The sequence below is a fragment of the Flavobacterium panacis genome, assembly GCF_024649945.1.
Taxonomy (GTDB): domain Bacteria; phylum Bacteroidota; class Bacteroidia; order Flavobacteriales; family Flavobacteriaceae; genus Flavobacterium; species Flavobacterium panacis.
The window spans coordinates 1-57,671 of sequence record NZ_JANKMS010000008.1; the positions used below are offsets into that span (position 1 = coordinate 1).

Below are 57,671 nucleotides of genomic sequence, written 5' to 3' on the forward strand. Positions count from 1 at the left end.
ACAATCTCTAGAAAAGAGCAAAAAACAATTATGGGTGGTGGCGACGACATAGATCCGAATGATCCAAGAAAAAACAATGGCGGAAACGGAAACAATTAATTTACAATTGAAAGAAACTTACAGAAAAGCTAATCCAAAAAATTTAAAATCATGAAAACTAAAATATTCACATTCAAAGATTTCCAAGCAGAAACAATCTCTAGAAAAGAGCAAAAAACAATTATAGGTGGTGGTGACGACATAGATCCGAATGATCCAAGAAAAAACAATGGTGGAAACGGAAATCCTTGATTTTCTTATACCTATATATTACTCGCAAATTGAGCTGGAGATACTCCAGTTCTTTTGCGAAATGATTTTGCAAAAGAAACCGCATTTTTAAATCCTACGCTTTCAGCAATGGCCTGGGTTGAATATTTTCTATACAAATGATTCGTAATCATCTGATTGATTACATAGTTTATTTTTAATTCATTAGAATATTCTCCAAAAGATTTTCCGAATCTTTTATTTACTACATAAGACAAATAAGTTGTATTGGTTTTTATTTTTTTGGCAGCATACGAAAGCGTAAAATCTGCATTGAGGTATTCTAATTTTTCTTCAAGTGCTAATAATTTCTCTACGATTTTATTTTCTTTAGCCTCATCAATACTCAAATTAGCATTTTCTTTCTTGAGCTGAACATCTTCAAGTTCAGCAATTTCAACTACAGGTTTTTCCAGTTCTGTTTTCTCAATTTCAGCTTTTTCAAGTTCTTTCTTTTCTAGATTTGCTTTAAACTCTTCTATCAAAGCATTCATTTTCTTCTGAGCTTTATTTTTGTCTCTTATATTTTTAATTAGAAAGAAAATAATTCCTATCACAAGAATTACATAAAATATTTTTAAAGCCTTATTCCAAAATACTTCATATTTATACTTTTCCTGTACACTTAACATTTCCTCACTTAAGTCAGCAGTACCCAGTTTATAATTAACATCCAGCGCTTCTTCTCTCATGTTACCTTCATATTTTTCATATGAATCTAAATATAATTTAGAGTGTTTGTACGCAAGTTCAGGTTCATTCTTAATGCTATAAATTTTTGCCTGAATATAATTTGACTTAAAATAGCTGTTATCAATCGTTTTATTTTTTACACTAATAGAATCTACCTTCTTTAAGAAAATAAGCGCTCTGTCATATTTTTTAAGAGAATAATACAGATCTCCTAAATTGTAACTTGCTATCTGGAACAGCGATTCATTATTGGTTTGTTTAGAATAAAATGCGATATCGTAATATATCTTTTCGGCACTATCAAAATCTTTTTTAAAAAGATAGATGTTTCCTAAGCTTAATTTAGAAGTAATTTTATTATCAATAAATTTATCAGAATAAGAGATTGCTTTTTTGTAAAAATATTCGGCGGAGTCTAAAAGTTCGGCTTTATCTCTGTTTTTGGAATAATAGCCTTCATAACAGTTTCCTAAATTGGTATAGGTATTACTTTTTGAATTCTGAAACTGCTCTTTTTCATACAGATTTTCATTTTTATCTAAGAAGGCATCATTCTGTCTTAAAATTTTAATAGATAATTGATAATTTCCAACACCTTCATTTAATAAGGCAATATTGGCTTTAAATTTTACAATCTGAATTACATCATTAATTTTAGTCGACAGTTTAATTCCTTCCTGATAGTTACTAAGAGCTTTTCCGTAATTGGCCCGTTTCCAATAAGTAAGACCTCTATAATTACATATATAAGAATGAAGTTTTGTTTTCCTATCCGATTCCGGAATTTTCTGTAAATGCTTTAGGCCTTCTTCATATTTTTGATCAGACTTAACTGCGTCACCTTTCAATTGATATAAATAGGATCCGACAGAATAAGCAAAGGCCAGTCGCTCCTCATTTTTTGATTTATACAATTGTTCAAGATAGGATAATCCTTCATCGAAATCTCCATTTATCGTGAAGCGAATTTTATCCTGCAAATCTAAATACTCCTGTTCAGTAAGCTCCTTGGTAGGTTGAGCCATACTAGTATTAAGTACGAATAAAAATAAAAAAGAGATGATTAGCCTCATTTAATTTAGTTTTGGTATTCAAAAATAGTCTATAAATTATCAATAAACTACAATTTATTTGCCAAATTCCTATTAATTTTATTTTTGATGTAAAAAAATATAACAAAAATCAATGTATTTGTTATATTTTTATTGCGTAAATTTGTTTTGTTAAAAAATAAAAACATGAAACCAGACCTATTTCAATCTCCAGATTACTATAACTTAGACGATTTACTATCCGACGAACACAAATTAGTTCGTGAATCTGCTCGTGCGTGGGTAAAAAAAGAAGTTTCTCCTATAATAGAAGAATATGCCCAAAAAGCAGAATTTCCTAAACAAATCATAAAAGGATTAGGAGAAATTGGCGGTTTTGGACCTTATATTCCAGTTGAATATGGCGGTGCAGGATTAGATCAGATTTCTTATGGCTTAATTATGCAGGAAATCGAAAGAGGTGATTCTGGCGTTCGATCTACCTCATCTGTTCAGTCTTCCTTAGTAATGTATCCGATTTGGAAATATGGAAATGAAGAACAAAGAATGAAATACTTGCCAAAACTGGCTACAGGAGAATTTATTGGTTGTTTTGGATTAACAGAACCAGATCACGGTTCTGATCCTGGAAGCATGATTACCAATTTTAAAGACATGGGCGATCATTATCTTTTAAATGGCGCCAAAATGTGGATTTCAAATGCTCCTTTTGCTGACATTGCTATTGTTTGGGCTAAAAACGAGGAAGGTCGAATTCATGGTTTAATTGTAGAACGTGGTATGGAAGGTTTTACAACTCCAGAAACGCACAATAAATGGTCACTTCGTGCCTCTGCAACTGGCGAATTAATTTTTGACAATGTAAAAGTACCAAAAGAAAACCTTTTGCCTAACAAATCTGGTCTTGGAGCTCCACTTGGCTGTTTAGATTCAGCGCGTTACGGAATTGCTTGGGGAGCAATTGGTGCAGCAATGGATTGTTATGATACTGCTTTAAGATATTCTAAAGAAAGAATTCAGTTTGGAAAACCAATTGGAGGAACACAGTTACAACAAAAAAAATTGGCCGAAATGATTACCGAAATCACAAAAGCGCAATTACTAACTTGGCGTTTAGGTGTTTTAAGAAATGAAGGCAAAGCTACAACTGCACAAATTTCGATGGCAAAACGCAATAATGTAAACATGGCAATTAACATCGCTCGTGAAGCCAGACAAATGCTCGGAGGTATGGGAATTACTGGCGAATACTCTATTATGCGCCACATGATGAACCTCGAAAGTGTTATTACTTATGAAGGAACTCACGACATACACTTATTGATTACCGGAATGGACGTAACCGGAATTCCAGCATTTAAATAATTGATAATTATTAAAATATATACAAAATCAATCTAAAAAGCTTCTTCTAACAAAAGAAGCTTTTTATCTTTGCATCAAAATTTTTTCAAAAATGAATATCGAAACGATAAACAAAAGCATCCAACCACAAAAAGACCAACTATTAAACCACTCTTTATACAATAAGATTCAAAACATAGACGACCTTCATAGCTTTCTGGAAACTCACGTTTTTGCTGTTTGGGATTTTATGTCTTTATTAAAAGCGTTACAAGCCAAACTTACTTGTACCACAACACCTTGGTTTGCTACTAAAAATCCGGACACTCGATATTTAATCAACGAAATTGTTCTTGCAGAAGAAACCGATTTGACATTGGACGGAAGAAGACAAAGCCATTACGAAATGTACTTGGAAGCAATGGAAGCTTGTGGTGCGAATACAACTGGAATTTTAAGTTTCTTATCAGAAGTACATTCTCTTCATAATATATTTGTTGCCATTAAGCAGAGTCCAATGCAGCCAAATGTAAAAGCTTTCCTTGATTTTACTTTTAGAGTAATCGAAGAAGGAAAACCGCACGAAATTGCAGCCGCATTTACTTTTGGTAGAGAAGATTTGATTCCGAGCATGTTTACTCAAATTCTGAAAAATTTCCAGAAAAACCTTCCAGAAACCGATTTGACAAAATTATTATACTATTTTGAAAGACATATCGAACTAGATGCCGATGAACACGGACCGATGGCTATGCAAATGATCACAGAATTATGCGGAGATGACGCGCAAAAATGGAAAGAAGTTGAAGAAGTTTCTATTCTTGCCCTAGAAAAACGTATCGGACTTTGGAATGCCATCGAAGAAGATATCTTGATGAAAACCGAAATGGTTTAAAATCCAAAACAACATATTTCACGTAACTATTTGTTTAAAGCGACCTCAATTAATTTAAACAAATTATGAAATCAGAGTTTAAACAAATAGTTACTATTATCCTTTCTGTGTTTCTTCTGAGCTGTAATTCAGACGAAAATGCACCTGCCCCAGTTACAATTACTCCGCCTGTTGTAGACCCGCCTGTAACACCAAAACCACCCATTGCTACTTCTATAAATTATTTAGCCTTAGGCGACAGTTATACCATTGGTCAAAGCGTTTGTACTACTTGTCGTTTTCCGGAACAACTAAAAGCAGGTTTAACCGCAATGTATTCTAGTACTATTTCGCTCAAAATAATTGCTACAACTGGCTGGACAACATCTGATTTACTTTCGGCAATCGAATCTCAAAAACCAGAATCCAATTACGATTTGGTAACGCTTTTAATTGGCGTAAACAATCAATATCAGCACAAAAACTTTTCTCTTTACGAGAAACAATTTCCCGAATTGGTCAACAAAGCTATTATGCTTGCAAAAGGTGACAAAAAAAATGTTGTAGTAATTTCTATTCCCGATTACGCTTACACGCCTTACGGAAAAAGTCTTGCTGGAGATCAAAGCAACAAAATTTCAGCAGAAATTACCCAATACAATAATTTTGCAGAAAACTACTGCAACAACAATCAAGTTGCTTTTGTATCGATTACAGAAATAACCCGAGAGGGACTTAACAATCCGAGTTTGGTGGCATCAGACGGTTTACATCCTTCTGAAAACGCATACAAAATGTTTGTGGATAAAATGATGCCGAAAATTAAAACAGTTTTACAAAATTAATTTTTAGCAGCAGAAGATTCATTTTCAAAACAACGTTTACTCCCGCTATTCGCTATATCTTTTGTGTTGAACCCCAACACAAAAGGATATCGCTCCTATCGGGGCTAGATTAGAAGTTTTGATTTTTATTAGAAGTAAAAACATCACTTTTTAGATTTCCAGATAAAACCATCCAATAAATAATGCGTAAACTGAGGAACCGTCAGCAAAGGAACCAATAAAATCTGCCAGCTCGAAAAATCAAAATTCGTAACGCTGATGTTTTCATTCCAAACAAAAAGTTCCCAAAGAAATTCTTCCAAAAAGGCAATTATTAAAAGGATTCCAACATAAATCAAAAGCCCTTTGTATTGTTTTAAAAAAGACAAACGTCCCAATTCTACTTCCGATTTTCCATCGATTTCTCTAAAATAAACCAAAGCCATATACGGAATTCCGTGCGAAACGACATTCAATAAAGTAAAAATCAAATCGTCATTAAAATAAACGATTCCGAAATACCAAGACAGCGCCGTTCCTAAAACAATGCTGTTCTTTGGAATATTAAAAAACTGATTTTGAATGGATTTCACAGCAGTATAAATAACATACAAAATCAAAATTCCAATATAAATCCAAAACAAAATTTCTAAAATCAATTGATTTTCAAACCTAAAAAACTCATTTTCTACAAACCAGTTGAACTTTCGCTTAGACGAAAAAAACCAATACAACATCGGATATCCTGTTGAAGCATAAATTGCGAGATTATCAATCCAAACCGAGATTTTGGTTTTAATCTCTTTTCTCGCATACAATCTCATGAATCCGTATTGCTGTCTGATGAAATGAAAAACAGCTACATAAGCCAAAAACGACCAAAAGACTAAACTTCCAAAAGAGAAAAGCACAATTCCAACAACGAAACAAAATAAAGGTAAAAGAATCAATCTTCGTTTCTGCTTCTTAAATTCATCAGCAACAAAATACGTTTTGAATAAGGTCGCATAAACGTGCGCTACATCTATAAAAACAATCAGAAAAAGCCAAGTGTAAAAAGAATAATGCTCTTCTATTTCAGTGATATGATCCTGAAAAATAAAGATGATCGCCAACACAAAAAAAGAGGGTCCGATAATAAACGTTAAATCGGTTTTGGCTTTATGAATCCACGGTTGTTCCATCTAAAATCTCATTTACAATATTAATTCCTTGATGAAAAGCTTCTTCAAAAATAGAAATACCAGATAAATCTGTATGCGCGAAATAAATCTTCTTTTCAATATTTTGTTTGGCTTGTTTCTTTGCTTCACCAAAAATAAATCCTGGCGCAGGCGAAATCATTCCGTGACCTAAAAGAAAAACCTCAATATCTTCTGTATATTCTTCAATATCGGGATGCGCGATTTTTAAATCATTTAGAACAAATTGTTTCCAATATTCTTTGTCTTTTTTATAAAGTTCTTTTCTCGTTTTCTTCAAATCTCTAGACGAAAAACTATAGTAATACGTAATCACTTTTTTATCCTGAACCTGATTCACTGTCTGATGCTGATCGTAAACATAACCCAAACCTTTTGCATCGTAAATTACATTATCCCACGAAAGTGAAAAACTAAAATTATCCGACAAATCATTTACAATCAAAGTTGCCAAAAGCCAAGGCGTGTAATGAAAATCTTTTGTAAACGTTTTTCGATCTGGAATCAAATATTGATTTACAAATTGTGGTGAAGCCATAATTACTTTATCAGCAAGAATTTCAACAGACGTTTTTGTTGCATCATCAAAAGCTTTTGCCACAACTTTTTGATTTTCAATTTTCACTTCATAAACCAAATGATTTTTCAAAGATTTATCAGTAGTATATTTTTTCAAATGATTCGCAAGTCTGGAATTTCCTTCTGCCCAAGTTAAAACGCTATCATGTTTTTCGGGTGTACTATCTTGCTTTCTTCCTGCAAAATAATGAATTCCTGCCCAAGCCGAAACGTATTCTATTCCTAAACCAAAATCGTCTTTACAGCAATAATCAATATAATTAAACAAAGGTTCAGACGTAAAATGATTATCTAGAAACCATTGTTTCATCGTGATTTTATCTAAAGATCTAGTCTTTTCATCTTTTGAAGAAAGGTACATCGGAATATCAAATAAATACCTTTGATCTTCGCCTCTAGAAATTCTAAAAACATCCATTTGTTTGAAGAATTTATTAAACTCCAAATCATCCGAAATTAAATTTCCTTCTTTTGGCACTACGCCTTCCTGCCAATTGTTTTTATAAAATAAACGTTCGTCTGGTGCAAAAGTCAATTGCAGTTCATCAAAAATGGGAAATCCTTTTTCATTGTAACCCAGAATTATTTTTTCTTCTTCTAAAAATTGAAGCAGTTCTTTATCCTGAAAATTCGGCAAAGGCAAATAATGCGCGCCCAAAGGATATTTAGAATATTTGTTTTCTCCATTTGAAGAATTTCCTCCCAAATGGTTTTCCAATTCCAATATTAAAAAATCTGAAATTCCTCTTTTCTGAAATTGTCGTGCAGCACTTAAACCTGAAATTCCACCGCCAACAATTAAATACGGAATCTCGATTTGTTTTGTAGGTTTTGGAAAATCTTTAATCCATAAACGATGTCCGAGCAAATGTTTTGTTCCTGATAAACGAATCATCAGCACCGCAATTTTATCAGAACAAAACTGCAGGAACGGAACCGTAAGCAAAGCTGCGCCAACGCCTTTTATAAAATTCCTTCTGGATTTATTGCAGTTTTCCCCACTCTTCATCAAAATAGCGTACTAAAATCTGGTTGTCTAAACGATTAATTTCAACTTGATTCGAAACCATATCGTTGGTAAAATAATTGAAACGGTCAAATTGATAATTATAGAATTTCAATTTGTCTGCTTTTCGGTTTACGGAATTAAAAGTGGTTCCAAAACCGTTTATTGCAATCGTATAACCCCATTCTCCAAAAGATGGAACGTAAGCATGATACGCATCGACCTGCGAAAAAACCTGCATCACGGTTTTATTGATACACCAAAAAGATTTCGGCGCAAAATAAGGCGAAGTAGTTTGAATAACAACCGCTGCATCTGGTTTTAAAATGGTTTTTATAGTCTGATAAAAATTCAGCGAATACAATTTTCCCAAACTGTAATTGGATGGATCTGGAAAGTCGATTATCGCAACATCAAATTGCTCTTTACAACTTTTTGCCCAAATATAAGCATCTGTATTGATTACGGTTACTTTTGGATTGTTCAGCGAATTCTGATTGAAATTGGTCAGTACCGTATTTGTTTTAAACAATTTGGTCATTCCTTCGTCCAAATCGACTAAAGTTACTTTTTCAACGTCTTTGTATTTCAATATTTCACGAACTGCCAGACCATCACCTCCGCCCAAAACCAAAACATGTTTAACGTTTTTTGCCATTGACATTGCGGGATGCACTAATGCCTCGTGATAACGATATTCATCAGCTGAACTAAATTGTAAGTTGTTATTCAAATAAAGCCTATAATCGCTCTTATTGTGCGTTAAAACGATACGTTGATAAGGTGTTGAATTGGTATAAATGATATTTTCTCCGTATAATTTTCCTTCTGAATACGCTAGAATGTCATTCGAAAAAACAAAAACGCCAAGCAATAATACAAAGGAAAAAACGGCTTTTGCTTTCAAAAAATAAACGTTTTTTAATTCTTTTTTCAGCAAAAAACACAAAACAATCGCAATACTTACATTGATCATTCCGAAGAAAAGAGAAGTTCCCATGATTCCTAATTTCGGAACTAAAACCAACGGAAACAAGATCGAAGCCAATAATGCTCCGATGTAATCAAAAGTAAAAACATTCGAAACCAGATCTTTGAATTCGACTCTATCTTTTAAAATATTCATTAAAAGCGGAATCTCTAAACCAACTAAAAATCCGGTTACGAAAACAAATAAATATAAAATGAACTGAAACGACCCAACATTTTCGAACAACAGAAATAAAACTACCGAACTCAATCCTCCGATAAGTCCGACCAGAATTTCGATTTCTACAAATGTGTTGAGTAGATTTTTATGAAAAAACTTTGAAAAAAAAGAGCCAATACCCATCGAAAATAGGTACACGCCAATAATAAATGAAAATTGTTTTACCGAATCGCCTAATAAATAACTCGCCAGCGTTCCTGCAACCAATTCGTAAATTAGTCCGCAGGTGGCAATTATAAATACGGCAAAGAGTAAAAGAAATTCAAACCTAAGAAACTTTTTACCCATGAATTGCGGCACTAATAATCATGGAAATTCCAATGATAAACGCTGCCAAAACAATGGCAACAGCAATATTATTTTTTTCTACGACTTCTTTCCAGGTATTTTCTGGAGTCAGTTTTTCGATAATAAAATAACCAATTAATAAGATCACAATTCCTAAAAGAGAATAAATAATTGAATTTACTATTGGCTGAGCGTGAATTAATTCCATATTGTTAAAGTTTTTATTTGTGGTAAAAATGATTATAAGATGCACGACTTCCTGAGCTGGTTGGTCTGTATTTTTCTGTTGTTTCGCAATCGCAAATTCTATTTCCTGCAAGAGCAAAATAGATGTAAACGCCAAAGCAAAAGAATCCGATTGCTAGCGGAGCCCAATTATTGGCAAAGAAATTAGAAATTCTATTCATAATTAATTATTCGTAAGTCGAGTAAGAACTATCTGCCCATCTCTTTTTTTCAAATTCGTTCCTAGCATATCGTATTATAAAATAAAGTACAACCATACTAATAATAACCAGCCAAACATTTCGGCTTGAAGGCTGATTCCATACTACACTTACATTCATTGTACTATTTGAAAGATCTTCGGGAGCTTTCATCGGGGTAATCGAAAGATGATATTTCCCTGCTTTTACGCCACAGATATTAAATTGCTCAGACTGGCTACCTTCTGTCCAAGATTCTCCATCAGAACTACCGTAATAGTATTCTATATCTTTATTAGCATAAATTTCATTACCGTTGTCTTCGTTAATTAAAGCGATATTTAAGTTGGCCCATGAATTATTGACACCCGTCGAAACCTTAATCGTCATAGGAGCCGAAGCGCCATTGAGAACAAAAGACGGACTGGTCATTTCTTTTTGATCAAATTCGCTGAATTTAATCGTGCTGTCAAAGACCTTTTGCTCCACCTGATCTCTATAAATATACCAGTTTGCGGTTAAAATCAGCAAGGCAAAGAAACAGAAAATAACAGCAGTATTGGTAAGATCAAATCTAGAAGGCTCAATCATACCGGCTCCAGACTGATAGGGCATTGTTCTTTTAGGAAAAGCTTTTTGGATAACACTTTTTCTCACATACTCGCCATGAAAAGCGGTCTCTACACTATTCATTTTTTCAATAGAAATAATATAGGGTGGGTTTATAAATTCGGCCAAATGAATTAATCTCGGGCGAAGTTCAAAATCAAAAAAACCTTGTGCATCTATAATTTGAGCATCTGAATGTTCGTATAAATCATATCTTTCATTATTATGATTTAGAACTTTAATGCCTTTTTTTAGTGTATCCATTTTTTCCATTTCAGTAAGCATCATCCAATGCCCATTCGAAACCGATAAATAGAGAAACTCTTTGGCTTCATTCTGTAGAATAAACTCATTCCAGGTAAAATCTGGATTCACTTTTTTCTTCAAAATACCTGTAACCTTATATTCGCTTCCTTTCAAATACCCAATATCACCAAGTTCCAGCGGATAATCTTTAAGTATATTAGTATACTTATTTCTTCTTCGAAATTGTCCCTCATCATCACGTACATATACGCTGTGACATTTTGGACAAACAAAATTTACTACTTCAAAACCAACCTCTAATTCGGTTTCTGTATTACAATCGTAACAAGGAATCTTCATATCTTATCGGTTAATTTCAAAATCTTTAATAATTTCTGCTTCAAAATACGCCACATAATCAGCCATTACAGCACGCACTTTTGCCGAATTATCCTGAAGATAATTACACAAATAAACGTCTAAAGTAAGCTGATTGTATTCTGGCCAAGTGTGTATGCAAATATGAGATTCTTTTAGGCAGTACGAGATGGTAAAACTATCATTATCAAAGTCGTGAACCACTGCCCCAACCTTCTCAAGTTCGTATTTTTCTAAAATAGAGTTCGTAACTACAACAAAACCATTACTATCAGTAAGTTTCGAAGTTTTGTCGACCTGTAAAGTAACCAGTTTATGCAATCCTGGCGAATAAGGAGGTAAATCCATCAAGTTATTTGTATTACACAGGAGCCAAATATATAATATTTCTAGAATAAAATAATGTGGGAAACCGTATTTAAGTATAACTTTTCAGAACTATCTTTTTTTTGTTTTCAATGTTTTTAGGGCAAAATATATTCTGGTTTCACTTTGATAAAAAAAACATAAATTAAATATTTCAACCGCTTAAAGCTTTCGAAAGATTTATCTTTGAAGCTTCATTAATTTACAGAATACAACTCAAAATGGAATTTCTTTTAACTACACCAAAAGATATCGATGCTGTTTTCGATATTTATAACGAAGCTACTTCTTATCAAAAAACAGTTAATAATAAAAGCTGGAGAGGTTTTGAAAGAGCATTGATCGAAAAAGAAATTGCAGAAAATCGCCATTTTATCATCAAAGAAGGAAACGAAATCGCTTGTACTTTTGTGCTTACTTTCGACGATTTAATTATCTGGAAAGAAGCGAGTAACGATCCTGCGGTTTATTTGCATCGTATTGCTACAAATCCAAAATTTCGTGGACAGTCGTATGTAAAAAAAATCGTTGAATGGGCTAAGCGTTACGCCAAAGAAAACGGAAAAGAATATATTCGTCTTGATACACACAGTGGCAACGAAAGAATAAATAAATATTACACTAGTTGCGGTTTCGAATACAAAGGAATAAGCACTATTGAATGGACAAACGAATTACCTGAACATTATAAAGAAGGTTCTTTTAGTTTATTTGAGATCAGATTGTAGAAAATGCTATCGGTACTTTTCGAAATCAACCTCAACTTTTTTAAACCATTCTGAGTTTTCCAGTATCGAATTCATACGGATTAAACCATCCTGATTATTTTCGGCCATTATAAAAGCAAAACCCCAAATGTCTTTTGAAAGTGTAAATTGTCCAATCTCCGAATCATAAGAGAGTAGAATTTCATCATTCATCCATAAATCTGAAACTTCTATCATTTTAGGCTGTATTTCGCTTAAGGCAAAGACAAAATCTGAAACAAAAGATTCATTTTCTGCGCCATCAAAAACTTCAATCAAAAGATTTTCTGATTTATAACCGGGACGAAAATAGTATTGATACATTATTCTATTTTTTTATAATGAAATCCCAGATTGTAAGCAGATCCAGCCCAAAACATAAACAATAAAGCGCCAGAATTATCATAAGCATAATTCACCAAAAGTCCGTTATCTTTAGAAAGTCCGATTCTTGTTTTATGGTTGTTATAACCGCCAGCAAGATATGGAACTCCATTCCGTTTTAGGTATTTATTATCCAAGTAGAAAAATCCGTTTTTTAGTTCGCCACCTACTTCGGCATTCTCCATTATTTCATTGTCTTTTTTAGTAATAAACTGTAGTCGGTTTTTATTCAAAAGTTTTACCTCAACACTATAAGAATCTGAATAATCGACTTTTGATTTTTCAGACTTTACGAAATAATTCAAGTTGTATCTAGCCTGAGATTCCTGAGAATCTATGGTTTGAACATTCCCTTTTTCATCGTATTTCAAGTCTGGAAATAGTTCGTATTTACCTTCCAATTTTGATAAATCATTTTCTAACAATGGAGATTTGTTATCCCTAACCATTTTATCTGAAAATGAAGCGCAGGAACAAGAAAGCAAAATCATTACAAAACCAATTATTATTCTCATCAATTACTAGTTTATTATTTTAAAGATAATCTTTATTTCGATAAAAACTCATTCGAAAAGCGTTACTTTTGTTTAGAAAATGAAAACCGTATCTTACAAAAAAGAGCCTGTTTTTTACTGAAATCTATTTTCTTTAAGAATTTTAAAATACCTTTGATTGATGAGCACAGCAACAAAACCATATCACATAGGACGCAAAATTAGCCGAATTCGTGAATTGAAAGACATGAAACAAGAGGCATTGGCGCAAGCTTTAGGAACAAATCAGCAAGCAATTTCTGCTATGGAAAACAGCGAAACCATAGACGACGAAAAACTGAAAGAAGTGGCAAAAGCACTTGGTGTTACTGTTGAAGCTATTCAAAATTTTACGGAAGAAAATATGATTAATTATTTTGCGAATTTTTATGACAATAGCTCTAACTCTGGAAATATCCAACCAAATCATTGTACATTCAATCCATTAGATAAATTGGTTGAAGTTTATGAGGAAAATAAAAAACTTTACGAACGTTTATTACAATCTGAAAAAGATAAAAATGAGTATTTGAAGAAGTTGATGAAAGGAAAATAAAAATGCATTATAAAAGAGACTTTGTAACTTTAAGGTCTCTTTTATAATGCATTTTTAAAAGTTTAGATAAATTTACTTTCCATATTATTGTTTAATATTATCTCGTTTCATTTTCAAATCTACTTTCAACTTTTAAATCGAGATTATTTTTCAATAATAATTGCTTCTTATATAAGTATGGTTTTGAGAAAAAAACCGATGAAAAAATCCAAAAAACAATATTAACTACTAATCCAATTACATAATCTATCGCTCTAGATTCTCTTTCTAATCTCAAATAATAAATTCCACAAGCAGTTAAAATAACAGCACAAATGGGAAGGTACAAAAACCACGTCATTTTACTTTTAAAAACAACAGCCTCATAATTAGCAATCTCTTCAGTGCGTATTCTATTTTTTAAAGCTTCTTCGGCTTTACTTAATCTCTTAGTTTTAATTTCATTTTCGCGTTTTTCAAGAGATAAATTTTCGTAAACAACATCATACTCTTTAATAAATTTTAATTTTACTTCTTGAAACTCTCTATTCAAAGAAAGACTTATTTCTTCTTCGGGTAATCCCTTAAGTCTATTATTATGCAAATTTTTTGCTATCTTAAGTACCTCTTCATCTGGTAATTGCTCAATTTGTAATTCAGTATCTAATAATTTGGATAAATCGGCAATTTGAAAAGTATGATTATCCGGATGCAAATCAAACCTAATCATATTCGCAAATAAAGTTGAAAAATCTAATGGATTCACATCTGTCCCTCCATTATCTATAGCTAGCATATTAATTAGAGTTTCAAGTTTTATTGCTATGGGCAAATCATCTTTAATTGGCTTAGTGTGAGAATATCTATTCACTGATATTTCTTGAGAAAGAATAAATGCTTTTTCATTCTTACGCAAGTACTCAACACCCGCAACTATACCGACATCGTGAAGTAAAGGAGATTCTCTCTTAAAGTTACCTGTTGCCTTTTTATAAATAGAATTAATTAATGCTTTTTTTTCTTCATCATTCTGAGCGGTTTCAATTTCTCTATCTAAAATTTCATCATTATTAAATAATCTAATTTCTTTTGAAGAATCTAATCTTTTTGGAGGTAACGCTATTTGAGAACAAAAAGTTTCATAATCTTCCAATACATAGCATTTCCTTTTAATTGCTGATTGCAAAAAATGATCATCAGTAGCCTTTAGTACATCATAAGAAAACTTTCCTACAGCACGTAGAATTTCTTTCTTTTTATTTGAAATTGTCTTAGTATATTCTACTTCAGTTATATGAAAATATCCTGTGTCAATATTTAACTTCTCAAAAACGTTTTCAAGTTTTTTTATCGCTTCATGATATTCACTTGCTTCAAGTCCAATATTCATTAGTACATTTGTATCTAAAACACATTTTGAATCTCTAAAAGCATTTATTGACATTGGATCAGCTCCAACAGATGATTGTAAAAGATTAGCAGCAAAAGCAGAAGTTCCATACTGCCAAAGATGTGCATCTAAATCAGGGTCTTTTTTATAAATAATACATTCAATGAATTTTTCAATTAACATATTAAAATCATCTGGATGTAATTCTTTATTATGTTTTGTTCTTCTCTTAATATGATCTAATATATCTTCTTTTTTTGTTTTAAGTCTTTCAGTTTTCGTGTAGCACAAATCTGAAATCCATTCTATCGAATATGATTTAAAAAATTCTACTGTTGCATCAGAAAACCACTCTAAAACTGCAGTTCTATCAGAGTTAAAAGGCACAAAGTAATTGTCAATTATTCTTTCTAATCTTTCTTTTGATTCGTTGTATCTTTTTTCTAAGATTTTTACATTTGATTTTGTAAGGCTATATTTCTTATCGTTAATTTTAATTTCATTTTTCTCGAGAAGTTTCTCAATTCCATCAATGATCCTATCTTCTGAAATCGATGTTTGCAACAAGCGATTAACCTCGGTTGAGATTTGATTAATAGATAGTGGTTTTTCAGATTGAAATAATATTCTTATTATTAACTGCGATACAGCATTTTTTGTTAATGATTTCGAAGTACTATCTAATCTTAAATGAAGTGTTTTAATTATTTTATCCAAAGTATCTAATTATTTTACAGTTATTAAAAAATCACAAAATAATGAGTTTAAAATCAAACAAATGTTAAATATAAAAATAATTAAAAATTAAAATCACAATAAACAACATTATTTATAATTTCCGTGATTCGAAAAAAAATATTCAATAACAGGCTAATATATAAACCAGAACACATATATGAAACAAGTATAAATACCTGTTTTTAACAAATATCAAAACAAAAGCCAGTAATTCCATAAAATGAAATTACTGGCTTTTTCTCGCAGAAAGGAAGGGATTCGAACCCTCGATACAGTTACCCATATACTAGCTTTCCAGGCTAGCTCCTTCAACCACTCGGACACCTTTCTAATTTGGTCTGCAAATAACAAAAAAAAAAATGAGTTTAACAAAGTAAATTTAAGATTCGTTTATGCTTTTTCTGAATTCTTCCATAAATAGTTTGACCGCTTTCTTTTGATAACCTCCAATCGTTAACATATACGAATCTCGTTTGGTCACAACTCCTGTAATCTGAATGGCTTTAAGACTATGTTCCCAACCTTTCAATGCCTTTTCGGCTACAATTGTCGCCCAGTCGCTATTTTCTACCATTTGCAGCAAGGCATTAATCGAATTTAACTCTATAGAAATCTTCGGTTTCATATGATGTTTTGCAAACAATATTTCAACATATTCCCTTGAATTCGATCCTTTTCCCGGAAGAATCAATGGCACTTCTTCTATTTTTTTAAATGGTATTTTTTCTAAAACCGCTAAAGAATTTGTTTTAGCAACTGCCATTACCATATTGGATGTAAACAAAAACACTTTTTGAATTGGAGGCCCAATTTCATGCGAAGAAATCACCAAAACCAAATCTAATTCGTTTGCCAGTAATTTCTGTTCCAAAACTTCGGTTGTACCATGTTCTACTATAATTCTTAGATTTTGGTAGGTTTTGGCGAACGTATTTACAACGGGTAAAATTAAAAGGCCAAAAATATACGTCACCCCAATTCTAAGTTCTCCGCCAATCATTTCGTTTAAATCTTCAATAGCTTGTTTTCCATTTTCAACATTTTCAACTACTTTTTTGGCATGAATTAAAAAAACAGAACCTGCTTCTGTCAATTGAACTTTTTTACCAATTCGCTTAAACAAAGGCATTCCGAGTTCTTCTTCCAGTTTTTTAATTTGCTGCGAAAGTCCCGATTGTGTTACAAAACACAATTCTGCTGCTTTGGTAAAGTGCAAAACTTCAGCTGTTTTAATAAAATATTCGAGTTGATAGATTTCCATATTGATAAGTTTTAATACTTATTATCAGTAAAATTATTAATTTTTCTAATGAAATCATAATCCCGACCTTTGTATCAAATAATTACAAGTCATGTTTAAAGCGTTAAAATCAAAAAATTTCAAGTTATTTTTCTACGGTCAATCTGTTTCTGTCATTGGAACCTGGATGCAAAAAACGGCCGTAAGCTGGATGGTTTACAGTATCACAGGATCTGTTTTTTTGCTTGGATTAGCGACTTTTTTAAGTATGATTCCTTCTTTATTTCTGGCTCCGTTAGCCGGAAGTATTATTGGTCGTTATGACAGACACAAAACCATGTTGTTTTTACAATCTCTTGCCATGCTTCAGGCAGGAACTTTGGCTTTGCTTATTTATCTTAAAATCTACAATATCAATTTTATTTTGGCTTTGAGTCTTATTCAGGGAATTATCAATGCTTTTGATATGACCTGTCGTCAGACCATGATGATTGATATTGTCGACAATAAAAAAGATCTTCCTAATGCAGTTGCACTTAACTCCACTTTGAACAATTTTGCACGTATCGCGGGTCCTGCGCTTGCCGGAATCATTCTGCACGAATATGGTGAAGATATTTGTTTTATTGGGAATTTCATTAGCTATGTTCCGGTTTTGATTTCATTAATGATGATGAAAATTACACCTCACATTAAAGCTGAAAACAAATTAAATATGCTGGACGATTTAGTTGAAGGTCTGGATTATGTAAAAAAAGAAACCGAAATGGCGAGAATGCTTTTAATGTTAACTTGCAGCAGTTTGTTTGTAATTTCATTCAACACTTTGATGCCCGTTTTCGCGAAAGATATTTTTAGAGGAAATGCCGAAACTTTTAGCTGGTTTGAAAGCGCTGCCGGAATTGGTTCTGTTTTATCTGCCATTTATTTAGCCAATCTAAAATCTGCAGAAAACATGAGCAAACTGATGATTGCCGCAAGTTTACTTTTGGGTTTCAGTGTCATTATTCTAGCCGTTTCAAGCAGCATAACAATTGCTCTTATCTGTATGACATTAAGCGGAATCGGAATGATGGGACAAACCTCATCTATCAATATCTACATTCAGACGCACAGTTCTGTTAATATGCGTTCCAGAAGTATTAGTTATTATATGATGGCATATCAGGGAATGATTCCTGTTGGAAGTTTAATTATTGGGTATGTTTCTCACTCTCTTGGTGTAAGAGCTACCGTTGCCATTCAGGGAATTATTTGTATTATTTCTGTTATTGTTTATGTGTATTATAAAAAACATAAAGCTTCAGATGAGTTGGAGACTTGTCCTGTAACTTACGGAAATTCCAAAAAATAAATTCCAAATTCCAAATTTTACTTTTTGAACCATATAAGGGATATAAGTTCATTTAATTAAGCTGGTTATTTGCAAATGCGTTCTTGGTAATACAAAGGGAGTCGTTTAACTTTGTCAAGGTTCATTGCCATTTTTATTTCAACTCAATCTTGTCATTTCGAGGAACGAGAAATCTCCGCAAGAAACTCGACAAAGATTGGGTTTTCATTGCGGAGCCACTTGCGGAGATTTCTCGTTCCTCGAAATGACAAACTGTACCGTTCAACTTTGTCAAAGTTTTAAACGCAAAGTATTTGGAATTTGGAATTTAAAATATTGGAATTTAACTTTAAGAAATCTCTCCACGCAAAGCCGTTTCAAAAATCTCTTTAAAACCTTTTTGAGGAATATTATGACCAAGCAAATACATCAATTTTGTAATTGCTGCTTCTGTAGTAATATCTTTTCCAGAAATAACTCCAAGGGATTTTAAGGCTGTACTGGTTTCATATTGTCCCATGTTTACGCTTCCGCCTGAACATTGTGTTACGTTTACAATGTGCATTCCTGATTTTATGGCTTTTTCTATCAAATTTAAAAACCATTCTTCGGTTGGCGCATTTCCAGAACCGTAAGTTTCCAGAACAATTCCGCGTAAACCAGATGTTGCAAGGATTGAAGCCAAAACAATTTCGCTCATTCCTGGGAACATTTTAATAATCGCTACGTGATTATCCATTCTTTTGTGAACAATCAGTTTTGCATCTTTATTTACAGGCAGAAACAAATGTTTGTTCAATTTTAAATGAACACCAGATTCTACCAATTCAGGATAATTGGGTGCTGTAAAAGCTCTAAAATGCTCTGCATTTACTTTAGAAGTTCGGTTTCCGCGGTATAATTTGTATTCAAAATACAAACATACTTCGTTAATAACTGGTTTTCCATTTTCTAAAAGTGAAGCAATCTGAATCGCCGTAATCAGGTTTTCTTTTGCATCGGTACGCAAATCTCCAATTGGCAATTGCGAACCTGTAAATACTACAGGTTTTGATAAATTTTCTAGCATAAAACTCAATGCCGAAGCCGAATAGGACATAGTATCCGATCCGTGAAGCACTACAAATCCGTCGAAAGAAGCATAACTTTCTTCAATAATAGTGGCTATTTTAGTCCACATTTCAGGATTCATATTCGAAGAATCTATTGGATGTTCAAATGAAATCGATTCGATCTCACAATCCAATTGTTTGATTTCTGGAATCTTCTGTATTAATTTACCGAAATTGAAAGCTTTAAGTGCGCCAGTCTCAAAGTCTTTACTCATACCGATAGTTCCTCCGGTATAAATCAGTAATATTTTAGCTTTAGATGACATCTTGGTATTTTAATTTATTGACAACAGGATTGGCATACATGGCCAAAAACCCTTGTCTTGTAATAGGGTTATCGCTTCCGATACGCATTTCTAAACGACGCTCAAAAAGTTGTTTTTCGCTCTCTTTGTATTTGTCAGCAAACTTATTTGTTTCGTTTAAAATATCGTATGCGATAAAGTTAGTCGGCCATAATTGATAGTTTTTCAAAATAACATCATCAATAGTCTGTGCCAAAGCCTGAACTTGTTTGTTTGCATTATCATTTTCAGCAACAATCTGATCGATTTCTGTATCTAAAACATCGCCTACTGAAATGTGTATTCTTTTTTTAGTTCCCATGATACCACTTATAATGGTCATGAAATCCTCGTTTTTATCTTTAACGTAAACTTCGTTATTGGCTTCTGCCATTAATTGTGGCATTTTCAACACGTCTGTTGGATCATATTCATAAGAAATAGAAACTGGAACAATTTTTAATTTCTTAAAATAAGTCATTAAATCTTCTTCATCAGAACCCATTCCGATCATTTTTAAAACTCCTGGATTGGTTTCGTCATTTCCGTCTTTCGTTCTTCCTTCTCTTTGCGCAATCCAAACCGAACGATTTTCGCGAAGCAATAACTGTCCCATATATTCTGCCAAAAGTTTAGAACTTTGAAGCATTTCTCTAGGTGTTAATCCTCGTAAAACCAAGAAGTTTCGGTTTAATTTGGCTAAAGTTGCTAAAAAGGCCTTTTGTACTAAATTATCTCCAATCGCAGAAGCTGTCATTACCAAACCATGTTCGAACAAACAAACATTTAATAATGTAGTATCTAAAAGAATATCTCTATGATTTGAGATAAATAAATAAGAAGTATTGGGTTCCAATTTTTCAAAACCTGAAGTCGTTAATCCTTCAGAGCTTTTTTCAAGCACTTTTTGAATGGTGTTATAAATAAAATTGCATTGGAAATCACGAATAGAGTGTGTTTTCTTTAATTGTTCCTTCCAAACCTCATCTTCCACATCCGGAAAAGTAAAGTTCATCATGGTTTTCATCATCGGATGATTGACAACACCATGAAGTGCTTCATTTATTTCGGAATCATAAAAAGGTCGAATGGCATCAAATCTCTGCATTATTTATATTGGTTTTAAGTGGGCAAAAGAACAAAAAAAAAATTAAAGTTTTGTAAGGCACAGGTTAAATCCCAAAAACGTCTTTGGAATTTTGAGTTGTAATTGTAGCGATTTCTTCTTCAGAAACACCATAAATACTGCTTAACTTGGCTATAACATTGACCAAATAACTGCTTTCGTTTCTTTTTCCTCTATATGGAATTGGGGCTAAATAAGGTGAATCTGTCTCCAGAACGATGTGTTTTAAATCAATTTCATTTAAAAACTGATCAATTTTTCCGTTCTTAAAAGTCACAACACCGCCGATTCCTAATTTCATATTATAAGAAATTGCCTGCAATGCTTGTTCTAAAGTTCCGGAAAAACAATGAAAAATCCCAAATAAATCTTCAGATTTTTCCTCTTCTAAGACTTCAAAGATTTCATCAAAAGCTTCACGGCAATGAATTACAATGGGCAATTTGTATTGTTTTGCCAGCTGAATTTGTCTTTTAAATGCAATTTGCTGCTCTTTTAAATGCGTTTTATCCCAATATAAATCGATCCCGATTTCGCCAACTGCGTAGAATTTTCGTTTTGATAATTCGGTTTCTACATGTTGTAATTCTTCCAGATAATTATCTTTCACGTAAGTAGGATGCAATCCCATCATTAAGAATACATTATCAGGATAATTTTTCTCTAAATCGTACATAGATGGAGTTGCCGCAGCATCTATTGCAGGAATAAAAAAACGGGTTACTCCAGCAGCAATGGCACGTTGCATCATTTCGTCACGATCCTGATCAAATTCTTCAGAATATAAATGCGTGTGGGTATCGGTAATTATGGGTGTTGAATTCAAGGCTTGTAATTTTAAAGTGGTCAAAATTACGACAATATTAAAAGAATACCAATTCCGGATGAAATGGAACGCTGATAATACCAATTCACTTTCGTGAAAACGCTGATGAAAACGGATTTTTACTTTTTGAGATGACTTAAAAACAAAAACCTTTGCCAAAGCTTAAAAACTTTGACAAAGGTTTACAAATTAAAAACTAAATTTTTGTCTTCTTGAAGAACGAAGAACCTCACAAGTAGCTTCGCAAAGAAAACCCCCATTTTTTCCGCAAATTAACTAGTGTGGTCCTTCGTTCTTCAGGATTACAAATTGTGCTTTACTTTCCTGTTTCTATATATAGCAAAGCCCGTTCCAAAACCTCATCTTTTCCTGCTTGAATTCCTTTTATTGTTGGTTTTACTTCAATATCGGGTACAATTCCTACACGTTGGGTTTGTCTACGATCCGGATAATAAACTCCAAGTCCCGTATATCTGGTATGAAATCCTTTGAAATCAATATCAATTGCATTTCCGTCTGTACCTGCGGTTTGACTTCCAATAATTGTAGTATTATCAGCAGTTTGAAAACACATCGCTGTCCATTCTGACTGACTAAAAGCGTCTTCATTAAGCAAAACAATTACTTTTCCTTTATAATTGTCTTTGTTTGCAAAACCCGCTTTTCGTCCTTCTATCCATTGATATTTCCCTGGATATTTTAAATATGGTTCGGTATAATCACAAAATTTCTTTTCCTCAGCGTTTAAAAAATCTGAAATCTCTTTCCAAGTATCATTTGGATAATTTCTCATATCAAAAACAATTGCTTTTGTCGATTTAAGCGCATCAATCATGTCTGGAATGTTTTTTGATTTTATTACACCCATATCAACATAACCAATATTATTATCGAGAAGTTTAAATTTATCTTTCTTTTTTAGCGCTCCTTTTTTAAATTCATTTCTGTGAGAATCATGATAATCAGACCATATCATTGCTCTTGTTTCGTACTTACCATCAGATAAAAATTCAACTTTAACATTCTCAGATTCGCTAGTCAAAATTCTCTTTACGGCTTTATCCAAATAAGACGACTCGTTTGATGCGCAAATTAAATTTCTCTTTTCTTCCGCAAGTTCTTTGATGGTTTTATCGTTGATTTTAGTAATTACAGTTCCTATTTTAATGTTATTTGCTTCAGCCAAACTATCTGCTAAAATCTCCGTAATAACCAATTTATCATCAATTATTTTACCTGTTGCTGGTAAATAACGTCCTGTAGTAATTCCGGTTTTAGGAAAATCTCCATAAAGCACAAATTCAACATGCGTGTCGTTAAGTTTAGTCGACAATTTTTTTAATACAATATAGAAATCATATTCAGTTGTAGCATTTCTGACTTCTGGCAATGCTTGTTCTAAACTCAAGTCCCATTTTTGATCCATTATATATTTATAAGGAAAATAATATTCAATTAAATTCCAGTACGCAAAAAGCATTAACAGTCTAGAATTCTTATTATTATAGTCCAAATCAAAATAGTTTTTTAGTTTTTTAAAACCGTCAAAACCATAACCAAATTCTTCTTCATTTTGAAATCTATTGTCTTCAATAAATTTCAATTTTTTAGAAAGTTTTTTAGAAAAAAGTTTATTATTAAACCAGCTTAAATCGAAGTTTTTGTCGAAAAGTTCAACCTCTTTTGGAATAATAATTGGCGCAATTTCTTGTACTGGACCAAGTTCATCGATCCAATTTTCTAGAATTAATGAAAACTCTTCTTTGGTTTGCGCTTTTTCAATTTTAGGTAATTTCTCCAAAAGCTGATTGTCCCAATTGAATTCTCCGTTGGCTACTTTCGGATGGTAATATTTTAAGAAACCCCATACTTTACAGGTTGCAGTCAATTTTTCTACTTCAGTAATTTTTGAAGCACTAAAAATAGTTTGCGACAACATAACAAGAAAAACTACAACAGTTTTTTTCATTTAGATTTCTGGGTTAAGTTAATTTGCGTTTGGGGCAATTCTTTTAAAAAGAAAATCGAATTTAGAACTAAAATTCCAAATTCGATTGAGGTTTCCCGTATTAGGGCTATTTTTTTTAAAAAAAGTTGAAATTTATTCCAATTCTTCTAATAAATGTTCTACTTCATCGTAATCTTCATAATCCTGAGAAATGGTCTGTAAAACCTCTTTACATTCTTTATATTTTCCTTGTTTCAACTTAGATAAAGCCATATTCCACTTTGCTTTTTCTTTATAGACTGAATTTCCAGATTCTAACTCTTTAAAGATAGTTTCAGCTTTTACGTATTTGCTTACCTGCAGTAATGAAACACCATAGAAATATTTAATTTCTGGTGAATTATCTTCTTTCAAAATACTTTCAAAAAGCGGAATTGCTTTCTCATATCGTTTGCCATTGAAATCATTTTCAGCTTTCTTTAATGTCTCCTCAGAAACACCTCTTTCTGTAAAATAAGCACTTTCGGGATGATTGTAATCTTCAAAATTCGGATAATGATTATAATCAAAATAAAACAGTGCAAACATAATAGCCACTGAAGCCGCAACCGCCAGATACCAAGGCTTAAGCGAAACAACTTTTGTTTTCTTTTTGTTGAAATATTTATCGGAAATTCGAGTCAGATTTTCTTTAAAAACTTCGCGTTCCTGTTCGTGACTGAATTTATTTTCTAATTGAAAATGCATTTCTTTGAAACTTTCCAATGCCGATGCCAATTCTGGATCTTCGGCTAATTGTTTCTCTAAATTGCTTTTTTCATCAACGGATAGTTCGCCCTGAAGATATTGATCAAATAAGATATAGCGTTCTTCGTTCATGATTAATTATTTTTTAAAGAGTTAAAATTTTTCGCTTCCTGAATCCACTGCGTTAATTGGCCCACACATAACGACTTCTTTTTTCGAACATAACCGTAAGTCACATTGAGTTTTTCGGCCACTTCTTCCATCGATTTTAAACTGAAACTAAGTTTTAAAACTTCTTGACATTTCTCTCCCAGTTTCTGAAACATGGTATCAAAAAGCTTTTGTTTTTCGTCAAATTCTTCTGTTTGAGCAATTAGTTCGTGTGCAGATTCATTGATAGATACTACATTCTCGTAAATTGTTACCCCTTTGTTAGATGATTTTTTCAATTCGTTTAGCCATCGTCTTTTGCACAATAAGAAAAAATAGGCATCAAATGGACAAGTCAAATGAAGTGTATTGGCTTTCGCCTGATTAAAAAGCAAAATCATAATTTCCTGAATCACATCCTGCGCCTGATCTTTATCTCCCGAATTGTTGGTGATAAACATTACCACTTTTGGAGCATACTTCTTATATATCATTTCGATCACTACCGAATCATTTGCGGCTAGTCCATCGATATATTTTTGGTCAGGATGAATTTTGTTTTGATCCATAGAAAGAAATTTTAATAGCTAATTTAAAAAAAGAATCTCAAAAAATTTTAAAACAATGGGTAACAATAATTCAGCCAATTGTATCTATCGAAACAAAAGTCTTTTAAAAACCTTTAAAAAATTAAAAGAAATGGAAAGTTACCAATTTGTAAATGAGAAAAATTTGGATCGATTCTACGAAATAATTGCAGCCAAAACACGCAGCGGTTTTGTAATTACAGAACATAGTGAGAAACTGCCTTATGTGGTTTTATCCAAAGAAAAAAAAGCAATCAATCACGCACTGCATTTATTTATCAGCTGTATGACTTTAGGTTTTTGGCTCATTGTATGGATTTACCTTATTCTAAACTTTTCCCGCAAAAAAGACATTCTCGTTGCTGTTGATGAAGACGGAAATCTTTTTGAAGACAAATGTCTTTCGGCTTAAATAAAAAAAATCAAAAACAGGGGTAACAATTTTTAAAGCCATTTGATTTAACAATATAAAAGCCTTTAAAATTATTTTTTGAAAACAGGGGTAACAAAATAAAACCCAAATTGATTTAATTCTATAATTAACAACCAAATCTGAAAACCACTTGAAACGATCAAGCCAGATTTATAAAAACTAGAAATTATGAAAACAAATTTTAGAAAAATCGGACTTTTAATAATAGCTATGACAACTTTCGCAAGCTGCGATAACAGCGACGGAGAAGATATCAAACTTTCACCTCCAACTGCAGCCGCTTTTAAAAGCATCAGTGAAAAAGGCTTAAAAAGAAACACTCAAAATTTTACCATGACGGCGGGCAACGGAGTAGTAACTCTCACTTCCGCAAAGGGTGTCAAGCTTTACATTAACGGAGACTGTTTAACTAAAAATGGAAATCCAGTAACAGGACAAGTTGATATCGAGTTTGTCGAACTTTTTGATAAAGGAAATATGCTTGTAACCAATAAACCAACAATGGGAATTACAGCAGACGGAAAGAAAAACTTGTTAATCTCAGGTGGTGAATTCTTCATCAAAGCAACTCAGGGGGGAGTCGAATTACAAACTTCATGCTACATGAACATGATTGTTCCAACAGCACTAACAAATGGGTTTGATAACTTAATGACTTTATGGACTGGAGTTATTGATGAAGATGGTGAACTAGCCTGGAAAGACGGCAGAGGTGCTGACGGAAAAGGCGGCGTACAAGGCGAAGGAAACAATTATTATGTAACTTTTGGCAACTTTGGATGGACAAACGTGGACCGTTTTTATAGTGATCCAAGACCAAAAACAACTATTCTAGTAGATGTTCCAGAAGGTTATGATAATAAAAACAGTGCCGTTTATCTTTCTTATGATGGTGAAGGAACAAATGCTCTAGCTAAATTAGACACGTACACTGCCGAAGGATTGTTTAGCGAACATTATGGACAAATTCCGATTGGATTAGCTTGTCACATCATTTTTGCAACCGAAGATAATGGAAACTGGCGCTATGCAATCAAAGGAGTGACCACAACTGCAAATGCTGTATATACCTTTAATCTTGCCGAAACAACAGTCGGTACCGAAGCTCAACTTGTTGCTGCAATTAATGCCATTCAGTAACTTACAAATGCTTTTTTTAAGAAAAAGTGGTGATTTGCTCATCACTTTTTTTTACATTTAATCCTGTTTGAAAGTTTGTCCAAGAAATTTTTGAACCCAAAAACTGTCTAGTTATGAAACCACAACTGTCTATTTTCTTTATTCTATTTTCTATTTTTTCAATAGGACAAACCAAAGTCAAAGACACTATAACCCGAAGAGCCAATATTGGTTTTACCCAAAACGGAAATCGGGTGAGTTTTAAACCAGAAACACCGCCTTTGATTCCGATTGCGGGTGCACCAAAACCAAGTTATTCCTATTTATGGGAATTGGGTGATGGGCATTACAGCAAAGAAGCTGAACCTAAACACGTCTATAAAAAGAAAGGAAATTATACCACAAGACTGGCTGTAACCAATAACTACGACAATGGGAAACCGCCAGCGACACGTCCGAAAAAAGTAGCAATAAACGATATTACAGATCCTAATTTTAACGACATTGCTTCTATTGCCGATCAGAATGGTTTTGCGATTATTAAAAACTGTGATCCTATTCCGGACCAGGAAATGGTAGTCGTAGTAAGTTATCAAAATCTGGAGAATTATGTTTCTAACGGAAAGCTGTATTTGTTTTATAATGAAAAGCAATTCAAACACAACAATTTTGAATTGAGTGATTTTAGAACGTACGCTGGTGAACGTGAAGTAAAAGAAAACCTTGTTGTGGCAGTTAATGATTTAAACGATTCGAATCATTTTCTGGCTTCCGCCGAAGGGAATTTCAAAACCAAAAAATACAGAAATACAACTACAGAAGAAGATTTAGATGCTTCGCTTTTAGATGCCAACAAAACCTATCACAACGTTTCTGTTTTAGAATTTGATGATGCTAATCCGGGAGAAACACGTAATGTTTTTTATACTTTCAAAACCACTCCCGAAATGATAAAAGATACGAGTGCCACAGTCACTATGCGTGGTATTTTTGTACCAAACCGAAGCTATAAAAATCATAAAGTTAAAAAGCTTGAAATGGAAATTGTAACTTCTCACGATCCGAACAAAATGGGATCGAATGGAAGTTTTATGAATTATAGATTAGTTCGTTTTAAAAGGGTCAATTTCAAAACCCGTTTTCAAAACAACGGAGAAGGTCCAGCAAGAAAAATTCGTTTAGAAACAGATATTCCGGATATGTTTGATAAAAAGACTTTTCAGATTGAAAGTATGTATCCAGAATGTCCGATTTGCCCAAAAGGCGAAGAACCAACGGTAAGTTGTCTTGATACGATTATCAAGCAAAAGCAAATCATTTTTACTTTTAAGAACATTTATCTTCCTGGAAGCGAACAGAAAAATGTTCAAGAAAAAGATTCTACAAAAGGTTTTGTCAAATATTCGATGAAGTTTGGAGAGGATTTTCATAAAGTAAAAACCAAAAGCCGAACTGCCATTATTTTTGATAAAAATGAACCAATAATTACGAATTATGCCACTACCCGATTCCTACCCGGAATTTCGATTGGTGCAAAAGCAGGTTACAACTTTTATTCGGATTTGGATAAATCGACCAGCTATTTTGTTGGCGCAACACTTTCGCCTTTTAAATCATATCGTTTTTATTGGCAAGTCGAATGGGTAAATGCTTTAAATCAGTACAACAGTGCAACCAATGTCGTGGATGCCTTTAATACTAATGCAAACGGAACGAGGCAATTAGTTCGAACCACAACGACTACAGAAAATAAAAACATCAATTGGGAAGTTCCTGTTTTAATTCGTTACAACATCAATAATTATATCGGAGTTGGAGCTGGAATTCAAGCCAATATAAATGTCTCTGCCGAACAAAATCAAAACATAACGGTTGATACTTATGAAGGCGACAAAGAGAATTTTTTAATCAGTTCGACTACGAGTTCTAACAAAATCAAAAACTCTTTTACAGATGTAAAAACAGGCGTATTATTTGATTTAACGGCTGGATTTGCAAGAATTGGACCAAGCTTGGGTGCACGCTATGTGATTAATTTTGAACAGAATTTTAATTACTTTCAGGTTTATGGAATATGGAAATTTTAAGCGCTGTACCACAGAGATACACAAAGATTGCACAGAGATACACAAAGTTACTTTAATTCTTTGTGTGTCTTTGCGAAAAACTTTGCGAATCTCTGTGGAATTTTAAAAAATCTTAATATGAACTTACATCACTTATATGGTTTCATCTTTCTTTTCCTGAGTCTAAATGTTTTTGGACAAAATCGGGAAGATCAAATCTATAATGTCGTGGATAGTTTTACCGCTAATCCTTCTTCGGAAGCGTTACAAAATTTAAGAAATACAGAAAATGATTTTTGGAAAAGTACTAAACCAAAAAACAAAGACGAACTGCTGGCAATTGTAATTTTAAACTGCAATAAAGCCTATTATGAAAATCAGTTTGGGCAGACTCAAAATGCGATTTCGAGTTATGAAAAAGCTTGGATGGTTTACCAAAACAACAAACTACAAAATTATGATATTGTCGAATTCTGCCTGAAACCTTTAGGAAATTTGTACACGGTTTTGGGCGATTATAAAAATGCCGAAAACACTATCAAGCAATACTATTTTATTTCTAGTGAAGAAAAGAATGAGAAACAAAAAACTGCTGCAATTTTAAACTTATCAAACGTTTATCAAAACTCGGGAAGAGTTACTGAAGCAATTAAAATGCTTGAAAAAACGATTCGTTCAGAAAAATTGGCGCCCACTCAAAAAGGACTTTTATTAAACAATTTAGGTACAAATTATCTTTTAAGGAATATTAACGAAGATAATTATGAAGCAGAAAATGCTTTTTTGAAAGCCATTCCGTTATTAAAAAATGATAAAACCGCCTTAGAAAATTTATACAATACTTACATCAATCTTTATAGAATAAAAGTAGCTTTTCATGCAAAAGAAGCAGCACAATATTTTTCAAAAGCAGAAGCGATTTTTGAAAAACTACCGCAACAGGAACCTAGAAAAAAAGCAAAGTTTTATCTGGAAAAAGCATATCTCTTACTGAAAAGAAACAATTTAGACGAAGCACAATCTGAACTAAAAACAGTTTATAAAATTTTAGTTCCTAATTATCAAAATCAGAAAAATGTGCTTCCAGACAAAAATACACTCTTTGCTGAAACTGTTTTGCTGGATGCTTTAGATTTACAAGCTGAACTTTATCTCGCTCTTAAAGAACCCAAAAATGCATTAAAAAGTTATTCGCTTTCTTTTCATATTGAAGAATTATTTCGATCACTTTTGGTTTACGAAGATTCTAAAATTGTAACTCAAATTAGAAATCGAAATCGCACAGAAAAATGCCTCGATATTTATCAATCTCTTTTTGAAACCGAAAAGAAAGCAAGTTATATCGAAGCTGCTTTTAAACTTGCTGAACACACTAAATCTGTCGTTCTAAAAGATCATCTTCGTAATTTGGAATCGCTTCCGAGGGAACAAAAAATAATTTTGCAACAGATGCAGAATTGGAATACCATTATTCTAAAAGAACAACAGAAACAAGAACTGGCAGATATTTCAAAAATAAATGAAGCCATTCAAAAGCAAAATAAATTAATGCTTCTGTTGAAATCAAACGAAGAAAAAAACAACAAAAAAAGTCAGGCTTCATTTGATTTACAAAATTTATATACCAAACTCAAGAAAGATGATGCTGTAATGTACGAGTATTTTTGGGGCTCTAAAACCGTTTATTTATTTATAATTCAAAACAATCATATCGAATTAAGATTTATTTGTATTGGTCACATATGTGGTGAATCTATACTATCTTACATTGATCTTTTTTATAAACCCGAGTCTATTTTAAGCGATATTGGGTATTTTCAAAAAACGGCGTTTTATGCTTATAAAAATCTTCTGTTACCTGCAAAATCTGACTACAAAAATCTTATTATTATTCCAGACGGACTTTTGAGTTTATTGCCTTTTGAAGCCTTAATTACAAAACAATCCAAAACGACAAATTTTGCCAAAATGAATTATTTGGTAAATGATTTTGACATTTCGTATAATAATTCGGCTGAATTGTATTTGAATTCAAGCGCTATTTCAAACGACAAAAGAAATATTTTGGGTGTTTTTCCAATTTTTGAAAAGACCAGTTATGCGCTTCGATTTTCTAAGAATGAATTACAATCTATCAAACAAAATTTTGACGGTCAGTTTTTTGAAAATGAAAATGCTACCTTTTCTAACTTTAAAAACAATATCACAGGAAAATCTATTATACATCTTAGTACTCATGCTTCTTCTGGTGATTTTGAAGCTCCCGCAAGTATTAGATTTTACGATCAGGAAATCTTATTTTCCGAATTGTATAATTTACAACTCAATCCTGATTTGGTGGTGTTAAGTGCGTGCGAAACCGGAATTGGTAAATTGTATAAAGCAGAAGGCCCAATGAGTGTAGCACGAGGTTTTCAGTTTGCAGGAGCACAAAACTTGTTGTTTTCTCTATGGAATGTAAACGACTATACAACTTCTGTTTTCATGGATAATTTTTATAAAGATCTGAAAAATAATGCTTCTTTTGTGCATGCCGTTTCAGATGCAAAAAGAGCATTCCTGAAAGATAAAAACATTCCGAATGCAAAAAAATCTCCTTATTACTGGAGTGCTTTTGTGTATTATGGAACGATTGAAAAGGAAGCCAAACCAACAAATTATATCTTCTATATCATTAGTTTTTTGGCTGTATTTGGCTTATTTTTGGTTTTCAATCATTACAGAAAATGGAAGATCTTCACAAAATTCTCAAAATCGGGAATTACAAAAAAATAAAATTCAAGATTACTAAAACGCAGCATTTGCAGATAAAAGCCAAAATTAATGGTATCAAGGGAACTTTTATTTTAGATACGGGCGCATCCAATACCTGCGTTGGTTTTGAATGTATTGAACATTTTGAACTTGCTGCTAAAAATTCTAAGACCAAAGCTTCTGGAGCTGGCGGAACAGGAATGGATACACAAATTTCTTCTCAAAACAAATTACAATTAGGAAGCTGGAAAAATAAGGATTTTAGCATTGTTATTTTTGATCTTTCGCATGTCAATGAAGCGTTAGAATCTTTTAAGGCAAAACCTGTTCATGGTATTATTGGAGCTGATGTTTTATTGGAAGGAAAAGCAATTATTGATTATTTTAACCATTATTTGTATTTAAAATAAGACAATTTAGTTTTTTTGATATATTTGTTAAGCCATTTTAACAAATCTATCCCTATGAAAAAAACTCTACTTTGTTTTCTTTTTTTAGTATTTACAAATTTATTTTATGCCCAAGTCAACTCAATAGAACATTGTTTTGGGGATAATTATTTTGATTTAACTGCTAACAATTCTCTTTTACTTGGCAATTTAAATCCGGCAGAAACTACTATCAGTTTTCATTTGAGTCAGGATGATGCTAATACCAATACAAATGCAATAACACAGCCATCGCTTTATAACAGTTCGGCACCAACTAAAACAATTTATGCCAGAATTGATAATAAAGGAACAATTACAACTAATTTTTTCGATTTAAAAATATATAATGTAGCCAATTTTACAACTACAAAAATTGATGTCAGTTGTTATGGCATGAACAATGGTTTTCTAATGGTTAATTCATTTGGTGGCAAAGCTCCTTATGCCTTCAAATTAGATGATGGCCCTTTTGTATATTATAGTTCCAATCCAATTGTGACTTTTACTAATTTATCGGCAGGAACACACACAATACAAATGAAAGATGCCTTAGGTTGCATTTCACCTCCTACAGCAATAGAAATTCTCCAACCTGTTGTTTTAAATGTATATGCTACCGTTTCTTCAAACAAACATATAATTGTTACTGCTACAGGAGGATCTGCAGATTATAAATTTTCTTTGGATGGATATAATTTTCAAACTGAATCTTTTTTTGCTAATCTGCAACCTGGCGATTATACTGTCTATGTAAAAGACTCTAATGGTTGTACAGCCGAAACTCCTATCGTAATTTACCCTCCTCTAACCATAGCTGCCGATGCTACCATGATTAATTGTAATAATTCAACTGGTACAATTACAGTAACGGCAACTGGTGGTAAACCTTATTATACTTATTCTATCGATGGAACTAATTTTAAAAATTCAAATGTTTTTACTGATTTAGCTGCAGGAAATTATACTATAAAAGTTCGTGATGAACTAAATCAACTAGCTTCTTCTACAATTACGGTTAATGTTACACCTCCACTTAAAATCGTTCCTGGACTTCAAAATGTAAATTGTTTCGGTGCGCAAGATGGCATGATAACCCTTAATGTAACTGGAGGAAAAGCACCTTTTACTTATAAACTAAAAAATAGTTCGGGCACCACTTTAGCCACAGAACAGCTACAAAGTTCTACTATATTTTTTACAAGTTTACGTAGCGGCTCTTATCTCACTGAAGTTACTGATTCCGAAGGATGTGTCGCTCTAATGAGTTTTGATATTACGCAACCTACTCCTCTAAATGTAGAACTATCTATTTCCAAACCTGTCGATTGTTCAAGTAATGCTACTATCACAACATCGGTAACTGGAGGTATGCAGCCTTATAAATATTCCATTGATGGTATTTCTTATGTTGACAACAAAACTTTGACTGATATAGCACCTGGTACACATTCTATTTTTGTAAAAGACCAAAATGGCTGCGTTGTAACTAAATCAATAACTGTTGATGCATATAATTTCAGCCTACCTATTATTACTGTAACTCCAATTTCTTGTCTGACTGAAAAAGGATCAATTACTGTTCAGGGAACAAGTGGAAAGATTCCGTATGAATACTCCTTAAACGGAATGCCATTTGGATCGAATAACATCTTTAATAATTTAGCTGCAGGAAACTACTCCATTACTGTTAAAGATTCTCAAGGCTGCACAACCAGCATAACTGCAGTTATCCAATCTTATAGCTACTTAATTGTGGATGTCATCAGAAAAAACGTAAACTGTTATGGAGAAAATAGCGGTACTATTACAGTAAATGCAGTAGGAGGAAGCTTTCCTTATAGTTATTCTCTTCAAGACTTAAATGGTCTGACAATACGCAAAGCCCAGCAAAATAATACATTTTTTAATTTAGCCGCAGGATCTTATGTAACAACTGTAACAGACAGCAGTGGATGTTTTCTACAAACAGCTCCTGTTTATATTACACAGCCAGCTACGCCTTTTATAGCAAGTGTTACTATCGAAAATCAAACTCTGACTTTTGATGCAACTGGCGGAAGCGATGAATATCAATACGCTATTTCACCCAATCTAGATCAATTTTCGCCAAACAACGTTTTCACAGACTTAACTCCGGGTTTCTATAGCGCACTTGTTACGGATAAAAATGGTTGCTTTAGTCTATTTAATATTATTATCGACCCTCCTGCACCTTCAATTAATGGAAAAACTACTTTAAACGTAGAATTCAAACAAGGCCAAACTTTAGGCGACCTTGTTATCGAAGGTCAAAATATTAAATGGTACAGTACACCTGGAACTTCATCAACTGGAAAAACAAACAAAACTGCTGCCGAAACTCCTCTGCCATTATCTACTGTTTTGGCTGATGGTGTAACTTATTATGCTTCACAAACTATAAACGGAATCGAAAGTAAAGAGCGTCTTGCGGTAACTGCAAAAGTAAACGGCTCACTTTCTACACCAGATTTTGAATTGACTGATTTCAAGTTTTATCCTAATCCTGTGAAACATCTTTTAACCATTAAACACAAATCGGTTATTGAAGACATTCAAATTTTTGCTGTTTCGGGACAATCTGTTTTATTTAAGAAAATAAATAGCACCAATACTGAAATAGATTTATCAAATCTTTCTAAAGGAATGTACATTTTAAATGTGAAAACTGACGGAAAGGAAAAAGCAGTTAAATTTATAAAAGAATAAACTTCTTAAAATCCATAAAAAAAGGCTTCATATTCTAGATTATGAAGCCTTTTTATTTTTATAAGATCTCTTTATTGCTCTATTTCTATTTTTGAAACGGAATGTTTTTTCAAAGAAAAATAAGCGACAATTGTACTCAATAGCATTAAAACTCCACCCAAAATAAATGGTGCTCCTGCAAATTTAAAAGGTGCATCATCGTGAGTAAAAAAGTAAAATGTATTGGCCATCATTGGCGGGCCAATAATAGAAGAAGCACTCATTAAACTAGTTAAAGTTCCCTGAATTTCCCCTTGTTCACTTGGTTCAACTTTACTTGCAACTACAGATTGTAATGCTGGGCCAGCAATCCCTCCAAGGCAATACGGAATTAAAAACACAAACATCATCCAACTTTCAGTTGCAAAAGCGAATAACAACATTCCGATTGTATATAAAGCTAAACCGATGTAAATACTTTTTTCATTTCCAATTTTCGGATTGATAAATCGAACCAAACCGCCTTGTACAACTCCAACCAACAAACCGATTATTCCTAATGAAATTCCGATCATTCTTTCGTCCCAGTTAAATTGATAAATGGTGAAGAAACTCCAGTTACTTTGAACGGCATGTGAACCAACATAAAGTAAAAATATTGCAGCAATTAATCCGATTAAAGTAGGATGTTTTCTTAAACCTAAAATGGCTCCAATTGGGTTGGCGCGTTTCCAATCAAAAGGTCTTCTGTTTTCTTTTTTAAGTGATTCTGGTAGAATGAAAAATCCGTAAAGGAAATTTACCATACATAAAACGGCTGCAGCATAAAAAGGAACTCTAGAACCGTATTGACCTAAAAGTCCTCCAATAACAGGTCCGATGATAAATCCTAAACCAAAAGCAGCTCCAACTAATCCGAAGTTTTTAGCTCTGTTTTCGGCAGTACTTACATCGGCAATATAAGCCGAAGCGGTTGTAATACTTGCACCAGTTACACCAGCTATAATTCTTCCGATAAAAAGCCAAATAATTGTTGGTGAAAATGCTAATAAAATATAATCTAATGAAAATCCGAAAAGAGAAATTAAGATAATCGGTCTTCTGCCAAATTTATCACTCAAATTTCCAATTACGGGAGCAAAAACAAATTGGGTTATCGCATACGCGAAAGTCAACCAGCCACCTATTTTTGCTGCTTCGCTGATGTCTCCGTGAATCAGTTCTTCAATCAATTTCGGAATTACTGGAATAATGATTCCCCATCCTGTGATATCAATTAACATGGTTATGAAAATAAAACCAATTGCCGCAGATTTATCTTTTTGTAGCATAGTAATTTTTGTAAGGTGATGCAAATAAACGAAAAAGCCGTCATTTTTAATGACGGCTTTTTGATTTTATGATGCTCTTCTATTAATTTCATCATCAGAACTTCCATTCAAATTCTTTATCAGTTTTATTGACACATCAATTAAAGATTCAACGGTAGGCTCTCCATTTTCAAACATTAAATGGTCTGTAACATCAATATCTGAACGGATTTTTGTTTTGTCTTTGACATAAAATGTCTTACTCAAACCATTTAAACTTACCACAAAAGAAACCTCATCAAACAAATTTCCACAAATATCTACTTGTTGATAATCTAAAAAATCTGTCCGATATAATCTTAACAAATCTGATTTATAATTTTCAGTTCTTGAATTCTTATTGAACTTTGTTACAATTTCAGAAATCCCATTGTTTGGAATCGTTTCATTATTTTGAAACTGCTCATTAAATGTAGAACTAATACAATTTTTAATCAGTTTAATTTCCTTTAAATCACCATACTCCATCATTCTATTAATCATATTAAAATCTGGTGCAGATTCCAAAGTTACACGATAATCTGAAAATCCTTTCATTCTTAGAAATTCATTAAAAGAATGTTCTAAAACATTTTTGACCCCATGATTCGCTTTCTTTTGAATAACCAAGTAAGCATTTTTCTTGTTTTTAGGAACATGTGCAAAAAAGAAAAAGCTTCTACTTTGTAAATCTTTTTCTCTAACATCATAAAGAAGTTGATTTGTGTTACTCTCTTTAATTTTAAGCTTATCTCCAGTATATGCAAAATCAAATTTGCCATGAATAATTCTACTCGAATCTTCAACTTTTTGTAATCCCTCCAAAGTAAAAGTACGACGATTACCTATGTTATCTGTGTAGTTTCTGATATTCTCATGAATATATGAGCAGAATTCATTTACTGTATTTAGTAAATCTTCTTGACCATTAAAATAGTTCAAGGTTTGTTTCTCATTAACTTTATTTGTAATGGAAACGCGGTAAGTAATTAACTTTACTTTCATTATCCTTTTTTTTATTTAGTTATAGTATTCACTACTCACGTGAGTGAAATGTTAAAACCGTATTTGATTTTGGATTATGAAGATTATAATGTATATTTACATAATAATTGAGATGAGATAGTCTCTTATCTTCTTTTTAATTTATAGCCTCCTACCGCAATAATTTAAAAAAATCCAAGGGTGTTTATTCACCCTTTTTTTATTTGTTTTTTTCTCTCTCTTCCAATTTATTTATTTACGCTTACTTAAGATGAAGTAGTAATTATTTTCTACGCTAACCTTTTTTATATCATAAATATTACTTTCATTTTGATATTCTATTTCTCTTTTGTCAAAAATATGCTTCAAATTGATGTAATAATAATCTCCTGCTTTTGATACTTTAAAAGCACCTTCATTCCCTATCGAAGGAACCATATATATATTTGTATCGTTTGCATCTCTATCGTTAAAACCTATCTTAAAATAAGTTTCCTCGTTTATATCCATAAACGATTTTGCTCCAGATGAAAATCCAAGTTTTCCTGTTTTGTGTATCGAAGCCTTTATTACTCCGTTCGCACTATTTGGATCTTCAAAATTGATAAAATCTAAAAATTCCATATCAATTAACTTTTTATTTTACAAATATACGTATTTAAATTTTAGTAAACAAGTTTTTTTATGGTTTTTTTCAATATTTCAATATAAGCAAATTATTTGTGTATTTATTTGTATTTTTTTACTTGTGTTTTTATTTATTTATTTACTTAGTCAATGAAATATGCATTTAATCTAATTGAATAATAAAAAAATCCCAAATTCCAATTTTAAGGAACTTGGGATTTTTCATTTTGAAATTCCAATTCGGACTTTGGAATTTCGATCAAAAATTAAAACTATTAATGGGTATGTTTTGGATTAAAACCGTCTTCGCTTAATTCTGTGTGCTCATAATCTGCAACCATTTCAGCTTCATAGTCGATTTTTTCTCCTTTAGAGAATTTTCTAATGATTTTCTCCATAATATCATAGATAACTGGAACCACAATTAACGTTAGGAATAATGATGAAATCAAACCTCCGATAATTACCCAAGCCAATCCGTTTTTCCACTCAGCTCCAGCTCCAGATGCCAATGCAATTGGGAACATACCAAATACCATCGCAATTGTCGTCATCAAGATCGGACGTAAACGAGCGTGGTTCGCTTGAATTAATGCTGTTCTGATTGATTCTCCAGCTGCTCTACGCTGATTCGTATAATCGACAAGCATGATCGCATTCTTACACACCAGACCAATCAACATGATTACCCCTAAGATGGTAAAGATATTCAACGTATTGTTTGTTAATGCTAAGGCAAATAAAACTCCAATGAACGAAAGCGGGATCGCGAATAATACGACAAACGGGTGAACGAAACTGTCATATAATCCAACCATTACAAGGTAAACCAAGATAATAGCGGCTAATAATGCGATTCCTAAAGTACCAAAACCTTCTGATTGATTTTCTTGGTCACCACCCCAGATATAGTTAACTCCGGTTGGTTTTTGTAATTTATCTAATTTTGCCTGCCATTGTGTAACGATTGTTCCTGCTGGTACCCCAACGTTCTGACCTTGTACCGTTACAGAAGCCGTTTTATCTCTACGTTCCAATTTACTTGGTCCAGAACCTTCAGTAATAGTAGCAAATTGGTTTAATTTAATCTGCTGACCTGCACTGTTGATGAAAATCAAGTTACTAACGTCTGTGATATTTTTTCTATCAAATTCGTTGTATTTGATGTTGATATCATATTCGTATTCACCAGCTCTAAATTTACCGTCTGTATTTCCACTATAAGCTGTCTGCATTGTTAAACCAACTGTTTGAAGTGTTAGTCCTAAAGCAGCCATTTTATCTCTGTCAACCTGAACGTTGATTTCTGGGTTTCCATCTTCAACTGTTAATTTAATCTCCGTTGTTCCAGGGATAGTACGCAATTCCGCTTCAGCCATTTTTGCAAATTTCATCGCACTTTCTACGTTTGGACCTGTTACAATCAAACCTAAAGTTGCATCTTCCGCAGTACCTAAGATACCTACAGGAACCGTTTTTACTTTTGCTCCAACTAATATCTTCTCTAATTTACGTTTTGTCTTAGCTGCGTAAACGTTGGCATCATCGGTACGGTCTTTTTGTTCGATCATTTTAACATCGATCTCTGCTTTATACGCCGTTGCTTGAGCAGCTCCTAAACCTTCACTGGTTTGTCCCACAGTTGTAATCTGGCTGAAAACATATTTCTCTCCTTTTAAGAAAGCTTCTGCTTTTTGAGTCATAAAGTTAGTCTGCTCCAAAGAAGCATCTTTTGGCATCTCAATTTGTACTAAGAACTCACCACTATCAGATGATGCGAAGAATTCTCCTCCAATGTATCCACCTCCCATTAACCAGAAGATCGTTCCAAAGAACATCACTAAGATGATTCCCATCGTTTTGATATAATGATCCAAACACCAGTTTAGTAAATTAGAAATCCAATCTGTAAAACGAGTCAAGTAGCTTTCAAATCCAAGAATGATTCTTCCAAAAAGATTTTTACCTTCAATATGCTCTAATTTTCCGAAACGTGAAGACAACCATGGAATGATCGTAAACGAAGCTAATAAAGAGAACATTGTTGATATAATTACCGTAACACAGAATTGTGTAATAATGTTCGATACCAATCCAGTACTCATTGCAATTGGCAAGAACACCACCACAATTACCAATGTAATCGAAGTTACTGTACCACCAATTTCAGCAGTACCATCGTATGAAGCACGGATTCTACTTTTACCCATTTCCATGTGTCGGTAAATGTTCTCTAGTACAACAATCGCGTCATCCACAAGAATACCAACAACAAGAGATAAACCAAGTAAAGACATTAAGTTAAGCGTATAACCTAATAAATAGATTCCGATAAATGTAGAAATTAATGATGCCGGAATAGATACCATTACGATTAACGAGTTTCTAATACTGTGCAAGAAGAACAACATTACAAATGCTACCAGAATAACCGCAATTAATAAATCGTGTACAACAGAATCTGCTGCTTCAAGAGTAAAGACTGTACTGTCTTTTGCTACCTCTAATTTTAATTGAGCCGATTTATAATCCGTTTCTAATGTCTTAATTGTTTTAATCAATTGCTCACTTACCGCAACGGCATTCGCATCTGATTGTTTTACAATTTGAAGTACAATCGCACTTTTTTGATCTACACGCGCAATTTTCTCTGCAATTTTTTGTGTATCCTGAACATCTGCAATTTCTCCTAAACGAACCTGAATTCCGTTTTGAGAAGAAACCACTAAGTTTCTTAACTCTTCAACATTTTTATATTTACCCGCTAAACGGATTAAGATTTTTTGGTTACGAGTTTGGATATTACCCGTTGGGAAATCCAGATTCGAAGTTAAAATAGTCTGTTGCACTTGTGGAACTGAAAGTCCGTAACCTTGCATTTTTACTGCATCAAGATTTACCTGAATCTCACGTTCTTGACCACCAATAATATTTACCTGAGCAACCCCTTGTACACGAGATAAAACTGGAGCAATCTTTTTATCGATCAAATCGTAGAAAGCGGCTTCGTCCATTTTACCATTTGCACCAAGCGTCATAATTGGTAAATCACTCAAAGAGAATTTAGTCAATGACGGTGGATCTGCATCATCTGGTAAATCACTCAGAATCGCATTAATTTTACGTTGAGCATCATTCATTGAAATATCTACATTGGCAGTAGAAAGCAATGTAATCGATACTACAGAAAGAGATTCATAAGATTTCGAATCAATTTTCTTGATATTTTCAAGAGAGGCAATCGCATCTTCTATTTTCTTGGTTACCGTATTTTCAACCTCACTTGGAGAAGCTCCAGGATAAACAGTTGAAACCGTAATAACGTTGGTTTCGAATTTCGGAATCAGCTCGTAGCCTAACTGGCTGTAGCTGAACAATCCACCTAAGATTAGAATTGTAAACAGTACAATTACTAACGACGGACGTTTTATGGATATTTCGGCTAATTTCATATATTTTGTTTTAGGCTATAGGCTATAAGCTGCTGGCTTTAGACTTTTTGAAAGGCTTAAAGCTTATTACTTATGGCTTAAAGCGGTACAATTACTTAATAATTTCTACTGTATTTCCGTCTTGTAAGTTGATTTGACCTGTAGTAATTACTACATCTCCGTCATTCAAACCATTGATGATTTCAACTTTATCTCCTAAAATTCTACCAGCAACTACTTTTTTCAATTTAGCAATGTTGTTTTCAACTACGAAAATTTCATTACTGCTCACACTTCCAACAAAAGCATTTCTAGGAACTACTTTTAAGTTTTGTTTTTGATTGTTTGAACCAAAGTTTGCTGTTCCGTACATACCTGCTTTCAAGTCATTGTTAGCATTGTTTGTAATTTCGATTTCAACCGGAAAGTTTAATGACTCATTTGCTTTTGCAGCGATAAATGTAATTTTTCCAGAGAAAGTTTTATCAGGATAAACACTTGCAGTAATGTTTACTGTATTTCCTAATTTTAAACTAGCAACTTGAGTTTCATTTACTGTAACTGTTAATTTTAATTTAGAAACATTTACAATGTCAAACAAAGCAGTTGCAGGCATTCCAGCTAAAATAGATCCTGGCTCGATGTATTTTTTGTTGATATATCCGTTAATTGGGGCTTTTACTTTTGTATCTCCAACGTTGATATTCGCTTGTGTTAAACTAGATTGTGCATTTGTTAAAGCCAATTTTGCCTGATCTAATTGCTGTTTTGTTACACCACCTGTTTTAAAAGCATTTTCGTATCTCGCATAATCCGCTTTTGCATTTTGATAAACAGCCTGAGCTTGTTGTGCATTTACATTAATAACATCACCTCTTACTGTTAAAAGAGTTTGTCCTACTCTTACATAGTCACCTTCTTTAACTAAAACACTGATTACTTTTCCAGATTTTTCAGCAGAAAAAGTCAATTCTTGAATAGGTGCAAAGTTTCCGTTTGCAGTAAAACCTAAGTTAACATCCTCTGTTTTTACCGTTGCTACTTTTACAGAAACTGCAGCATTTTTTTCTGCTACAATTGCAGTTTTACCTTCGTTTTCCGCCTTATTCTTATTTAAAATGTAGTTAATCCCGACAAGAGCCACGACTATGATTACGATTGTTATAATTATTTTCTTCATTGTAATAATTTGTTATTTAGTAAGAGATTTAAGTTCGCCTTTTGATTTGATTAGAGATATTTCGGCAATTTTATAATTTAAAACTGCTCTGGTATAGTTATTTTGAGCTTCAAGTGATGCATTTTCTGCGTCTAACAAATCGGTTAAAGATGCTAATCCCTGAAGATAATTATTTTTGGTATTGCTAAGAATCTCAGTCGCCAAACGCATATTTTCTTTTTGATTTTCGATCGTTACCAGATTATTGTTAATCTGAGTAATAGCATTTCTATAATCTAAATCAAGAGAAAGTTTAGTGTCTTTGATATCTTCCTGAAGTGATCTGATTTCAACGTCTGCCTGTCTTACTTTAGCACGAGTTCCGAAACCTGTAAAGATTGGCACGTGTAAGTTTAAAGCAATTGCAGAGAAATCTGACCAGTAAACTCCTTTTTCTGGTTTTGCAAACCAAGGAAATTCAGGTCCCTGACCAATATAGTTGTAACCAGCAGATAAAGAAAGCGTTGGGTAATATCCTGCCTGTACTGCTTTTTTATTGAATACTAATAGCTCTTCCTGTTTTTTCAAAAGCAGATATTCTGTTCTGTTTTCAACATTTGGCTCTTGGGTTAAAGCAGCAGGAACCACTTCAAATTCTTCTTTTGGTAATACAATTTGAGTTTCAATTGGCATACCCATATAGAACTTCAATGCATTTTCCTGTAAAGTAATCTGATTTTTAATTTGTTGACGCTCTGTATCGATATTAGACATTTTTACGATGATACGATCTAAATCAATTTTTTTAGCAAGACCATTATCAAATTGTCCTTGTACAATATCACGAACCTTTGTAGTATTAACGTAGTTACTGTCTAACAAAATCAATCTTTCTTGCTGTACATAAACTGAGTAATAGTTATTTGCTACTCTCTCAATAACCTGCTCTTCTGTTAACTGATCGTTTATTTGATAAAACTCACGAGTAGATCTCGCTGCTTTTAATCCTGTAAAAACAGATTGATCAAAGATGGCCTGAGTCAAAGAAATCCCTGCAGTAGAAGTCCACTTTTGACCAAATGCTGCCTGAATTGCTGTTCCTGGCGCACCAAACGCAGCTCCATCAATAACAGTTGTCTGAATAATTGGATTGTGTGTTAAATTCCCGTTTGCACTAATTTGTGGCAAAGCTCTTGAACGCACTTCCTGAATTTTATATTCACTATTTTCAACCTGAAGTTTTGCTTTTTTAGCATCAGCTTTATTTTGAAGCGCATAATTGACTGCGTCTTTCAGAGTTAAAGTAGTGGTTTGTGCAGTGGCAGACAAGCCTATTGTACACAAAACTATAAGAAAGATTCTTTTCATAAATGTTACTATTTATTTTTAAATTTGAGATGAGACCATCATTTCATCTTTACCCTCTCAGAAAAATGACAGTCAATTTTGGAATGGTTAATTATTAATTCTTTTTAATTGCTTTTCTAACTCCTCGACTCCTTTATCAGTAGCCATTGCACGAGTATGATATTCTAAAGCTTCTAATTCTATTCTTTGTGCTTCGCTTTCAGAAACGGTATTTTCATTGATATGAAAAACCAGTGTATAATAAAACCTCACATAAACCTCCACATTCAAATCACTTCTGTAAAGTCCCTCTTTAATTCCTTTTTCTATATTATCCCTAAAACATTGTGTACATTGATCCAACTCAAAAGAAAGAATGTTTTGGTAAATCTCAGGATAATGTTTTTTAAGCTGATAAATTGGAGAAGTATCGGTATTGTTTTTAAACATATCACGAAACATTTCTCTAATTTCAAAATTCTCATGAATAGCATTGTAATTCTTTGCTACAATAGTATCCATAATCTCGTGTACCTGTCTGTGCACCATCGAAGTACTTTCTTCAATCAAAACCTCTTTATTGCAGAAATATTTGTAGATCGTTTTTTTAGAAATACACATTTCTCCCGCAATGTCATCCATTGTAACACTTTTAAAACCAAGCTTTAAAAAAAGTTCGCTTGCTTTTGCTATTATTTTCTCTTTCATCTTAAATTCCTCGAATTCTATTACAAATATACCTAGGAAACTCAAATCAAAAAAAATAGTTTCCGTTTTGTTTGTAATAATTTTACATTAACTTATTGATTAAGTAAGATTTATATGCTAAATTCTAAATTTGCAATCAATTTTATATCTTTTCCTAACGCCGAACCATTGTGATGAAATGAATTATAATCTAATCCAAAATCTTGACGTTTAATATCTCCTTTAATTTCAAAAGCAACCTTTTTCTCTCCATTATAGGTATTTACTCCAATAAATTCTGCATCAAGTTCTACCACTCTAGTCACATCTTTTATGGTTAAATCTCCTTTAATAAAGTTGATATTGTTGTTTACTTTTTGAAATGAAGTCGATTTAAAACTTATGATTGGATGCTCATCTTCTTCAAAAAAATCTTGAAGTTGTAAATAAGCGTCTACTTGCTGGAAACTCTCATCTTTATTATTAATATCAAGTGAAAACTCTACCGATGCATCTTCAAGTTCATTATCTTCTAGACTCACATAACCACCAAATTTATTGGTAGCTCCTCCTAAATAGGCAATTTTTGAATGTCTCATTTTTATTAAAACATCTGATTGTGTTGAATCTAAGGTCCATGTTGTTTTCATAAATAATTGATTTTAATGAGTTTATAAAACACTCTAATCTTACTTGGAAACTTTTTTAGTGTTCTTGGTTTCCATTTTACGGTGCAAATATAAACAGGAAACCGAGAACACCAAAAAAGTTTCCATGTTTTTTTTTATTTTTTTAACGATTTAATTTTGAGCTGGTTTAACAAGAAACATTAAATCTTTGTCAGCATTTGATATTTATCAGGAAATAATTCATTATTGAATTGTATCTTTGAGGCACTTAAATAAGAATTTTGTTTTATGCATGACATTACTCAGTACCAGGATTTTTTTATAAAATATTTAGAAAATCAGAACATACACAAAGAGCCTGTTAATCTTTATGAACCGATTGAATATATTTTAGGTCTTGGCGGAAAACGCATTCGTCCGGTTCTAACCTTGATGGCTGCGGAAGTTTTTGATACTGATTACACAATTGCTCTTCCTGCTGCAATGGCGGTAGAAGTTTTTCATAATTTCTCGTTGGTTCACGACGACATTATGGATGACGCACCTTTACGAAGAGGGCAAATTACCGTTCATGAAAAATGGAATTTAAATACTGGAATCCTTTCTGGAGATGCGATGTTGATTTTGGCTTATCAATATTTTGAGCAATACGAACCAAATGTCTTTAGAAATCTGGCCAAATTATTCAGCAAAACAGCTCTTGAAGTTTGCGAAGGACAGCAATGGGATGTGGATTTTGAAGTCCGTAAAGACGTTACAATTCCAGAATACCTAAAAATGATTGAATACAAAACAGCTGTTTTAGTTGCCGCTGCCATGAAAATGGGTGCAATCGTTGCCAAAACTTCTGAAAAAGAAGCTGATTTAATCTATGATTTCGGACTTAATTTAGGATTAGCTTTTCAACTGCAAGATGATTATCTAGACGCTTTTGGAGATCCGGAAACTTTTGGAAAACAAGTTGGAGGCGATATAATTGAAAACAAAAAAACGTATTTATATTTAAAAGCTTTAGAATTTTCGTCAAGCAAAAAAGCATCAGAATTAGAACAATTATTTACACTTCAATTAGACGATAATATTGAAAAAATAGAAACAGCGAAAACCATTTTTAACGAATCTGGTGCTTCAAAAGCAACACAAGAAGCTATTGAAATGTACACTTTTAAGGCTTTTGAAACTTTAGAAAAAATGGAAATCAATTCTGAAAAGAAAGCTGTTTTAAGAACTTTCGGAGAGAATTTAATGGGACGTAAAGTCTAGTTTTCAGTAATCAGTGTCAGTATTCAGTAAATCTACAATCATCAATCTAAAATCTAAAATATCATGTTTGTAGCACCCGTAAATACCGAATCATTATTAGCGCAAGCACAAGCGGAGACTTTATATCTAAACTTGATTGAGCAGATTAATAAAGATTTTAATTTGGCTAATGAGGGAATTGATTTTCCACTGAGCATTTCGCCAGATGAACTAAAAATCCAGCTTCACGAAAAAGTCTACAGAATGATTCAGTACAAGTTTGCTGAATATCTAAATCTACTCTATATTATTGATGTTCCAGAAAATGAGATAAAAAGTCTTGATGGATCTGATTTAGTTATTTTAGCGGAAAAAGTTGCCTTCTTGATTTTAAAAAGAGAATGGCAGAAAGTTTGGTTCAGAAATTATTACAAATAACTTTAATTGTTTATTAAAATACTATAATTTTCAGGTCTTACGATTTTTCGCAGTTTGTCCAACTCCGTCCCAAGACCAAAACCTTCAGTATCAATTTTGTTCCCTACAAATTGAACGCGGCCACATTTAAAGCACATCTTAACTATTCCTACCGTTTCTTTTTTCTCTTTAAAAATAAAAATATCACGGTATTCTGCTGCACAGGCTGCAAAGGTATCTTGCAATGAATCTTTTTCACTAAACACATTTTCAATCTCTTTTTGCTGTTTTTGCGATAAATTTGATTTTTTGTAATTATAATTCGACAGAATTTTTTCGAAATTTTCTTTTGGAATAGTTTCTGGGAAATGATGTACAAACAAATCTATAAACTCTAATTCTTTTGGAGTATTCTTTTCTTTCATCAAAATTTCTGCAAGATCTTCTTCTGAAAAATTCAAATAATAATGATCGATTTCATCGGCATCAAAAAAAGGTCGTAATTCTTTTTTTACAACCTTCTCATTATTATTATCTGCTTTCTTAGAATTATTGCAACTTAAAAATACAATTACAGTAATTAAAAATAATATTTTCTTCAAATTTCTGCTTTTTTAAAACTTAGAATCTTAGCATCTCAGCACCTTAGAACCTTAGAAATACACTCTCACAAAAGGCATAAATCCGGAACCGTAAAGACTTTTATTAGGATCATAAAGAACATCGTAACGCGCGCCAATTGTAACATTTCCGGTTCTATAACCTGCTCCAAGATATAAGGCGGTATTCCAATAACTATCAGAAAAAGCAGGTCTGTTTATATTAGACTCATATCTTGTATCTACTTTTACCTGCTCTAATTCTGCAGACAGTTGGACTTCCGGAATTGGGTTTACAAGTGTAATTAAACTTCCTCCGTAAACATACGATTCATAATAATTTCTTGAATTCAAATATCCAAACTGCAATCCAACTCCAACAGCAACAATTTCATTGACATTATAGATTGCACTAGGCATTACAGAAATATCTGTATATCCAGAACCGAAGCCTAAACCCAATCCACCTCCAAATTGAACTTTATCCCAAAAATTATTGCTATTATCAATTACATACTTTTGCTGTGCAATTGTGTAACTTGAGAATAAGACTGCCAAAATCACAAAATAATATTTGCAATCGATTGAAAATTGAATTTTATTCATAGTTAACGTTTATTTTAACAAATTTTTACGTAAAAGTACGTAAAAAAAAGATTTAAATAAATGTGATTGTTGTACTTTTGCTTTTCTATATAACAAAAAGTATATTCACTCATATTATGGATAGGTTTTCATTTTTAAACGCAGCGCATACCGAGTTTTTTGCACAATTATACGATCAATATTTAGTTAACCCAGACAGCGTTGAGCCTAGCTGGAGAAGTTTCTTTCAAGGTTTTGACTTTGGACAAACAACTTATAACGACGAAAACCCTGTGCAAACGATCGTTGAGTACGTGACTAGCGATAACGCAGATTGTAGTTTGGTTTCAGAAAAACTGCAAAAAGAATTCAACGTATTAAAATTAATTGACGGATACCGTACGCGCGGGCATTTATTCACGAAAACAAATCCTGTTCGTGACCGTAGAACTTCATCTCCAACTTTGGATATCGAAAACTTCGGATTATCAACAGCTGACCTTTCAACTGTTTTTGACGCTGCTCAAACAATTGGAATGGCGCCTTCTTCTTTACAAGATATCGTAAATCGCCTTAAAGCTATTTACTGTCAGCATATCGGTATTGAATATATGTATATCAGAAATCCTGGCGTTGTAAAATGGATTCAGGACAAATTATCGGTAAACGTTAATCAGCCTACTTTCTCTTCTGCAGAAAAGAAAACTATCTTAAATAAATTAAACGAAGCTGTTTCTTTTGAGAACTTCCTTCATACTAAATATGTTGGACAAAAACGTTTCTCATTAGAAGGTGGAGAATCTATCATTCCGGCTTTAGATGCATTAATCGAACAAGCTGCTGAAAAAGGTGTTGAACAATTCGTAATGGGAATGGCACACCGTGGTCGTTTGAACGTTTTGGCAAACATCTTCGGAAAATCTACTCAAGATATCTTTGGTGAGTTTGACGGAAAAGATTACGATCAAGAATATTTTGATGGTGACGTAAAATACCACTTAGGTCTTACTGCCGACAGAAAAACAAGATCTGGAAAAAGCATCAACATCAATTTAGCACCAAACCCTTCTCACTTAGAAACGGTTGGAGCTGTAATTGAAGGTATCACAAGAGCGAAACAAGACAAACATTATGCTGACGATTTCTCTAAAGTATTGCCTATCGCAGTACACGGAGATGCTGCAATTGCAGGTCAAGGTATTTTATACGAAATCATTCAAATGGCTCAACTTGATGGTTACAAAACTGGAGGAACAATCCATATCGTAATCAACAACCAAGTCGGATTTACAACAAACTACTTAGACGCTCGTTCTTCTACCTATTGTACAGACGTTGCTAAAGTAACATTATCTCCAGTATTACACGTAAATGCTGATGATGCTGAAGCCGTTGTTCACGCAATGTCTTTTGCATTAGACTACAGAATGCAATTTGGACGTGACGTATTTATTGACTTGTTAGGATATAGAAAATACGGGCATAACGAAGGTGACGAACCTCGTTTCACGCAACCAGTTTTATATAAAATCATTGCTAAACATAAAAACCCAAGAGACATTTACGCAGAGAAATTACTTTCTGAAGGCGTAATCGATGCTTCTTATGTTAATGCTTTAGAAAAAGAGTACAAATCTGCTTTAGAAGAAAACTTAGAAGCTTCTCGTAAAAAAGATTTGACTATCATTACTCCATTCATGAAAAACGAATGGGACGGATTTGTTCAAGTAACAGACACTCAAATGCTTCAAAAAGTAGATACTACTTTTGCTAAGGAAGGATTAGATTCTATCATCAATACCATTTCAACTTTACCATCAGACAAAAAGTTCATCAACAAGATCACTAAAATTGTTACGGATAGAAAAGTAGGATACGATAACAACACTCTTGACTGGGGAACTGCAGAAGCATTAGCTTATGGATCTCTTTTAACAGAAGGATTTGATGTTCGTATTTCTGGTCAGGACGTAGAAAGAGGAACTTTCTCTCACCGTCACGCTGTTGTAAAAGTAGAAGATTCTGAAGAAGAAGTTATTCTATTAGACGCTATCGAAAACAAAAAAGGAAAATTTGGCGTATTCAACTCACTTTTATCTGAGTACGGAGTTTTAGGTTTTGATTATGGTTATGCATTAGCAAATCCAAAAGCCTTAACAATCTGGGAAGCACAATTTGGAGATTTCTCTAACGGTGCTCAAATTATGATTGACCAATATATTTCTTGTGGAGAAGATAAATGGAACAACCAAAATGGTATTGTGATGTTATTGCCTCACGGTTATGAAGGACAAGGTGCAGAACACTCTTCTGCAAGAATGGAACGTTACTTACAACTTTGTGCAAGACATAATATGTATGTTGCAGATTGTACAACGCCAGCTAACTTCTTCCACTTGTTAAGAAGACAAATGAAAACGAATTTCCGTAAACCTTTAGTTGTATTCTCTCCAAAAAGTTTGCTACGTGATCCAAGATGCGTATCAACTGTTGAAGAATTGGCAACTGGAAGTTTCCAAGAAACAATTGATGACAATACTGTAGATAAAAAGAAAGTTAAAACTTTAGTTTTCTGTACAGGTAAATTCTACTACGATATTGTTGCTGAAAGAGAAAACAATGGAAGAAATGACGTTGCTGTTGTTCGTATCGAGCAATTATTCCCTTTCCCAGTTGATCAGATTAAAGAAATCATTGCAAAATATCCAAATGCCGATGATTATGTTTGGGCGCAAGAAGAGCCTAAAAACATGGGAGCTTACAGCTTTATGTTAATGAACTTTGATCTTGTTAAATGGAGATTAGCTTCATTAAAAGCATATTCTGCTCCAGCATCTGGAAGTTACACACGTGCTAAACGTCGTCACGCAGATGCAATTAGAATGGTATTCGATAAAGATTTATTCAGATAATAAAAAAATAGTTTCAAGTTTAAAGTTTCAGGTTTAATGTAACGTGAAACTTTAAACAACACAAACCTTAAACAAAAAAATAAGATGATTTTAGAAATGAAAGTCCCATCACCAGGGGAATCAATAAAAGAAGTTGAAATTGCAACTTGGTTAGTAAAAGACGGAGATTATGTAGAAAAAGATCAGGCTATTGCTGAAGTTGATTCAGATAAAGCTACTCTTGAATTACCTGCTGAAATGAGCGGTGTAATTACACTAAAAGCTGAAGAAGGTGATACAGTAGCAGTTGGCGCTGTAGTTTGTTTAATCGATACAGATGCTGCTAAACCAGCAGGAGGAGCAGCTCCAGCAGCTGAAGCTCCTAAAGCTGAGGCACCAAAAGCAGAAGCTCCAAAGGCGGAAGCACCAAAAGCAGAACCAGTTCAAGCTCCAGCAGCTACAAGTTATGCAGCAGGAACTCCATCTCCAGCAGCAAGAAAAATATTAGACGAGAAAAATATTGCTCCAGCAACTGTTTCAGGAACTGGTAAAGGCGGAAGAATCACTAAAGACGATGCTGTAAATGCAGTACCATCTATGGGAACTCCAACAGGAGGAAGCCGTGGAACTGAGCGTACAAAATTATCAATGTTACGTCGTAAAGTAGCAGAAAGATTAGTTTCAGCTAAAAATGAAACTGCTATGTTGACTACTTTCAACGAAGTAAACATGACGCCAATTAACCAAATCCGTAACGAATACAAAGATGCTTTCAAAGCTAAACATGGTGGTTTAGGTTTAGGTTTTATGTCATTCTTTACAAAAGCGGTTACAAGAGCTTTACAATTATATCCAGATGTTAACTCTATGATGGATGGTGATTACAAAATCGCTTACGATTTTGCTGATATCTCAATCGCAGTTTCTGGACCAAAAGGTTTAATGGTTCCTGTTGTTCGTAATGCTGAACTTTTAACTTTCCGTGGAATTGAAGCTGAAATCAAAAGATTAGCTTTAAGAGCTCGTGACGGTCAAATTACAGTTGACGATATGACTGGAGGAACTTTCACAATTACAAATGGTGGAGTTTTCGGAAGTATGTTATCTACTCCAATCATCAACCCTCCTCAATCAGGAATCTTAGGAATGCACAACATCATCGAGCGTCCGATTGCTGTAAACGGAAAAGTTGAAATTCACCCAATGATGTATGTAGCTCTTTCTTACGATCACAGAATCATCGACGGACGTGAGTCAGTTGGTTTCTTGGTAGCTGTAAAAGAAGCTTTAGAAAATCCAGTAGAATTATTGATGAATGGCGATGCTAAACGCGCTTTAGAATTGTAATCAGAAATAATTTCAATATATAAAAAAGCCTGCTCATTCATTTGAGCAGGCTTTTTTCGTCTAAAAACAAAAATTTCAAAACACCTTTTCTGACTAAAAACTTCGATATCAAAAAATTATTTAGAATAAATAAGAATAACTTGCATTATACGCATTCAACTAGTACATTTGCGCTATTAAAATCAATTCTAAATAAAATGAAACTAAAATTTACGATTTCTTTTTTGAGTTTTTGTTTTGCTTTAATGACCAGCGTATCTGCTTTGGCTCAGGAAAAAGCAACTATTAAAGGTCAAATTAGCTTAACAAATAATCAGGCTGCAGATAATGTTTCTGTAGTATTGAAAGGAACAAAAATAGGAACTAGTACAGATGCAAATGGTTTCTATGAAATTAAAAACATTAAACCAGGAAACTATGTAATCAAAGTTTCTGGAATTGGTTATTCATCTAAAGAAAAAAGCGTTAGCCTTAATGGCGGCGATTCTATTATTGAGGATTTTAGAATTAGCGAAAACTCTCAAGAATTAAATGAAATTGTTTTAAACGGAAACAGAAAAAACCCGTTAGCCCGTAAAGAAAATCAACAAGTATCAAGATTACCTCTTAAAAATCTTGAAAATCCACAAGTTTACACTACAATTACTGGTGAACTTTTAAAAGAACAAGTTGTTACAAATATTGATGACGCTCTTAAAAATGCACCAGGATTATCTCCACTTTGGGCTTCTACTGGACGTGGTGGTGACGGCGCAGGATATTTCTCTCTTAGAGGATTTGCTGTTCAGCCAACAATGACAAATGGATTACCTGCTTTGAATAACGGAAGTATAGACCCTGCAAACATTGACAAAATTGAAGTTATTAAAGGACCTTCTGGAACTTTATTCGGAAGTAGTTTAATTTCTTACGGTGGTTTAATCAACTTAACAACCAAAAAACCTTACGATCATTTCGGAGGAGAGGTAAGCTATACAGCCGGAAGTTATGGATTAAACCGTGTAACTGCAGACATTAATACTCCTGTAGACGATGAACACAAAATTAACTTTAGGATTAATACTGCATATCATACAGAAAACAGCTTTCAAGATGCTGGATTTAGAAAATCATTTTTCTTTGCCCCATCTTTATCTTACCAAGTTAGCGACAGACTTTCGTTTTCTATTAATACTGAATTCATGAACAACAAACAGACGAATCCTACTATGCTATTCTTAGACAGAGGTGCACCGCTGAGAGTTCACAATATGAATGAATTAGGTTATAATAACAAACGTTCTTATACAAGTAACGAGCTTGCAATTGAAACTCCTTCTTACTCGCTTCAGGGACAAATGAATTACAAAATCTCTGATCAATGGACCTCTCAAACAGTTCTATCAAGAGGATCATCTAAATCTGAAGGATATTATACTTATTTATACGAAGGAACACAATATGCACCTGCAGAGGTAAATCAAGGAATTGTTTTAGGACGTTCAATGAATTACCAAGATACAACAACTTTAACAACAGATATTCAACAAAACTTTATTGGTGATTTTAAACTTGGAAACTTAAGAAACAGACTTGTTGTTGGTTTTGATTACTTTAACAGAGGCCAAATTGATAATGGTACTGGCTACGTATCAAATGGAAGAGTTTATATTGGAAACTTAGATTTAGCAACTGTAAACCAATATGTATTCGGTATTACAGATCCTACAAAATATATTACAAATGGTGATAGCGGTAACCTAACAAAAGCCGGTTCTGATAAACTTTTAGCAGAAACTACTGCAAACAATAACAAAACAAAACAAGAAGTTATTAGTGCTTATGCATCAGATGTAATCAATATTACTCCTGCATTATCTGCAATGGCAAGTTTGCGTGTAGATCGTTTTATGACTGCTGGTGACGTTACTACAAATGCTGATGATTTTAATCAAACTGCTTTTTCACCAAAATTTGGTTTAGTTTATCAGCCAATTATTGACAAAGTTTCGATTTTTGCCAACTACATGGATGGTTTTACCAACACATCTCCTACAACTGATACTGGTTTAGGTGGCGTAGTTATTCCAAGAACTTTCAAACCAGAACACGCTAACCAATTTGAAATCGGAACTAAATTAAATGTTCTTAAAGATAAAGTTTACGCAACATTTAGCTATTATGACATCAAAGTAACAGACCAGGTTTATACAGTTTATGGTTCTACAGGTGGAGTACCAACTCAAACTTCTTTCCAAGACGGAGAACAAAGAAACAAAGGTTTTGAAGCAGAAATCGTTGCAAATCCAGTTACCGGTTTAAACATTGTTGCTGGTTACAGTTATGTAGATGCTGTCTTAAATGCTGGAGATTCTTCTTTTATAGGAAATAGACCAGAAAGTTCTGGACCAAGAAACACAGCAAACTTTTGGGCAAGCTACAAATTCCCTGAAGGAGATTTACAAGGATTTGGTCTAGGTTTTGGAGGAAATTATGCTGACAAAAACTTAATCATGAACAGAAATGTTGTAGGTCAGTTTACAATTCCTTCTTATACTGTTTTAAATTCTTCTATTTTCTACGGAACAGAGAAATTTACCCTGACATTAAAATTAGACAATATTGCTAATGTTGATACTTACGATGGTTGGTCAACAATCCATCCAAAAAACATGAGAAGCGTATCTGCGAACTTCTCTTATAGATTCTAATAAAAAACCATTAAAAACACCTTTCTTTACAGGAAAGGTGTTTTTTAAATTTTAAGGATTATGATTACAATTGCCAGTCTTATTGTTTTTTTAGCTTTTTATACGCTTTATTACACTTCAAAAAGAGCTGTTTTGTCTTATGACTTAGGCTTCGAAAAATGGATGAAAAACAATCCGAAACCAACTAAGGTTATTGGATTAGTGTTATTGTTAACTGCTTATATAATGTGGCTTTTCACACAATCTTTAGGCTGTGGCACTCTAATGTTTTTTATTCAGCTAATGACAATTGGAAGTTTAATCATTATTCTCACTCCTTTAAAAAAAGTGAATAGTAAAGCTCTTTTAGCCTTACTGATTATAATTGCACTATTAGAATTTTACTATAACTAATCATTTTTTAAATTACAATATGCCAGCAAATCCAAAATATTTAAATCCAGCTTTTTGGCCTCGTTTTTCCAAAATAACAGCTGCTATTTTAGGAGGATACTTTGTTTCTGTTACTTTTCATTTAGCTTTAGCAGCCTGGTTTAATCGTGCAAACGTAATGATAACAATGGCGTTTAGTGCATTTATTCTTTGGGTAGCTTTAATGGTAATCGCATTTTTAGCCAAAAGTGGTTGGAAAATATGGGGAATTTACATTCTACTATCATTGTTTTTTTGTCTTTTTATTTATCTTGGTCAAACCTATAACACGGCTCAATAATATTTATGAATAACCGTCATTATAATATCTATTTTCATACCCATACTGTCAGCGGAATCGTGATCAGTGTAGTTCTTTTTGTAATTTTCTTTGCTGGATCTTTTTCTTTTTTTAGAGACGAAATCGTCAATTGGGAAAGAAGTGAATCTACAGCAATTACAAGAGAAATTCAATTAGACTACAATAAAGCGCTAAAGCATCTTGATGAAAAATATGTTTTGCACGGCAGAAATATTACCATTTCTAAACCTTCTATCGAAGAACGAGTTGCAGTTTATATGGAAGGAACGAAAGATACTTTAGCTCCAGCCAAACAAAAAGAAGGTCAATTCTTTTACTTAAACACTAAAAACTTTAAATCTGCTACTTACGACGAGTCTTATTCTTTAGCAGAGCTTTTATACCGTTTGCACTTTTTTGCACAGATTCCTTACCCTGTTGGATATTACCTTTCTGGTTTTACAGCTTTATTTTTCTTATTTGCTATCGTAACAGGTTTATTATTACACTGGAAAAAAATTGTCTCTAACTTTTATATTTTCCGTCCAAAAGAAAAATTAAAAACACTTTGGACAGATGCACATACAGCACTAGGAATGATCGGTTTGCCTTTCCAGTTTGTATATGCAGTTACTGGTGCTTTCTTTATGATTAAACTCTTAATCGTTGCGCCCGCGGTAATGGCATTATATAATGGAGATCAGTCCAAATTATACAAAGAATTAGAATATACAGATACCGATTATAAATTCGAAAATAAAAAATTAGCCAATCCATTTAATATTGACGAATTGGTTGCCAAGACCAAAAAGAACTGGTCAGATTTCGAAATCACTCGTGTTTTTATTCAAAACTATGGAGATGCCAATATGCACGTCATAGTCGAAGGAGAACTTTTGAGCCAGAAAAAATTTACCGGAATCGGAAAAGTAGTTTACCGAATTGCCGACGGAAAAGAAATTGCCAAAAAAGATCCGATTGCACAAACCAGTTATTTAGATGTGGTTAAAAATGTTTTATACCGAATCCATTTTGGCGATTACGGAGGATATGCTTTAAAAATCGTAAGCTTTATTTTAGGGATTATCACCTGCTTTGTTATCATTTCAGGAGTTATGATATGGTTGGTTGCCAGACAGAAAAACAATATGCCTGAAAAGAAAAGACGTTTCAACGCCGCAGTTGTTCGTATTTATTTGGCTATTTGCTTGAGCATGTATCCGATTACCGCTTTGGCATTTATTGGAAGTAAAATTTTCTATCCTTTAAGCAAATCTAATTTATTTGCTCTTTATTTTGGAGGATGGTTAATTCTTGCTATTTTCTTTATCATTAAAAAGAATGATGCCTTTACCAATAAGTTCTGTCTGATTTCAGGAAGTATTTTAGGATTTTTAATTCCAATCACAAACGGAATCGTTTCTGGAGATTGGTTTTGGAATTCTTTTATGCAGCACAAAATTCAGATCTTCTTTATTGATGTTTTCTGGATTTTCCTTGCCTCTACATCATTATATGTAGCTTATCATTTAAAACCTAAAAAGACGACAGCATAAAAATTGGTTCAGACCTTTAATTGATTTTCTTAGGATTTTAATCCAATGATAGAATTCAAAACAAATACATTTTACATTTAATAGCCCGAATTAGTTCGGGCTTATTTGTTTTTACAACAAAAAATAAACGCATAAAAAAACCGTCCTTTAAAAGAACGGTTTAATACTTATCTAAGAAATTCCTCTTAATTAGTTTCTGTTGGCTACAGCGTTTTTCTGTAGATTCTTAACGGAACTTACTTTACTATTTACATAAGCTACTTCAGAAAGATTTTTTTCATTGAAAAACATCCATTTTCCAGTTTTTAATCCATCTGTATACTCTCCTTCTACAGTTTTATTTCCGTTTTCATCATAAGATACCCAAACACCGTCCAATTTTCCATCTTTAAAAAAGCCTTCCTGCTGTATTCTTCCATTTTCATAATAGTAAGTAGCTTTTACTTTATTTCCAACAGTTTCCAACTCAGGTTTACCTTCTTGTGCTGTTAAAATTCCAGAGAATAACACAGCCGCTAAAATCACACACTTTTTCATATCTTTAGGTATTAAATGTTATTGAATGTTATCAAATTGTTATCAAATATAGTTAATAGTTTACATTAAAAAAACTTTTACTTAACAATTTGGTAACATTGAGTGAAAACTTAACATTGGAAAAGTGTTTAAAACAAAAAAACCAGCGCTGAGGCACTGGTTTTGCTGGGATTTTATAAAATTTATAATTTTACGATAACGTTATAAATTTCGTAAATATTTTAGTTCAATAAACTACTAAGTTGTTTATCCAATTCAGGATCAGATGGTCTAGGTGCATCAGACTTAA

The 57,671-nt window shown here is 33.0% G+C and carries 51 protein-coding genes and 1 tRNA gene (1 of these 52 running past the window's edge); 21 read left to right on the forward strand and 31 right to left on the reverse strand.

Annotated elements, in window-relative coordinates; all coding sequences use genetic code 11:
• Positions 1-150: 150 nt before the first annotated feature.
• On the forward strand, positions 151-291 hold the full coding sequence (locus NQQ59_RS16665; RefSeq protein WP_144215924.1) for an rSAM-modified peptide: 141 nt from the start codon (positions 151-153) through the stop codon (positions 289-291).
• Between the two features lie 11 nt (positions 292-302).
• On the opposite strand, the gene NQQ59_RS16670 is transcribed toward NQQ59_RS16665, so the two are convergent.
• A complete protein-coding gene (locus NQQ59_RS16670) occupies positions 303-2,075 on the reverse strand; it encodes an AraC family transcriptional regulator (protein ID WP_144215926.1) in 1,773 nt (590 codons plus the stop codon).
• A 165-nt stretch (positions 2,076-2,240) separates the two neighbouring features.
• On the opposite strand from NQQ59_RS16670, the gene NQQ59_RS16675 reads away from it, so the two are divergent.
• The 3 genes from NQQ59_RS16675 (at position 2,241) to NQQ59_RS16685 (ending at position 5,117) form a co-directional block, all read left to right on the forward strand.
• Positions 2,241-3,419 carry an acyl-CoA dehydrogenase family protein gene (locus NQQ59_RS16675; protein WP_144215928.1) on the forward strand — a complete coding sequence of 393 codons (1,179 nt, stop codon included), beginning with the start codon at positions 2,241-2,243 and terminating at the stop codon, positions 3,417-3,419.
• 91 nt (positions 3,420-3,510) lie between these two features.
• Positions 3,511-4,293 (forward strand): DUF3050 domain-containing protein, encoded by a 783-nt coding sequence (locus tag NQQ59_RS16680; protein ID WP_144215930.1) that lies wholly within the window; start codon positions 3,511-3,513, stop codon positions 4,291-4,293.
• A gap of 65 nt (positions 4,294-4,358) precedes the next feature.
• On the forward strand, positions 4,359-5,117 hold the full coding sequence (locus tag NQQ59_RS16685) for an SGNH/GDSL hydrolase family protein (protein WP_144215932.1): 759 nt from the start codon (positions 4,359-4,361) through the stop codon (positions 5,115-5,117).
• A 143-nt stretch (positions 5,118-5,260) separates the two neighbouring features.
• Here NQQ59_RS16685 and NQQ59_RS16690 read toward each other — a convergent pair whose 3' ends face one another.
• Genes NQQ59_RS16690 through NQQ59_RS16720 form a run of 7 tightly spaced genes read right to left on the reverse strand, consistent with a single transcriptional unit; the run spans position 5,261 to position 11,387 of the window.
• Positions 5,261-6,280, reverse strand: a complete 1,020-nt coding sequence (locus NQQ59_RS16690; protein ID WP_144215934.1) for a hypothetical protein — start codon at positions 6,278-6,280, stop codon at positions 5,261-5,263.
• Complete coding sequence (locus tag NQQ59_RS16695; RefSeq protein WP_144215936.1) at positions 6,258-7,886, reverse strand: NAD(P)/FAD-dependent oxidoreductase; 1,629 nt, start codon at positions 7,884-7,886, stop codon at positions 6,258-6,260. Before NQQ59_RS16695 ends, NQQ59_RS16690 begins: the two co-directional genes overlap by 23 nt.
• The gene (locus NQQ59_RS16700) at positions 7,861-9,381 is read right to left on the reverse strand and encodes a polyamine aminopropyltransferase (RefSeq protein ID WP_257698395.1); all 1,521 of its coding nucleotides are present in this window, start codon (positions 9,379-9,381) and stop codon (positions 7,861-7,863) included. The genes NQQ59_RS16695 and NQQ59_RS16700 overlap by 26 nt, the downstream gene beginning before the upstream one ends.
• Entirely contained in the window at positions 9,374-9,589 is a 216-nt protein-coding gene (locus NQQ59_RS16705; RefSeq protein WP_144215940.1) for a DUF350 domain-containing protein, read from the reverse strand. The genes NQQ59_RS16700 and NQQ59_RS16705 overlap by 8 nt, the downstream gene beginning before the upstream one ends.
• Before the next feature lie 13 nt (positions 9,590-9,602).
• Positions 9,603-9,788, reverse strand: coding sequence for a hypothetical protein (locus tag NQQ59_RS16710; RefSeq protein WP_144215942.1), 186 nt, complete (start codon positions 9,786-9,788; stop codon positions 9,603-9,605).
• A gap of 6 nt (positions 9,789-9,794) precedes the next feature.
• Positions 9,795-11,021 carry a DUF4178 domain-containing protein gene (locus NQQ59_RS16715; RefSeq protein ID WP_144215944.1) on the reverse strand — a complete coding sequence of 409 codons (1,227 nt, stop codon included), beginning with the start codon at positions 11,019-11,021 and terminating at the stop codon, positions 9,795-9,797.
• Between the two features lie 3 nt (positions 11,022-11,024).
• Positions 11,025-11,387 (reverse strand): S-adenosylmethionine decarboxylase family protein, encoded by a 363-nt coding sequence (locus tag NQQ59_RS16720; protein WP_144215946.1) that lies wholly within the window; start codon positions 11,385-11,387, stop codon positions 11,025-11,027.
• Positions 11,388-11,626: 239 nt separating this feature from the next.
• Between NQQ59_RS16720 and NQQ59_RS16725 the strand changes: the two genes are divergently transcribed.
• Positions 11,627-12,133: a GNAT family N-acetyltransferase gene (locus NQQ59_RS16725; protein WP_144215948.1), complete on the forward strand. Its 507-nt coding sequence runs from the start codon at positions 11,627-11,629 to the stop codon at positions 12,131-12,133.
• A 6-nt stretch (positions 12,134-12,139) separates the two neighbouring features.
• Here the strand turns inward: NQQ59_RS16725 and NQQ59_RS16730 are convergent, their stop codons facing one another.
• Positions 12,140-12,475, reverse strand: coding sequence for a hypothetical protein (locus NQQ59_RS16730; RefSeq protein ID WP_144215949.1), 336 nt, complete (start codon positions 12,473-12,475; stop codon positions 12,140-12,142).
• Positions 12,475-13,050, reverse strand: a complete 576-nt coding sequence (locus NQQ59_RS16735) for a hypothetical protein (protein WP_144215951.1) — start codon at positions 13,048-13,050, stop codon at positions 12,475-12,477. Before NQQ59_RS16735 ends, NQQ59_RS16730 begins: the two co-directional genes overlap by 1 nt.
• Before the next feature lie 160 nt (positions 13,051-13,210).
• On the opposite strand from NQQ59_RS16735, the gene NQQ59_RS16740 reads away from it, so the two are divergent.
• Positions 13,211-13,624 (forward strand): helix-turn-helix domain-containing protein, encoded by a 414-nt coding sequence (locus NQQ59_RS16740; RefSeq protein ID WP_144215954.1) that lies wholly within the window; start codon positions 13,211-13,213, stop codon positions 13,622-13,624.
• A 97-nt stretch (positions 13,625-13,721) separates the two neighbouring features.
• Here the strand turns inward: NQQ59_RS16740 and NQQ59_RS16745 are convergent, their stop codons facing one another.
• The 3 genes from NQQ59_RS16745 to NQQ59_RS16755 form a co-directional block, all read right to left on the reverse strand.
• A complete protein-coding gene (locus NQQ59_RS16745; protein WP_144215956.1) occupies positions 13,722-15,710 on the reverse strand; it encodes a hypothetical protein in 1,989 nt (662 codons plus the stop codon).
• Positions 15,711-15,974: 264 nt separating this feature from the next.
• A tRNA-Ser gene (locus NQQ59_RS16750) sits at positions 15,975-16,061 on the reverse strand.
• A 49-nt stretch (positions 16,062-16,110) separates the two neighbouring features.
• Positions 16,111-16,992, reverse strand: a complete 882-nt coding sequence (locus NQQ59_RS16755) for a LysR family transcriptional regulator (RefSeq protein WP_144215958.1) — start codon at positions 16,990-16,992, stop codon at positions 16,111-16,113.
• 91 nt (positions 16,993-17,083) lie between these two features.
• Between NQQ59_RS16755 and NQQ59_RS16760 the strand changes: the two genes are divergently transcribed.
• Positions 17,084-18,325: an MFS transporter gene (locus NQQ59_RS16760; protein WP_144215960.1), complete on the forward strand. Its 1,242-nt coding sequence runs from the start codon at positions 17,084-17,086 to the stop codon at positions 18,323-18,325.
• A 328-nt stretch (positions 18,326-18,653) separates the two neighbouring features.
• On the opposite strand, the gene NQQ59_RS16765 is transcribed toward NQQ59_RS16760, so the two are convergent.
• The 6 genes from NQQ59_RS16765 to NQQ59_RS16790 all read right to left on the reverse strand — a co-directional run bounded on the left by NQQ59_RS16765 (position 18,654) and on the right by NQQ59_RS16790 (position 25,066).
• On the reverse strand, positions 18,654-19,682 hold the full coding sequence (locus NQQ59_RS16765; RefSeq protein WP_144215962.1) for an asparaginase: 1,029 nt from the start codon (positions 19,680-19,682) through the stop codon (positions 18,654-18,656).
• Positions 19,672-20,808, reverse strand: a complete 1,137-nt coding sequence (locus NQQ59_RS16770; protein ID WP_144215964.1) for a 1-acyl-sn-glycerol-3-phosphate acyltransferase — start codon at positions 20,806-20,808, stop codon at positions 19,672-19,674. Before NQQ59_RS16770 ends, NQQ59_RS16765 begins: the two co-directional genes overlap by 11 nt.
• Before the next feature lie 64 nt (positions 20,809-20,872).
• Entirely contained in the window at positions 20,873-21,652 is a 780-nt protein-coding gene (locus NQQ59_RS16775; protein WP_144219788.1) for a TatD family hydrolase, read from the reverse strand.
• Between the two features lie 316 nt (positions 21,653-21,968).
• Entirely contained in the window at positions 21,969-23,621 is a 1,653-nt protein-coding gene (locus NQQ59_RS16780; RefSeq protein ID WP_144215966.1) for a S41 family peptidase, read from the reverse strand.
• 132 nt (positions 23,622-23,753) lie between these two features.
• Positions 23,754-24,479 carry a tetratricopeptide repeat protein gene (locus NQQ59_RS16785; RefSeq protein WP_144215968.1) on the reverse strand — a complete coding sequence of 242 codons (726 nt, stop codon included), beginning with the start codon at positions 24,477-24,479 and terminating at the stop codon, positions 23,754-23,756.
• A 2-nt stretch (positions 24,480-24,481) separates the two neighbouring features.
• Positions 24,482-25,066 (reverse strand): RNA polymerase sigma factor, encoded by a 585-nt coding sequence (locus NQQ59_RS16790; RefSeq protein ID WP_144215970.1) that lies wholly within the window; start codon positions 25,064-25,066, stop codon positions 24,482-24,484.
• A 55-nt stretch (positions 25,067-25,121) separates the two neighbouring features.
• On the opposite strand from NQQ59_RS16790, the gene NQQ59_RS16795 reads away from it, so the two are divergent.
• The 6 genes from NQQ59_RS16795 to NQQ59_RS16820 all read left to right on the forward strand — a co-directional run bounded on the left by NQQ59_RS16795 (position 25,122) and on the right by NQQ59_RS16820 (position 34,614).
• Entirely contained in the window at positions 25,122-25,496 is a 375-nt protein-coding gene (locus NQQ59_RS16795; RefSeq protein WP_257698396.1) for a hypothetical protein, read from the forward strand.
• Positions 25,497-25,685: 189 nt separating this feature from the next.
• Entirely contained in the window at positions 25,686-26,657 is a 972-nt protein-coding gene (locus NQQ59_RS16800; protein WP_144215972.1) for a hypothetical protein, read from the forward strand.
• A gap of 113 nt (positions 26,658-26,770) precedes the next feature.
• Entirely contained in the window at positions 26,771-28,723 is a 1,953-nt protein-coding gene (locus NQQ59_RS16805; RefSeq protein ID WP_144215974.1) for a PKD domain-containing protein, read from the forward strand.
• A gap of 117 nt (positions 28,724-28,840) precedes the next feature.
• Positions 28,841-31,477, forward strand: coding sequence for a CHAT domain-containing protein (locus NQQ59_RS16810; RefSeq protein WP_144215976.1), 2,637 nt, complete (start codon positions 28,841-28,843; stop codon positions 31,475-31,477).
• On the forward strand, positions 31,429-31,866 hold the full coding sequence (locus NQQ59_RS16815) for a retropepsin-like aspartic protease (RefSeq protein WP_144215978.1): 438 nt from the start codon (positions 31,429-31,431) through the stop codon (positions 31,864-31,866). The genes NQQ59_RS16810 and NQQ59_RS16815 overlap by 49 nt, the downstream gene beginning before the upstream one ends.
• A gap of 54 nt (positions 31,867-31,920) precedes the next feature.
• Entirely contained in the window at positions 31,921-34,614 is a 2,694-nt protein-coding gene (locus NQQ59_RS16820; protein ID WP_144215981.1) for a T9SS type A sorting domain-containing protein, read from the forward strand.
• 71 nt (positions 34,615-34,685) lie between these two features.
• Here NQQ59_RS16820 and NQQ59_RS16825 read toward each other — a convergent pair whose 3' ends face one another.
• The 8 genes from NQQ59_RS16825 to NQQ59_RS16860 all read right to left on the reverse strand — a co-directional run bounded on the left by NQQ59_RS16825 (position 34,686) and on the right by NQQ59_RS16860 (position 44,827).
• Positions 34,686-35,924, reverse strand: a complete 1,239-nt coding sequence (locus NQQ59_RS16825) for a TCR/Tet family MFS transporter (protein WP_144215983.1) — start codon at positions 35,922-35,924, stop codon at positions 34,686-34,688.
• A 66-nt stretch (positions 35,925-35,990) separates the two neighbouring features.
• Entirely contained in the window at positions 35,991-36,947 is a 957-nt protein-coding gene (locus NQQ59_RS16830) for a hypothetical protein (protein WP_144215985.1), read from the reverse strand.
• 231 nt (positions 36,948-37,178) lie between these two features.
• On the reverse strand, positions 37,179-37,550 hold the full coding sequence (locus NQQ59_RS16835; protein ID WP_144215987.1) for a hypothetical protein: 372 nt from the start codon (positions 37,548-37,550) through the stop codon (positions 37,179-37,181).
• Positions 37,551-37,828: 278 nt separating this feature from the next.
• The gene (locus NQQ59_RS16840; RefSeq protein WP_257698397.1) at positions 37,829-41,005 is read right to left on the reverse strand and encodes an efflux RND transporter permease subunit; all 3,177 of its coding nucleotides are present in this window, start codon (positions 41,003-41,005) and stop codon (positions 37,829-37,831) included.
• 91 nt (positions 41,006-41,096) lie between these two features.
• Entirely contained in the window at positions 41,097-42,164 is a 1,068-nt protein-coding gene (locus NQQ59_RS16845) for an efflux RND transporter periplasmic adaptor subunit (RefSeq protein ID WP_144215991.1), read from the reverse strand.
• 12 nt (positions 42,165-42,176) lie between these two features.
• Positions 42,177-43,511 carry a TolC family protein gene (locus NQQ59_RS16850; RefSeq protein WP_144215993.1) on the reverse strand — a complete coding sequence of 445 codons (1,335 nt, stop codon included), beginning with the start codon at positions 43,509-43,511 and terminating at the stop codon, positions 42,177-42,179.
• An 87-nt stretch (positions 43,512-43,598) separates the two neighbouring features.
• Complete coding sequence (locus tag NQQ59_RS16855; protein WP_144215995.1) at positions 43,599-44,198, reverse strand: TetR/AcrR family transcriptional regulator; 600 nt, start codon at positions 44,196-44,198, stop codon at positions 43,599-43,601.
• Between the two features lie 110 nt (positions 44,199-44,308).
• Complete coding sequence (locus NQQ59_RS16860; protein ID WP_144215997.1) at positions 44,309-44,827, reverse strand: YceI family protein; 519 nt, start codon at positions 44,825-44,827, stop codon at positions 44,309-44,311.
• 267 nt (positions 44,828-45,094) lie between these two features.
• On the opposite strand from NQQ59_RS16860, the gene NQQ59_RS16865 reads away from it, so the two are divergent.
• Positions 45,095-46,069 carry a polyprenyl synthetase family protein gene (locus tag NQQ59_RS16865; protein WP_144215998.1) on the forward strand — a complete coding sequence of 325 codons (975 nt, stop codon included), beginning with the start codon at positions 45,095-45,097 and terminating at the stop codon, positions 46,067-46,069.
• Positions 46,070-46,132: 63 nt separating this feature from the next.
• A complete protein-coding gene (locus NQQ59_RS16870) occupies positions 46,133-46,486 on the forward strand; it encodes a hypothetical protein (protein WP_144216000.1) in 354 nt (117 codons plus the stop codon).
• Between the two features lie 2 nt (positions 46,487-46,488).
• On the opposite strand, the gene NQQ59_RS16875 is transcribed toward NQQ59_RS16870, so the two are convergent.
• Together NQQ59_RS16875 and NQQ59_RS16880 are read right to left on the reverse strand one after the other, a co-directional pair.
• Complete coding sequence (locus tag NQQ59_RS16875) at positions 46,489-47,067, reverse strand: hypothetical protein (protein WP_144216002.1); 579 nt, start codon at positions 47,065-47,067, stop codon at positions 46,489-46,491.
• 51 nt (positions 47,068-47,118) lie between these two features.
• Positions 47,119-47,670, reverse strand: a complete 552-nt coding sequence (locus tag NQQ59_RS16880; RefSeq protein ID WP_144216004.1) for a hypothetical protein — start codon at positions 47,668-47,670, stop codon at positions 47,119-47,121.
• Positions 47,671-47,786: 116 nt separating this feature from the next.
• Between NQQ59_RS16880 and NQQ59_RS16885 the strand changes: the two genes are divergently transcribed.
• The 6 genes from NQQ59_RS16885 to NQQ59_RS16910 all read left to right on the forward strand — a co-directional run bounded on the left by NQQ59_RS16885 (position 47,787) and on the right by NQQ59_RS16910 (position 56,845).
• The gene (locus NQQ59_RS16885; RefSeq protein WP_144216006.1) at positions 47,787-50,561 is read left to right on the forward strand and encodes a 2-oxoglutarate dehydrogenase E1 component; all 2,775 of its coding nucleotides are present in this window, start codon (positions 47,787-47,789) and stop codon (positions 50,559-50,561) included.
• 84 nt (positions 50,562-50,645) lie between these two features.
• The gene (gene odhB, locus NQQ59_RS16890) at positions 50,646-51,887 is read left to right on the forward strand and encodes a 2-oxoglutarate dehydrogenase complex dihydrolipoyllysine-residue succinyltransferase (protein ID WP_144216008.1); all 1,242 of its coding nucleotides are present in this window, start codon (positions 50,646-50,648) and stop codon (positions 51,885-51,887) included.
• Between the two features lie 197 nt (positions 51,888-52,084).
• Positions 52,085-54,577: a TonB-dependent receptor gene (locus tag NQQ59_RS16895; protein WP_144216011.1), complete on the forward strand. Its 2,493-nt coding sequence runs from the start codon at positions 52,085-52,087 to the stop codon at positions 54,575-54,577.
• A 60-nt stretch (positions 54,578-54,637) separates the two neighbouring features.
• Positions 54,638-54,970 carry a hypothetical protein gene (locus NQQ59_RS16900; RefSeq protein ID WP_144216013.1) on the forward strand — a complete coding sequence of 111 codons (333 nt, stop codon included), beginning with the start codon at positions 54,638-54,640 and terminating at the stop codon, positions 54,968-54,970.
• 19 nt (positions 54,971-54,989) lie between these two features.
• A complete protein-coding gene (locus tag NQQ59_RS16905; protein WP_144216015.1) occupies positions 54,990-55,289 on the forward strand; it encodes a hypothetical protein in 300 nt (99 codons plus the stop codon).
• 5 nt (positions 55,290-55,294) lie between these two features.
• Entirely contained in the window at positions 55,295-56,845 is a 1,551-nt protein-coding gene (locus NQQ59_RS16910; protein WP_144216017.1) for a PepSY-associated TM helix domain-containing protein, read from the forward strand.
• Positions 56,846-57,034: 189 nt separating this feature from the next.
• Here the strand turns inward: NQQ59_RS16910 and NQQ59_RS16915 are convergent, their stop codons facing one another.
• Both NQQ59_RS16915 and NQQ59_RS16920 read right to left on the reverse strand, forming a co-directional pair.
• Entirely contained in the window at positions 57,035-57,382 is a 348-nt protein-coding gene (locus NQQ59_RS16915; protein WP_144216019.1) for a toxin-antitoxin system YwqK family antitoxin, read from the reverse strand.
• A 221-nt stretch (positions 57,383-57,603) separates the two neighbouring features.
• On the reverse strand, positions 57,604-57,671 hold the 3' end of the coding sequence (locus NQQ59_RS16920; RefSeq protein ID WP_144216021.1) for a TlpA family protein disulfide reductase. Its footprint extends 928 nt past the window's final position; only the last 68 of its 996 coding nucleotides appear in the window; its start codon lies off the right edge, out of view — the gene reads right to left on this strand; its stop codon occupies positions 57,604-57,606.

Coding starts and splice junctions, on each gene's coding strand:
- NQQ59_RS16665 (WP_144215924.1), top strand. CDS start 151: ATGAAAACTAAAATATTCACATTCAAAGATTTCCAAGCAGAAACAATC.
- NQQ59_RS16670 (WP_144215926.1), bottom strand. CDS start 2,075: ATGAGGCTAATCATCTCTTTTTTATTTTTATTCGTACTTAATACTAGT.
- NQQ59_RS16675 (WP_144215928.1), top strand. CDS start 2,241: ATGAAACCAGACCTATTTCAATCTCCAGATTACTATAACTTAGACGAT.
- NQQ59_RS16680 (WP_144215930.1), top strand. CDS start 3,511: ATGAATATCGAAACGATAAACAAAAGCATCCAACCACAAAAAGACCAA.
- NQQ59_RS16685 (WP_144215932.1), top strand. CDS start 4,359: ATGAAATCAGAGTTTAAACAAATAGTTACTATTATCCTTTCTGTGTTT.
- NQQ59_RS16690 (WP_144215934.1), bottom strand. CDS start 6,280: ATGGAACAACCGTGGATTCATAAAGCCAAAACCGATTTAACGTTTATT.
- NQQ59_RS16695 (WP_144215936.1), bottom strand. CDS start 7,886: ATGAAGAGTGGGGAAAACTGCAATAAATCCAGAAGGAATTTTATAAAA.
- NQQ59_RS16700 (WP_257698395.1), bottom strand. CDS start 9,381: ATGGGTAAAAAGTTTCTTAGGTTTGAATTTCTTTTACTCTTTGCCGTA.
- NQQ59_RS16705 (WP_144215940.1), bottom strand. CDS start 9,589: ATGGAATTAATTCACGCTCAGCCAATAGTAAATTCAATTATTTATTCT.
- NQQ59_RS16710 (WP_144215942.1), bottom strand. CDS start 9,788: ATGAATAGAATTTCTAATTTCTTTGCCAATAATTGGGCTCCGCTAGCA.
- NQQ59_RS16715 (WP_144215944.1), bottom strand. CDS start 11,021: ATGAAGATTCCTTGTTACGATTGTAATACAGAAACCGAATTAGAGGTT.
- NQQ59_RS16720 (WP_144215946.1), bottom strand. CDS start 11,387: ATGGATTTACCTCCTTATTCGCCAGGATTGCATAAACTGGTTACTTTA.
- NQQ59_RS16725 (WP_144215948.1), top strand. CDS start 11,627: ATGGAATTTCTTTTAACTACACCAAAAGATATCGATGCTGTTTTCGAT.
- NQQ59_RS16730 (WP_144215949.1), bottom strand. CDS start 12,475: ATGTATCAATACTATTTTCGTCCCGGTTATAAATCAGAAAATCTTTTG.
- NQQ59_RS16735 (WP_144215951.1), bottom strand. CDS start 13,050: ATGAGAATAATAATTGGTTTTGTAATGATTTTGCTTTCTTGTTCCTGC.
- NQQ59_RS16740 (WP_144215954.1), top strand. CDS start 13,211: ATGAGCACAGCAACAAAACCATATCACATAGGACGCAAAATTAGCCGA.
- NQQ59_RS16755 (WP_144215958.1), bottom strand. CDS start 16,992: ATGGAAATCTATCAACTCGAATATTTTATTAAAACAGCTGAAGTTTTG.
- NQQ59_RS16760 (WP_144215960.1), top strand. CDS start 17,084: ATGTTTAAAGCGTTAAAATCAAAAAATTTCAAGTTATTTTTCTACGGT.
- NQQ59_RS16765 (WP_144215962.1), bottom strand. CDS start 19,682: ATGTCATCTAAAGCTAAAATATTACTGATTTATACCGGAGGAACTATC.
- NQQ59_RS16770 (WP_144215964.1), bottom strand. CDS start 20,808: ATGCAGAGATTTGATGCCATTCGACCTTTTTATGATTCCGAAATAAAT.
- NQQ59_RS16780 (WP_144215966.1), bottom strand. CDS start 23,621: ATGAAAAAAACTGTTGTAGTTTTTCTTGTTATGTTGTCGCAAACTATT.
- NQQ59_RS16785 (WP_144215968.1), bottom strand. CDS start 24,479: ATGAACGAAGAACGCTATATCTTATTTGATCAATATCTTCAGGGCGAA.
- NQQ59_RS16790 (WP_144215970.1), bottom strand. CDS start 25,066: ATGGATCAAAACAAAATTCATCCTGACCAAAAATATATCGATGGACTA.
- NQQ59_RS16795 (WP_257698396.1), top strand. CDS start 25,122: ATGGGTAACAATAATTCAGCCAATTGTATCTATCGAAACAAAAGTCTT.
- NQQ59_RS16800 (WP_144215972.1), top strand. CDS start 25,686: ATGAAAACAAATTTTAGAAAAATCGGACTTTTAATAATAGCTATGACA.
- NQQ59_RS16805 (WP_144215974.1), top strand. CDS start 26,771: ATGAAACCACAACTGTCTATTTTCTTTATTCTATTTTCTATTTTTTCA.
- NQQ59_RS16810 (WP_144215976.1), top strand. CDS start 28,841: ATGAACTTACATCACTTATATGGTTTCATCTTTCTTTTCCTGAGTCTA.
- NQQ59_RS16815 (WP_144215978.1), top strand. CDS start 31,429: ATGGAAGATCTTCACAAAATTCTCAAAATCGGGAATTACAAAAAAATA.
- NQQ59_RS16820 (WP_144215981.1), top strand. CDS start 31,921: ATGAAAAAAACTCTACTTTGTTTTCTTTTTTTAGTATTTACAAATTTA.
- NQQ59_RS16825 (WP_144215983.1), bottom strand. CDS start 35,924: ATGCTACAAAAAGATAAATCTGCGGCAATTGGTTTTATTTTCATAACC.
- NQQ59_RS16830 (WP_144215985.1), bottom strand. CDS start 36,947: ATGAAAGTAAAGTTAATTACTTACCGCGTTTCCATTACAAATAAAGTT.
- NQQ59_RS16835 (WP_144215987.1), bottom strand. CDS start 37,550: ATGGAATTTTTAGATTTTATCAATTTTGAAGATCCAAATAGTGCGAAC.
- NQQ59_RS16840 (WP_257698397.1), bottom strand. CDS start 41,005: ATGAAATTAGCCGAAATATCCATAAAACGTCCGTCGTTAGTAATTGTA.
- NQQ59_RS16845 (WP_144215991.1), bottom strand. CDS start 42,164: ATGAAGAAAATAATTATAACAATCGTAATCATAGTCGTGGCTCTTGTC.
- NQQ59_RS16850 (WP_144215993.1), bottom strand. CDS start 43,511: ATGAAAAGAATCTTTCTTATAGTTTTGTGTACAATAGGCTTGTCTGCC.
- NQQ59_RS16855 (WP_144215995.1), bottom strand. CDS start 44,198: ATGAAAGAGAAAATAATAGCAAAAGCAAGCGAACTTTTTTTAAAGCTT.
- NQQ59_RS16860 (WP_144215997.1), bottom strand. CDS start 44,827: ATGAAAACAACATGGACCTTAGATTCAACACAATCAGATGTTTTAATA.
- NQQ59_RS16865 (WP_144215998.1), top strand. CDS start 45,095: ATGCATGACATTACTCAGTACCAGGATTTTTTTATAAAATATTTAGAA.
- NQQ59_RS16870 (WP_144216000.1), top strand. CDS start 46,133: ATGTTTGTAGCACCCGTAAATACCGAATCATTATTAGCGCAAGCACAA.
- NQQ59_RS16880 (WP_144216004.1), bottom strand. CDS start 47,670: ATGAATAAAATTCAATTTTCAATCGATTGCAAATATTATTTTGTGATT.
- NQQ59_RS16885 (WP_144216006.1), top strand. CDS start 47,787: ATGGATAGGTTTTCATTTTTAAACGCAGCGCATACCGAGTTTTTTGCA.
- odhB (WP_144216008.1), top strand. CDS start 50,646: ATGATTTTAGAAATGAAAGTCCCATCACCAGGGGAATCAATAAAAGAA.
- NQQ59_RS16895 (WP_144216011.1), top strand. CDS start 52,085: ATGAAACTAAAATTTACGATTTCTTTTTTGAGTTTTTGTTTTGCTTTA.
- NQQ59_RS16900 (WP_144216013.1), top strand. CDS start 54,638: ATGATTACAATTGCCAGTCTTATTGTTTTTTTAGCTTTTTATACGCTT.
- NQQ59_RS16905 (WP_144216015.1), top strand. CDS start 54,990: ATGCCAGCAAATCCAAAATATTTAAATCCAGCTTTTTGGCCTCGTTTT.
- NQQ59_RS16910 (WP_144216017.1), top strand. CDS start 55,295: ATGAATAACCGTCATTATAATATCTATTTTCATACCCATACTGTCAGC.
- NQQ59_RS16915 (WP_144216019.1), bottom strand. CDS start 57,382: ATGAAAAAGTGTGTGATTTTAGCGGCTGTGTTATTCTCTGGAATTTTA.